41 protein-coding genes and 1 riboswitch are annotated in these 43,935 nt (G+C 60.2%); of the genes, 37 read left to right on the top strand and 4 right to left on the bottom strand.

Going from position 1 to position 43,935, the window contains the following annotated elements; all coding sequences use genetic code 11:
- Positions 1-360 precede the first annotated feature (360 nt).
- From KQI26_RS12080 to KQI26_RS12065, 4 genes are all read left to right on the top strand, one after another.
- Positions 361-654: a permease of phosphate ABC transporter gene (locus tag KQI26_RS12080; protein WP_216504626.1), complete on the top strand. Its 294-nt coding sequence runs from the start codon at positions 361-363 to the stop codon at positions 652-654.
- Between the two features lie 336 nt (positions 655-990).
- Positions 991-1,959, top strand: coding sequence for a MoxR family ATPase (locus tag KQI26_RS12075; protein WP_118747878.1), 969 nt, complete (start codon positions 991-993; stop codon positions 1,957-1,959).
- The gene (locus KQI26_RS12070; protein ID WP_216504625.1) at positions 1,959-2,927 is read left to right on the top strand and encodes a DUF58 domain-containing protein; all 969 of its coding nucleotides are present in this window, start codon (positions 1,959-1,961) and stop codon (positions 2,925-2,927) included. The genes KQI26_RS12075 and KQI26_RS12070 overlap by 1 nt, the downstream gene beginning before the upstream one ends.
- Positions 2,924-5,086: a transglutaminase domain-containing protein gene (locus tag KQI26_RS12065; RefSeq protein WP_216504624.1), complete on the top strand. Its 2,163-nt coding sequence runs from the start codon at positions 2,924-2,926 to the stop codon at positions 5,084-5,086. Before KQI26_RS12070 ends, KQI26_RS12065 begins: the two co-directional genes overlap by 4 nt.
- Positions 5,087-5,376: 290 nt before the next feature.
- On the opposite strand, the gene KQI26_RS12060 is transcribed toward KQI26_RS12065, so the two are convergent.
- On the bottom strand, positions 5,377-6,492 hold the full coding sequence (locus KQI26_RS12060) for a M20/M25/M40 family metallo-hydrolase (protein ID WP_216504623.1): 1,116 nt from the start codon (positions 6,490-6,492) through the stop codon (positions 5,377-5,379).
- A gap of 570 nt (positions 6,493-7,062) precedes the next feature.
- On the opposite strand from KQI26_RS12060, the gene KQI26_RS12055 reads away from it, so the two are divergent.
- From KQI26_RS12055 to KQI26_RS12040, 4 genes are all read left to right on the top strand, one after another.
- On the top strand, positions 7,063-7,911 hold the full coding sequence (locus KQI26_RS12055; protein WP_216504622.1) for a sigma-E processing peptidase SpoIIGA: 849 nt from the start codon (positions 7,063-7,065) through the stop codon (positions 7,909-7,911).
- Positions 7,908-8,651: an RNA polymerase sporulation sigma factor SigE gene (sigE, locus tag KQI26_RS12050; RefSeq protein ID WP_216504621.1), complete on the top strand. Its 744-nt coding sequence runs from the start codon at positions 7,908-7,910 to the stop codon at positions 8,649-8,651. Before KQI26_RS12055 ends, sigE begins: the two co-directional genes overlap by 4 nt.
- A gap of 442 nt (positions 8,652-9,093) precedes the next feature.
- Complete coding sequence (sigG, locus tag KQI26_RS12045; RefSeq protein ID WP_216504620.1) at positions 9,094-9,864, top strand: RNA polymerase sporulation sigma factor SigG; 771 nt, start codon at positions 9,094-9,096, stop codon at positions 9,862-9,864.
- Positions 9,865-10,009: 145 nt separating this feature from the next.
- A riboswitch (TPP riboswitch) is annotated at positions 10,010-10,120 on the top strand.
- 101 nt (positions 10,121-10,221) lie between these two features.
- Positions 10,222-10,776 carry an energy-coupled thiamine transporter ThiT gene (locus tag KQI26_RS12040; protein ID WP_118747871.1) on the top strand — a complete coding sequence of 185 codons (555 nt, stop codon included), beginning with the start codon at positions 10,222-10,224 and terminating at the stop codon, positions 10,774-10,776.
- A gap of 283 nt (positions 10,777-11,059) precedes the next feature.
- On the opposite strand, the gene KQI26_RS12035 is transcribed toward KQI26_RS12040, so the two are convergent.
- Both KQI26_RS12035 and KQI26_RS12030 read right to left on the bottom strand, forming a co-directional pair.
- Complete coding sequence (locus KQI26_RS12035) at positions 11,060-12,268, bottom strand: cation:proton antiporter (RefSeq protein ID WP_216504619.1); 1,209 nt, start codon at positions 12,266-12,268, stop codon at positions 11,060-11,062.
- A gap of 642 nt (positions 12,269-12,910) precedes the next feature.
- The gene (locus tag KQI26_RS12030) at positions 12,911-13,057 is read right to left on the bottom strand and encodes a hypothetical protein (protein WP_216504618.1); all 147 of its coding nucleotides are present in this window, start codon (positions 13,055-13,057) and stop codon (positions 12,911-12,913) included.
- Between the two features lie 107 nt (positions 13,058-13,164).
- Between KQI26_RS12030 and KQI26_RS12025 the strand changes: the two genes are divergently transcribed.
- The 6 genes from KQI26_RS12025 to KQI26_RS12000 all read left to right on the top strand — a co-directional run bounded on the left by KQI26_RS12025 (position 13,165) and on the right by KQI26_RS12000 (position 17,334).
- Positions 13,165-13,602 (top strand): hypothetical protein, encoded by a 438-nt coding sequence (locus KQI26_RS12025; RefSeq protein ID WP_216504617.1) that lies wholly within the window; start codon positions 13,165-13,167, stop codon positions 13,600-13,602.
- Positions 13,586-13,834: a hypothetical protein gene (locus KQI26_RS15600; protein ID WP_118428279.1), complete on the top strand. Its 249-nt coding sequence runs from the start codon at positions 13,586-13,588 to the stop codon at positions 13,832-13,834. Before KQI26_RS12025 ends, KQI26_RS15600 begins: the two co-directional genes overlap by 17 nt.
- A gap of 400 nt (positions 13,835-14,234) precedes the next feature.
- Positions 14,235-15,542: a phage terminase large subunit gene (locus KQI26_RS12015; RefSeq protein ID WP_216504616.1), complete on the top strand. Its 1,308-nt coding sequence runs from the start codon at positions 14,235-14,237 to the stop codon at positions 15,540-15,542.
- A 72-nt stretch (positions 15,543-15,614) separates the two neighbouring features.
- Complete coding sequence (locus tag KQI26_RS12010) at positions 15,615-16,064, top strand: hypothetical protein (protein WP_216504615.1); 450 nt, start codon at positions 15,615-15,617, stop codon at positions 16,062-16,064.
- A 25-nt stretch (positions 16,065-16,089) separates the two neighbouring features.
- Complete coding sequence (locus KQI26_RS12005) at positions 16,090-16,926, top strand: hypothetical protein (RefSeq protein ID WP_216504614.1); 837 nt, start codon at positions 16,090-16,092, stop codon at positions 16,924-16,926.
- A gap of 33 nt (positions 16,927-16,959) precedes the next feature.
- A complete protein-coding gene (locus KQI26_RS12000; protein WP_216504613.1) occupies positions 16,960-17,334 on the top strand; it encodes a hypothetical protein in 375 nt (124 codons plus the stop codon).
- A 268-nt stretch (positions 17,335-17,602) separates the two neighbouring features.
- On the opposite strand, the gene KQI26_RS11995 is transcribed toward KQI26_RS12000, so the two are convergent.
- The gene (locus tag KQI26_RS11995) at positions 17,603-18,034 is read right to left on the bottom strand and encodes a hypothetical protein (RefSeq protein WP_216504612.1); all 432 of its coding nucleotides are present in this window, start codon (positions 18,032-18,034) and stop codon (positions 17,603-17,605) included.
- A gap of 114 nt (positions 18,035-18,148) precedes the next feature.
- Between KQI26_RS11995 and KQI26_RS11990 the strand changes: the two genes are divergently transcribed.
- The 23 genes from KQI26_RS11990 to KQI26_RS11880 all read left to right on the top strand — a co-directional run bounded on the left by KQI26_RS11990 (position 18,149) and on the right by KQI26_RS11880 (position 43,882).
- Positions 18,149-18,397, top strand: a complete 249-nt coding sequence (locus KQI26_RS11990) for a helix-turn-helix domain-containing protein (RefSeq protein ID WP_118747863.1) — start codon at positions 18,149-18,151, stop codon at positions 18,395-18,397.
- Positions 18,398-18,835: 438 nt separating this feature from the next.
- On the top strand, positions 18,836-19,630 hold the full coding sequence (locus tag KQI26_RS11985; RefSeq protein WP_216504611.1) for a type III pantothenate kinase: 795 nt from the start codon (positions 18,836-18,838) through the stop codon (positions 19,628-19,630).
- Positions 19,631-19,766: 136 nt separating this feature from the next.
- Positions 19,767-20,354 carry an ECF transporter S component gene (locus KQI26_RS11980; RefSeq protein ID WP_216504610.1) on the top strand — a complete coding sequence of 196 codons (588 nt, stop codon included), beginning with the start codon at positions 19,767-19,769 and terminating at the stop codon, positions 20,352-20,354.
- Between the two features lie 251 nt (positions 20,355-20,605).
- Complete coding sequence (locus KQI26_RS11975) at positions 20,606-22,024, top strand: RsmB/NOP family class I SAM-dependent RNA methyltransferase (protein WP_216504609.1); 1,419 nt, start codon at positions 20,606-20,608, stop codon at positions 22,022-22,024.
- 732 nt (positions 22,025-22,756) lie between these two features.
- Positions 22,757-23,341: a hypothetical protein gene (locus KQI26_RS11970; protein ID WP_216504608.1), complete on the top strand. Its 585-nt coding sequence runs from the start codon at positions 22,757-22,759 to the stop codon at positions 23,339-23,341.
- Positions 23,342-23,344: 3 nt separating this feature from the next.
- Positions 23,345-25,195, top strand: a complete 1,851-nt coding sequence (locus tag KQI26_RS11965) for a hypothetical protein (RefSeq protein ID WP_216504607.1) — start codon at positions 23,345-23,347, stop codon at positions 25,193-25,195.
- 13 nt (positions 25,196-25,208) lie between these two features.
- A complete protein-coding gene (locus tag KQI26_RS11960) occupies positions 25,209-26,855 on the top strand; it encodes a collagen-like protein (protein WP_216504606.1) in 1,647 nt (548 codons plus the stop codon).
- Between the two features lie 4 nt (positions 26,856-26,859).
- A complete protein-coding gene (locus tag KQI26_RS11955; RefSeq protein ID WP_216504605.1) occupies positions 26,860-27,822 on the top strand; it encodes a DUF6273 domain-containing protein in 963 nt (320 codons plus the stop codon).
- Between the two features lie 43 nt (positions 27,823-27,865).
- A complete protein-coding gene (locus KQI26_RS11950; protein WP_216504604.1) occupies positions 27,866-28,789 on the top strand; it encodes a hypothetical protein in 924 nt (307 codons plus the stop codon).
- A 12-nt stretch (positions 28,790-28,801) separates the two neighbouring features.
- Positions 28,802-29,020 carry a hypothetical protein gene (locus KQI26_RS11945; protein ID WP_118747854.1) on the top strand — a complete coding sequence of 73 codons (219 nt, stop codon included), beginning with the start codon at positions 28,802-28,804 and terminating at the stop codon, positions 29,018-29,020.
- Positions 29,021-30,583: a hypothetical protein gene (locus KQI26_RS11940; protein ID WP_216504603.1), complete on the top strand. Its 1,563-nt coding sequence runs from the start codon at positions 29,021-29,023 to the stop codon at positions 30,581-30,583.
- 179 nt (positions 30,584-30,762) lie between these two features.
- A complete protein-coding gene (locus KQI26_RS11935; RefSeq protein WP_216504602.1) occupies positions 30,763-31,719 on the top strand; it encodes a DUF6017 domain-containing protein in 957 nt (318 codons plus the stop codon).
- A 93-nt stretch (positions 31,720-31,812) separates the two neighbouring features.
- On the top strand, positions 31,813-33,807 hold the full coding sequence (locus tag KQI26_RS11930) for a ParB N-terminal domain-containing protein (protein WP_216504601.1): 1,995 nt from the start codon (positions 31,813-31,815) through the stop codon (positions 33,805-33,807).
- A gap of 65 nt (positions 33,808-33,872) precedes the next feature.
- Positions 33,873-34,286 (top strand): DUF3846 domain-containing protein, encoded by a 414-nt coding sequence (locus KQI26_RS11925; protein ID WP_216504600.1) that lies wholly within the window; start codon positions 33,873-33,875, stop codon positions 34,284-34,286.
- Positions 34,283-35,254, top strand: a complete 972-nt coding sequence (locus tag KQI26_RS11920) for an ArdC family protein (RefSeq protein ID WP_216504599.1) — start codon at positions 34,283-34,285, stop codon at positions 35,252-35,254. Before KQI26_RS11925 ends, KQI26_RS11920 begins: the two co-directional genes overlap by 4 nt.
- A 12-nt stretch (positions 35,255-35,266) precedes the next feature.
- Positions 35,267-35,632 (top strand): LPD28 domain-containing protein, encoded by a 366-nt coding sequence (locus KQI26_RS11915; RefSeq protein ID WP_216504598.1) that lies wholly within the window; start codon positions 35,267-35,269, stop codon positions 35,630-35,632.
- Positions 35,619-36,206: a hypothetical protein gene (locus KQI26_RS11910; protein WP_216504597.1), complete on the top strand. Its 588-nt coding sequence runs from the start codon at positions 35,619-35,621 to the stop codon at positions 36,204-36,206. Before KQI26_RS11915 ends, KQI26_RS11910 begins: the two co-directional genes overlap by 14 nt.
- Positions 36,207-36,362: 156 nt before the next feature.
- Positions 36,363-36,671: a MobC family plasmid mobilization relaxosome protein gene (locus tag KQI26_RS11905; protein WP_216504596.1), complete on the top strand. Its 309-nt coding sequence runs from the start codon at positions 36,363-36,365 to the stop codon at positions 36,669-36,671.
- Entirely contained in the window at positions 36,671-38,005 is a 1,335-nt protein-coding gene (locus KQI26_RS11900; RefSeq protein ID WP_216504595.1) for a relaxase/mobilization nuclease domain-containing protein, read from the top strand. Before KQI26_RS11905 ends, KQI26_RS11900 begins: the two co-directional genes overlap by 1 nt.
- Positions 37,980-38,555, top strand: coding sequence for a DUF3801 domain-containing protein (locus KQI26_RS11895; RefSeq protein ID WP_216504594.1), 576 nt, complete (start codon positions 37,980-37,982; stop codon positions 38,553-38,555). Before KQI26_RS11900 ends, KQI26_RS11895 begins: the two co-directional genes overlap by 26 nt.
- 72 nt (positions 38,556-38,627) lie before the next feature.
- On the top strand, positions 38,628-39,446 hold the full coding sequence (locus KQI26_RS11890) for a hypothetical protein (protein WP_216504593.1): 819 nt from the start codon (positions 38,628-38,630) through the stop codon (positions 39,444-39,446).
- 329 nt (positions 39,447-39,775) lie between these two features.
- Positions 39,776-43,036: an S-layer homology domain-containing protein gene (locus KQI26_RS11885; protein ID WP_216504592.1), complete on the top strand. Its 3,261-nt coding sequence runs from the start codon at positions 39,776-39,778 to the stop codon at positions 43,034-43,036.
- 174 nt (positions 43,037-43,210) lie between these two features.
- Complete coding sequence (locus KQI26_RS11880) at positions 43,211-43,882, top strand: type IV secretory system conjugative DNA transfer family protein (protein ID WP_216504591.1); 672 nt, start codon at positions 43,211-43,213, stop codon at positions 43,880-43,882.
- Positions 43,883-43,935 lie beyond the last annotated feature (53 nt).

Here is a 43,935-nt window from a genome sequence, read left to right as displayed (position 1 = left end):
GAAAAGCAAAGAAAGTATGGCCGTCCGGCCACCGGACCAGCGGGGCGCCCCCCCCTTGAGAAGTGCAAAAAGCCACGCACAGGTCGCGGCTTTTTGCGGATTGATAGGGGTAGGGCGGCCATACTCTCCCAGGCTGTATGGGCTGCTGTGCCTGGGTATTCCGGGGCTGGCGGTGAGCCGGTCCCGTGACGGGACGGCCAAAACTCTCTTTGCTGCCCGGGAAACAACCGGCCCTGGTTCTGTTGCCCAGCGCGGCAGCGCAGTCTGGCCGTCCCGACACGGGACCCGCCTTGTCAAAAAGGGGAAGTTTTGGTATACTGGAGAAAACCCGCAGAAAAAGGGGAAGGGGAGGATTTTTTTATGATCGCCGAAAAAGTGGGAAGATTCTTTTCTTGGGCCAATGCCTGCTGCCGCAAAAGCAGCTGGAAAGACCTGGCCCTCATCAAATTCTGCCTGTGCGCCGAGGGCGTGCTTGCGGGACTGTGCGTGCCCCCGGAAAAACGGAAAAAAGCTGCCTTGGGTGCGCTGCTGGTTTTCCTCATTACTTCTGTGCCCCTGATGCTCCGCTTCTTCCAGGTGGTGAAGGAGGAACAGGCGGCCGAAGAAGAGGACGAGGACGACTACCTGGATTATTACGAAATTGACGAAGACTAAAACAGCCGCCGCCGAGCCCAATGCCCGGCGGCGCTTCAGATTGCCAAGAACCGATGAGGCAAAGGATATAGTTTGCCCTGCCCTTCATCAATCCGCAAAAAGCTGCGACCTGTGCGTAGCTTTTTGCACCTATCAAGGGCAGGGTGACCCTGCAAGCAGACATTCTTTGCCCGGGCATATACAACCTACCGGAGCAAAGAAAGAATGGGAGCGGCGACTCGCCGCCAGCCCCTTGCAGAAACTCAAAAAAGCGGCGGGGGCCACTTTTTTGACGCGCTCAGCCGCCGAGCCCAATGCCCGGCGGCGCTTTTCAAAACATGGGAAAGGAGCCAGGATATGGCCACAGAACAGGAGCTGAAAGAAATTTTGGGCAAGGCCCAGGGGGAAGCACTGGCCGTGCTGAAAGAGGTGCAGCGGGAAGTGGTGGGCAAGGATGGCGCCATCCTGCGCATTCTGCTGGCCATGCTGGCCCGGGGCCATGTGCTGCTGGAGGACATCCCCGGGGTGGGAAAAACCACCCTGGCCATGGCCTTCTCCCGGGCACTGGGCCTCTCTTATAAAAGAATGCAGTTCAACCCCGATGTGATGCCCTCCGATATCACCGGGTTTTCCATCTATGACCAAAAAACCGGCTCCTTCCGCTATCAGGAAGGGGCGGTGCTCTGCAATCTCTTTCTGGCCGACGAGATCAACCGGGCCGGGAGCCGTACCCAGGCCGCTTTGCTGGAGGCCATGGAGGAAGGGGCCGTGACGGTGGACGGGGTGACCCGGCCCATCCCTCAGCCCTTCGCCGTCATCGCCACCCAGAATCCCACCGGCTCGGCCGGGACCCAGCTGCTCCCCGACTCCCAGCTGGACCGGTTCATGCTCCGCTTCTCCCTGGGCTATCCCAGCCATGACGCCGAAGTGGAGCTGCTGCGGCGGAAAAATGAGGGGAACATCCAGCGGGCCCAGCAGGTGGTGGACGCCGCTGCTTTGCAGCAGGCCCAGAAACAGGTGCGGCAGGTTTTCATCAGCCCGGAGGTCTATGACTACATCGTCCGGCTGGTGGGGGCCACCCGCACTTACCCCGGCGTGCGCCAGGGGGCCAGCCCCCGGGCCTCCATCGCCCTGACCTGCCTGGCCCAGGCTGTGGCCTTCCTCCAGGGGCGGGATTATGTGGTGCCCCAGGACGCCGCTCTGCTCTTCCGGGAGGCGGTGGCCCACCGTCTGCTGCTCACTCCCGCCGGAGAGGCCCGGGGCCTGAACGCCCCAGGGGTGCTGGAGGACATCCTCCAGAAAACCCCCCGGCCCCGGCTGCGGTGATGGCGCTTTGTTGGCTGCGCTATGGAATGGGGCTCTGCGGCGCGGCGTTGTTTTATGTGCTCTTCCCCGGCTGGCTGGGGGGCTATGTGCTGGTGCTCACCCTGCTTCTGCCCCTGTTCAGCCTGGCCCTTAGCCTGCCCACCGCCCTTTTGCTGCAGGGGGAGGTCCTGCTGCCGCCGGAAGGGGGAAGAAGAGGGGCAGCCTGCCCGGTGCGGGTGCATCTGAAAGCCCCCTGGGGCCTGCCCCTGAGCCGGGTGGCCTTTCAGCTGGAGTATCAGAACCTGTTCAGCGGCCAGAAGGGCCGGGAAAGCCATTCCTTCCCTTTGGCCGGCGGAGAGGAATGGGTGGAAAGCGCCTTTACCTCCCGGAGCTTCGGCGTGGTGCAATGCCGTCTCCGGTATTTCCGGGGTTATGATCTGCTGGGGTTGTTCCCCATCTTTTCCCGGAAAGGGGGAGAGGGAACGGTGCTGTGCCGTCCCGCAAAGGCCGAGGGCCTGGGAATGCGGGGCCAGGACGCCGGCGGCGAAGGGGACGAGGGCAAAAGCCCCACCGGCGGAGAAGTGCGGCCCTATAAACCGGGGGACAGCCTCCGCAGCATTCACTGGAAGAACTCGGCCCGGCTGCAAACTTTGCTGGTGCGCTCAGAGGGGGGCGGCCGCGCTGGCGCCGTGGTGGCCTTTGACCTGCGGGGAACGCCGGAAGGGCTGCAAAACAAGCTGGACCGGGCCTTTGGCCTGCTCACAGAGCTGCTGGGGCAGGAGATCGCCTGCCTGGCCATGGTGCGCCAGGGCGGGGGAGAGGTGAACCGCTTCCCGGTGGAAAATAAGGAGGATCTCCAGAAGCTCTTCTGGACTTTGGGAGAAAAAAAGCCCGCTCCGGCCCCCCAGGAGGCCGAAAGCCCCTTTGAAGTGCCGGAAGGGCTGAGTTTCTGGCTGGGAGATGAGGAAGAAGGGGAGGTGCAGCCGTGACCACCAGGGAAAAAGTGCTGGCCGGGGTGTGGGAGGCCGTCTGCGCCCTTTGGGGGCTGTTTGCGGCGGTCTGGTGCTTTGTGGATCTGCTGCCCATGGGGGTGGGGTTTCTCCGGATCTATCTCCCCGCCGCCTGGGTGAGCCTTCTGATCCTTTGCCTCCTTTGGCTGATGAAAAAGCCCTGGCGGGGGCTATTGGTGCTGGCCCTGCTGCTCATGGCGTACTGCCTCTATGACCCGGAAAAAATGATCCAGGGCGGCGCCCAGGTGGGGTGCAGCCTGAGCGAAGTCTATTCCCAGCACATTGAGGGGGTCAAACAATTCTATCCCCTCCAGGATCTGCTGGTTTCTGAGGCACGGCAGGTGGCCGAGCACTTCCTCACTGTGTGCTTTGGCCTGGTGGGAGGGCTGCTGGCCCTCAGTTTCCACTACCGGTGGTTTGTTCCGGCCTTTCTGCCCTTGGGCGGGGTCATTCTGGCCCAGGCCGTGGTGCTGCGCACCCCGCCTCTGTGGGCTCTGTTTTCCATGCTCTTCCTGGTGCTGTGGCTGGCCCTCAGTGCCCATCATGCCCGCTCCCGGGCGGCCTTCCGCCAGGGGGCCCTGCTGCTGCCCGGGGTGGCGCTGCTGTTGTGCCTGGCCTGGGTGCTTTGCCCCCGGGAGGGCTACCAGCGCTCCCCACAGGTGGAAAGCCTGCGCTTGCAGCTCAATCAGCTGGCAAACGGCAGCCGGGTGAGCTTGAATGTGCTCATTCCCTTCCAGGGGAAGAAGGGTCAGAGCCAGCTGAACGACACCGGGCGGCTCCAGTTCACCGGGGAGACCGCCCTGCGGGTCTATTGCACCCAGCCGCAAAAGCTCTATCTCAAGGGCTTTTCCGCCGACCGGTACGAAGGAGACCGGTGGGCCCAAAGCTCTGCGCTGGAATATGACGCCTTTCTGGGTCAGCTGGAGTTTTCCCCCTTCACCCTGACGGCCCAGGCCATGCGGGCCACCTGGCCCGAGACCGCCTCCTATGGGGTGCAGGTGGAGCTGGCGGCGCCCAATGGCAATTATTACTATCTTCCCTATGGCATGGTGAGTTTGCAGAATGAGGGAGAGAGCCTGACCCGGGTGAAGGACAGCTACATGAATTCCATAGGGCCGGGGACCCGGTATGCCGTCTCCGCCGTGGCCCTGCCCGACTGGAGCCAGAACCAGAGCCTGTCTTTGCCCCAGAGCCTGGCGGTGGCCGAAAGCCAATACCAGCAATATGCCCAGGATACCTGTCTCCAGGTGCCGGAGGAGCTGGAGGACTGGCTGACCGAGCTGGCCTATTCCATCGTCTCCCCGGAGGATACGCTGGAAACCAAGGTGGACAAGATCTCCGCCTGGGTGCGGCAGGCGGCCCGGTATGATGCCGCTCCCGGCACGGTGCCCCCCGGGAAGGACTATGTGGGGTACTTCCTCACCGAGAACAAAAAGGGTTATTGCATGCACTTTGCCTCGGCCGGGGTACTGCTGCTGCGGGCGGCAGGGGTTCCGGCCCGGTATGTGGAGGGGTATGTGGTAAACGAGGGGGACATCACCCCCGAGACCTGGCTGGCGGTGCCCGACAGCCAGGCCCACGCCTGGGCCGAGGTCTATGTGCCCGGGATGGGGTTTTTGCCGGTGGAGATGACCCCGGGCTATGGCGGAGCCATTCCCCAGCAGGCCGAAGTGGTGCCCGAAGAGCCGGAGGAGGTTCCAGAAGAGATACCGGAGGAAACGCCGGAAGAGGTTCCCGAAGAGATACCGGAGGAAACAGAGCCGGAAGAGCAGGAGCCGGAAGAAGAACGCCCGGAGGAGGAAGCAAAGCAGAGCAGCCCATGGCCCCTTGGGATTTTGTTGGGGTCGGTGCTGGTTTCAGCCGGGGGAGGATGGCTTTGGTTCCGGCCCAGATGGCAGCGGCGGCAGGAGACCTGCGGCAGCAGCCGCAGCCGGGCCGCGGCCATTTACCGCCGCATCCAGGCGCTGGAGAAGTATGCCCCGGCGCCGCCCCGGGCTTCCCAGCTTGCGGACAAGGCCTGCTTCAGCAAAAACGGGCTGAGCGAGCAGGAGCTTGCCGAGCTTGCGGGGCTGGCCCGGCAGATGGAGCAGGATGCCAAGGCGGGGGCAAAGCCCCTCCGGCGCCTGTGGCTCCGCTAGGCAGCGTGGTCCGGTGTCCGGACGGCCATACTTTCTTTGCCCGGGTCAACACAACCGGCCAAGGCAAAGAAAGGAACGGGTCCAGCGTCACGCTGGTCCCGCGCCAGGCAATCAAACCAAGATTCAGCAAAAAAGCCTCCCATTTGGGAGGCTTTTTGTCATGCACCCTGCCAGGATCGCACCCTGGGTCCGGTGTCCGGACGGCCATACTCTCTTTGCCCGGGTCAACACAACCGGCCTTCGTTCTGTTGCCCAGCGCGGCAGCGCAGTTTGGGTGCAGCGTCACGCTGCTAGAGGTTTTCGGTCATCATGCGGTAAACCACATTGAAGGCCTGCTGGAAGATATCCAGCCGCAGCGTCTCATTGACGCCGTGGACATCCATCATGCCGGTGGAGATACCGCCGCACTCAAAGCCCTTGCCGGAGAAGATGTTGGAATCTCCGCCGCCGCCGGAAATCACATAGTGAGGCTCGATGCCTTCGGCCTTCAGGGCCTTCAGATTCAGCTGATAGAGGAAGCTTTCCGGGTTGGGCTTGGCCGCGGGATAATCGTGGCTCAGCTCCACCTCGGCCTTGCCGCCAAACTCCTCGGCCGCCTGCTGGCAGGCCTTCTGGATCAGATCCAGCTGGTGCTGCAGCTTCTCTTCGCTGTGGGAGCGCACTTCGGCGGTGAAGAAGGCAGAATCGGATACCACATTGGTCATGCCGCCGCCTTCGATCCGGCCCACATTGGAGGTGGTCTCCTCGTCGATGCGGCCGAACTTTACCAGGGAAATGGCCCGGGCCGCCATGCACACGGCGTTGATGCCGTTCTGGGGCTCGATGCCCGCATGGGCCGCTTTGCCATGGAACACGGCACGGATGCCGTACTTGGAGGGGGAGGAGGTGGAAACGCCGCCCACCTGGCCGGCCCCATCCAGTGCGTACAGATTGCGGCAGGGCAATTTGGAAATGTCAAAGTTCTTGGCGCCGTGCATTCCCTGCTCCTCGCAGATGGTGAAGAGATAGTACATCTCACGATGGGGAACATCGTTCTCCTTGATCACATCCAGAAGCTCCATGAGCATGGCAATGCCCGACTTGTCGTCGGCGCCCAGCACGGTGTCACCGGCACTGGTCACCTTGCCGTCTTTGTAGACAGGCTCGATGCCGCGGCCCGGCTCTACGGTGTCCTGATGGGCGTTGAAGCAGATGGCCTCGCCCTCCATGGTGCCGGGAATGTGCACCAGCACATTGCCGCCGTCAGAGCCGAATTTGCTCCCCGCTTCGTCCCGGTATACTTCATAGCCCCGGTCCTTGAAATACTTCTCCAGGTAATCGGTCATGGGTTTTTCATGGAAGGACGGACTGTCGATGCGGATCATCTCCATCAGCCGGTCCAGCATACGCTTTTCGTTGAACTGCATGAATGATACCTTCTCTCATTATTATAATGGGTTTCCCTGGCCCCAGTATAGCAGTTTTCCTCTCCCTTTTCAAGGCGGGGTGCCGGTCCCGTGTCGGGACGGCCAGACTGCGGTCCGGTGTCCGGACGGCCATACTGCGCTGCCGGTCCCGTGTCCGGACGGCCAGGCGGTGCTCCCGCACCGGGCAACAGAACAAAAGCTAATTGCATACACTCGGCCCCAAAGCCCCCCTTGTGCAAAGGGGGGTGGCGGCTTGCGCCGCCGGGGGGATTGGCGACACTTGGCTGACGATAACCACACCCGGGCCCAGTGTCCGGACGGCCAGACTGCGCTCCCGCACCCGATCATACAGCCTGGCTAACCGGTGCGCCCGGCTTCACAATCCCCCCTGCATGGCTTTGCCATGCTGTCCCCCCTTTGCACAAGGGGGGCTTTTTCTTTGACCTGCGGCATCCAACCAACCTTCGCTCTGTCGCTCAGCGCGGGAGCGCAGTCTGGCCGTGGCGGCTCGCCACGACAAAATATGCGGCGGACAGGGAGTATACTGGTGGGGAAAGGAGGCTGGGGGATATGGTGGTCTATCTGGACATTCTGTTTTTCCTCAACTTCGGCATCAACTACCTCCTGCTGCGATGCGTGGGCCGGCTGGGCGGCAAAGCCTGCTTTGTGCCCCGGCTGCTGCTCAGCGCCGCTTTGGGAGGTGTGCTGTCGGCTGTGCTGTTTTTTGCCCCGGCCCAGGGCCTGTGGGGCCTTTTCATCAAAGCCCTCTGCTGTCTGCTGCTCTGCCTTACCGCATTCAATGTCCGCTCTCCCGGGGAAGCCCTGCGGCTGAGCCTGCTGCTTTTGTCCGTGACCATGGCCATGGGCGGCGGCGTGATGGCCCTGACCGCCCTCTCTGGCAGTCACCGGCTCTGGGTGCGGGGCGGCGTACCCTATGTGCACCTGCCCATACAGAGCCTGCTTTTTTCCTTCGGGGCGGCCTATGTGCTGCTGTCTCTGGCCTTTTCCGCCAGAAGGGGAGAGCGGAGAGCCGCTCCGGCCCGGGTAAAGATCTGCGTGGGCGGCCAGTGGGCGGAGGTGCACGCTCTGCGGGATACCGGCAACCTTCTGCGGGACCCCATGAGCCAGAAACGGGTGATGGTGGTGGAAAAAAGCTGCCTTGTCCCGCTGCTTTCCCGGGAAGAGCGGCAGGCGCTGGAAAACCTGCGGGGGGACAACGGGCCGGAGGTCTTTGAACGGCTCCGCTCCCGCCGCTTCCTGCTGCTGCCATACCAGGCGGTGGGCCAGCCCGGCGCATTGCTCCTGGCCATGAAACCGGACAAAATGCTGGTGGATGGCCGGGAGGAAAAAGAAGTGCTCATCGGTATCGCCCCGGGGCGGATCTCCACCCCCGAAGGCTGCCAGGCGATTTTGGGATGATAAAGGAGGAATACTGCGTGAAACTCTCTTTGCTGCGGGCCGCTCTTTCCTTGAAGGGGCGGAAGCTTTTGGAAAAGCTAGGGCTTTGTCAGCTGCCGTCCATCTATTACATCGGCTCTTCCCAGAGCCTGCCCCCGCCCCTGACCCCGGAAGAGGAGAAGGAATACCTGGCCCATTACACCGGCAAGGAGCCGGAGATCCGCCAGGCCCTCATCGAGCACAATCTCCGTCTGGTGGTCTACATCGCCCGGAAATTCGAAAACACCGGCATCGGCATTGAGGATCTGATCTCCATCGGCACCATCGGGCTGATCAAGGGGGTGAACACCTACCGGGGGGACAAGAACACCAAGCTGGCCACCTATGCCTCCCGGTGCATTGAAAACGAGATCCTGATGGTGCTGCGCAAACACTCCGGGGCCCGGTCGGAGGTGTCCATCGACGAGCCGCTGAGCACCGATTGGGACGGAAACGAGCTGCTGCTGTCCGACATTCTGGGCACCGAGCCCGACTGCGTCATGCGCCCGGTGGAGGACGACGCCGATCGGGAAATGCTGCGCCGCTCCATCGACCGGCTGAGTGAGCGGGAAAAGACGATTATTTCCATGCGTTTTGGCCTGGGCGGCCGGGACGAGCTGACCCAGAAGGAGGTGGCCGATCTCCTGGGCATCTCCCAGTCCTATATCTCCCGGCTGGAAAAGAAGATCATCTCCCGACTGAAAAAGGAAATGACCCTCTAGGCAGCGTGACGCTGCACCCAAACTGCGCTCCCGCGCTGAATTACAGAATCTGGCTAACTGGTGCACTAAGTTTCACAATCCCCCCTGCATGGCGTTGCCATGCTGTCCCCCCTTTGCACAAGGGGGGCTTTTCTTTGGCCCAGTGCCACAGAAAAGGCTGGTTGTATCCGCTTGGCTTCGGCAGGGACCCCGCCGGGAGGCTGGAAAAAGGTCGGGGAAAAACCTAGTTTTTCCCCGAGACCCAGCGGCGGCGTCGCCTGACGGCTTGCAAGTTATTTTGGCCTTGTGCCAAAATAACACGCCGCCAATGGCCCAGGAGGGGCCCGGCGGCTTTCGCCGCTGGGAAGAAACCTGGGGCAACACCCGCCGCAGCGGGTGTTCTGGGTATTAGTTCTCTCTTTTCAGGCAATACTGTCTGTAACAAAAAAAGGGAGGAACACGAATGCAGGGAAAAGTGGAGATCTGCGGCGTCAACACATCCAAACTGCCGACTTTGACGGGAAAAGAAACCAGAGAGCTTCTGGAAAAGGCCAGGGGCGGAGACAAGCAGGCCCGGGAGAAGCTCATCGCCGGGAATCTGCGGCTGGTGCTTTCGGTGGTGCAGCGGTTCGGCGGCCGGGGAGAAGCAGCCGACGATCTGTTCCAGGTGGGATGCGTGGGGCTGATCAAGTCCATCGACCATTTTGATCTGAGCCTGAATGTGCGGTTTTCCACCTATGCCGTGCCCATGATCATCGGCGAGATCCGCCGGTATCTCCGGGACAGCAGCCCGGTGCGGGTGAGCCGCTCCCTGCGGGACAACGCCTACAAGGCCCTCACCGCCCGGGAGGCCTTCACCAGGGAACACCAGCGGGAGCCTACCGTGGAGGAGATCGCCAAGGCCATCGGCATGAAGCGGGAAGAAGTGGTGTTTGCCCTGGATGCCATCTCCGACCCCATTTCCCTTTATGAGCCGGTGTATCAGGACGGGGGCGATGCCATCTGCGTGATGGATCAGGTGCGGGACCCGAAAAACACCGACGACAGCTGGATCGAGCAGATCGCCATGAAGCAGGCCATGAGCGGTCTGAGCGAGCGGGAGAAGCGGATTTTGGCCCTGCGGTTTTACGATGGCCGTACCCAGATCGAGGTGGCCAAGGAGATCGGCATCTCCCAGGCCCAGGTCTCCCGCCTGGAAAAGGGCGTCATCGAAAAGATCAAAAAACAACTCTAGCAGCGGTCCCGTGTCGGGACGGCCAAATTGCGCTCCCGCGCTGGGCAACAGAACGAAGGCTGGTTGTGTTCACCCAGGCAAAGAGAGTATGCCCGCGGAGGCACTCCGCTTGACAAATGGGGGAGGGTGGAGTATACTTCCTATGACAAGTGGACAGGGGTGCTGGTTTTCATGCCGGCTGAGAGACGGACAGACCGTCAACCCTCAAACCTGATCTGGGTAATGCCAGCGTAGGAAGAGATCATTATGGGCTTCATTCTGCTGCCGGGTATGGCAGCGGCATCACGCCGCCTTTCATCGCGGGCATTGTTCCCGCGATTTTTTTTGTTGCCTTCGGGCAGGGAAAGGATGGGTACGATGCAGAAAAACAACACAAGAAGACTGACCGAAAGCGCCATTATGGTGGCCCTGGCCGCCGTGCTGGCCATGGTAAAGGTGTGGGAGATGCCCTTGGGCGGCTCGGTGACCGCCGCTTGTATGGCCCCCATCATCTTCATCGCTTTGCGCTATGGCGCCAAGTGGGGCTTGCTCACCGGATTGGTCTTTGCCGTCATTCAGATGATCGAGGGCTTCTGGGCTCCGCCGGTGCGCACGCTGCTGTGGTTCTTTCTGGTGGTGATGCTGGACTATGTGCTGCCCTTCGGCCTGCTGGGTCTGGCGCCCCTGGTGGCCCGCCGGTTCAAAAATGCCGTGGTGGGCGCAGGCGTGGCCACGGTGGCCGTGTGCGTCATCCGGTTTCTGTGCCACTTCCTCTCGGGCATCATCATCTGGCACACCGGCGATCCCGCTGTGCCCGATTGGGTCTGGTCTCTGACCTATAACGGCACCTTTATGATCCCCGAAACCATTATCAACGCCCTGGCCGTGGCCGCATTGGTGAAGTTTGTGAAGCTGCCAAAAGCCAACGGATAAACAGACAAAAAACCTCCCTGATGGGAGGTTTTTTTGTTGAGCGTGTCGAAAAAGTGGCTTAGGCCACTTTTTCGAGTTTTTGCAAGGGGCTGGCGGAGTGCCTCCGCTCCCATACTGCGCTCCCGCGCCGGGCCGGTTGTACGCAGAAAAGCAAAGAAAGTATGGCCGTCCGGGCACCGGACCACGCTGCCAGGATCGCACAATAGCCCCTTCCGGCGGAGCCGGAGCATCGAGGCCCCGGGCGCATACAGCCGGGGAGAGTATGGGTGCAGCGTCACGCTGCCTAGTCGCCGCTTTTGACAGTGAGGGTGGGTTCGTCGGGAGCGGGGAGGGGAGAGCGGCCCATCACCAGCTTGAGCAATACAGGGGTGATCAGCGTGGTGACGATCACCATGGCCACTACCGCCGGGAAGAGGGAGGCATCCACCAGCCCGGCCTGCTCGCCCTTCTGGGCCACGATCAGAGCCACTTCGCCGCGGGAGATCATGCCCACACCCACCGCCAGGGCGTCATGGGCGGAGAACTTGCACAGCTTGGCTCCCAGGCCGCAGCCGATCACCTTGGTGAGAATGGCCACCAGAGTCAGGGCCAGAGCAAAAGCGAAGAGGGACAGGGTGAAGCCATGAAGATCGGTCTCAATGCCAACGCTGGCGAAAAATACCGGGGAAAAGAGCATATAAGAGGCAATGTTGATCTTCCGGGCGATGTAGGGCTGGGCCTCGGCGATGTTGCACAGGATCAGTCCGGCAAAATAAGCGCCGGTGATGTCGGCAATACCGAAGAAATGCTCGGCCGCATAGGACAGAAGCAGGCAGAACACCAGACCATAAATGGCGATGCGCCGGTGGTTGTAATAGGCCTTGCCCAGCTTCCGGAACAGCCGGTAGACCACGAAGCCCACCAGGGCCAGCAGCACGAAAAAGCCGATGATCCGGCCCACCACCATCAGGGGTTTCACCGAGGGATCGGTGAAGCTGGTGAGAATGGTGAGCACCACAATGCCCAGAATGTCGTCGATGACGGCTGCGCCCAGAATGGCGGTGCCCACCTTGCCGCGCAGGCGGCCCAGCTCACGCAGGGTCTCCACGGTGATGGACACCGAGGTGGCCGCCAGTACAACGCCCACAAACACCGCCCGGAGCATGGCGTCACCCGTGGCTTGGGGGAAGAACAGCTTATAGCACAGAGCGCCGCCGATGAGGGGCACCACTACGCCGCAGGCGGCGATGAACAGGGAAGTGAGCCCTGTTTTTTTCAGCTCCTTCAGGTCGGTGTCCAGACCGGCCAGGAACATGAGGAAGATCACGCCCAGCTCAGAGGTTTTCAGCAAAAAGTCGGTTTCCACCACCATATTCAGGCAGGTGGGCCCCAGCAGAAGCCCCGCCAGAAGGGCGCCCACCACCGAGGGCAGCTGCACCCGTTGGGAGATCAGGCCGAACACCTTGGTGGACAGCAGAATGATGGCCAGTGAAAGCAAAAAACGATAATCCATGGGAACCATCCCTTCATCAATATATTGAATTGAAAAAAACAAGCATGAGTATCTCATATTTTTCTTTCCGGCGCAAGCGCAGATTGCACAAAATTCCGGCGATGAAGGGAAAAATGTTAGGATGGAGGGCAAAAGACGGGCGATGCGGGGCAAAATAGGGGCGAGGACTGTCAAAAAGATAACAAATCGGCGCTTATTTTCTCACCATCGCCCGAAAACAAGGCAAAGGGGAGAGGAAAGCGCACAAGGCGTGCAAAAGGCCGGACAAAGGGCGCAGCCCGATGGACGAAAGGCCCCTTTGACAAGGAAAGGAAGAAAGATTACAATTAAATCGTAGTAGCGGCCCAGTGCCTGGGCAGTCATACTGCGCTCCCGCGCTGGGCAGGTTGTGTATAGAAAGGCAAAGAGAGTATACCTGGGAGGTATTCTGCCCATAAATTACGATTTAATCGTTATATCCCTGCAAAACCAGAGCCGGTCCCGACACGGGACCGGCTCTGGAGTGTATCGCACCGGCCTTTCTGCGGCTCCTTGCCAGGATTGCACCCTGGCCCCTTCCGGGTGATGGTTTATCACACCCGGAGCACGGGGGCCTCGGGCGCATACAGCCTTCAGCGAGTTTTGGGTGCAGCGTCACGCTGCCTAGCCGGGGGGTTGATCCACGACCGACTGGGTCACCACCTGATGAATGGGCGGCGACAGCCGGGTGAGGACGCCGGGTGCAAAATAGCCCGGATGATGATCCGGAGCAAAAACATCGGGGAAATCCCGATGGATGGCGCTGTTCATACTTCTTCACCTCACAGCTATTCTGTGCCGAAAGCAGGGGAAAAACCCTGGAAAAACAATCCCGATACACCGCCTGCATACAAAGAAATGGAGGGAAAAGGAAAAATATGAAAAACAAACCAATGGATCAGAAACGAATGGATCATCTCCGGCACATCAACCGGGAGATCATCCAGCAGAAAAATCGGCTGCAAAAGCTGCGGGCCCTCCAGCAGGGGAGGGTGCGGCAGGCGCCGGGACTGCCATCCCTGACGCCCCAGGATGCCCAGGAACGCTATGCCGTCCAGCTCCGTGAGCTGGAGGAAAGCGCCGCCCGGCATCTGGAAAAATGCCTGGAGGAGGCCCAGGCCTTGCAGGACTTTATCCAGGGCGTGGAGGACAGCCAGACCCGGCAGCTGCTCTCTCTGCGCTATCTGGAGTGCCTCACCTGGCAGCAGGTGGCCTTCCGCATGGGCTATTGCGATGAGCAGACCCCTCGCAAGCAAAGCCAGGCCTTTTTCAAAAGACAGCAGAAGGAGGTGAAGGCCGGTGTCGCCCAGAAGTAAGCAGCCGCCCCAGGAGCAGGCCCGGAAGATCCTGGTGGAGGCCAGTCCTCTGGCGGCCAGGCTCCTGCTGGAGGCGCTGCAGGAGGAGGACACCCCCCGCTCGGCCCGGCTGGATTGCGCCAAGGAGGTGCTCAACCGGGTTTATGGCCGCTCCCAGCAGCTGCTCCCGCCCCAGGAGGAACACCGGCTGGAAGTGGTGCTGGAAGAAGAAGCGGAAAAAGACGCCCGGTGAGCGGCGGCGGAGTGCCTCCGCAGGCGGGGTGTCCCCGCCGCCATACTCTCCCCGGCTGTATGGTTTGCGGCCCTCGGTGCTCCGGCTCCGCCGGCGGAGTGCCTCCGCTGTCATACTGCGCTCCCGCGCCCGGCAGGCGGAGTGCCTCCGCTCCCATACTGCGCCCCCGCGCCCGGCAGCGGGGTGTCCCCGCCGCCATACTCTCCCCGGCTGTATGGTTTGCGGCCCTCGGTGCTCCGGCTCCGCCGGTAGGGGCTGGGATGCAATCTTAGCAGGGTGCCATAGAAAAGGATGGTTGTGTGTAATCTGGCAAAGAGAGGAACGGCCGTCCGGCCACCGGACCAAAGAAAGTATGGCCGTCCGGCCACCGGACACCGGACCGCTGCAAGGAGAGTGAGAAATGAAATTGATTTTAAAACAGCCATCCCCCAGGCAGAGGGAATTTTTGCGGGCCGATACCCGCTTTGTCGCCTATGGCGGCGCCCGGGGCGGCGGGAAAAGCTGGGCCGTGCGGCAGAAAGCCCTGCTCATGGCCCTGCACTATGACGGCATCCGTCTGCTGCTGCTTCGCCGCAGCTATCCCGAACTGCGGGAAAACCACATCCTGCCCCTGCGCACCATGGCCGAACCAGCGGCCGACTACAAAGAGCTGGAAAAAACTCTGGTGTTCCATAACGGCAGCCGTCTCAAATTCGGCTACTGCGCCAGCGAAGGGGACACCCTTCAGTACCAGGGCCAGGAATACGATGTGATCTTTCTGGACGAGGCCACCCAGTTCACCGAGTACCAGTTTTCCACCCTCACCGCCTGCCTGCGGGGGGCCAACCCCTTTCCCAAGCGGATGTATCTCACCTGCAACCCCGGCGGCGTGGGCCATAGCTGGGTCAAGCGCCTGTTCGTGGACAAGGAATACCGGGGCGCCGAAAACCCCGCCGACTACACCTTCATCCCCGCCCGGGTCTATGACAACAAAGTGCTGATGAAAAGCGACCCGGGGTATGTGAAGATGCTCCAAAGCCTGCCCAAAGGATTGCGGGAGGCCTGGCTGGAAGGAAAATGGGATCAGTTCGCCGGACAGTTTTTCCCGGAGTTCCAGGAGGATACCCATGTGTGTCAGCCCTTCTCCATTCCGGAAAATTGGCGGCGGTATTTTGCCATGGACTACGGCCTGGATATGCTGGCCGGGTATTTTATCGCCCTCAGCCCCGAAGGAAAGGCCGTGGTCTACCGGGAGATCTACGAAAGCGGGCTCATCGTCTCTCAGGCCGCCCAGCGGATCCTGGACTGCCATGAGCCGGTGGAGTGCTTTCTGGCCCCGCCCGATCTGTGGAACCGGCGGCAGGACACCGGCCGCAGCGTGGCCGAAATTTTCGCCGGGCAGGGGATCTGGCTCCAGAGGGCGGAAAACGCCCGGGAAAGCGGCTGGATGGATCTGAAAGAATGGCTGCGCCCAGGAGAAAATGGCCCGGCCCTTACGGTGTTTCCCTGCTGCCACAACCTGATCCGTTCCCTCCAGGCCCTGCGTTTTGACCCGAACGGCGGGGGAGACGCCGCCACCGAACCCCATGAAGTGACCCACGCCCCCGATGCCCTGCGGTATTTTGCCGCAGGACGGCCCCGGCCGCCCAGGCCCGAGGAACTGCGCCCTCTGCCGGAGGATTTCCACTTCAAGGGGGAGAAGCAGAAAGACCGGGTGCGAGCGATTTGACGAAAAAGACCGATTGGACGGGATATCATACCCTTAGCGGCAAGACCGCCAATACGAAAGGAGGAAAAAAGGGTGAACAAAGAGGACAAAACCAAAAGCCTGCCTCAGAAGGAGGAAAGGAAGCCCCAGGGGGCCCCGGCTTCCGGGGGAATGGAACAGGATCTTCCCCAGCTGCTGGCAGAGCTCCAGGCCCTGCGTCAGAGGGAGCGGGACTGGGTGTTCCGGGAGGATCTGGAGAAACTGCGCAAGGCCTTTCCGGATATGGCCCCGGAGAGCATCCCTCAGCTGGGGGACGATTTCCTCAAGCTGCGCAGCATGGGCATTGATCCCCTCATTGCCTTTCTGGCCATCCGCCAGGCGGAAGAGGCCATGCGGCCGGAGACGCCCCCCACGATGGGCCCCGCCGACGGCCAGAGCGAAGGGGAGGAAGGATTTTTCGCCCCCGACGAGGTGCGACGCATGACCCCTGAGCAGGTGGAGCAGAATCTGAAAAAAATCGAAAAAAGCCAGCGCCGCTGGTAACATGTGAGAGGAGGAATGAATCCTTATGAGTTTCCGCAATTTTATTCCCACCGTCTGGAGCGCCCAGATGCTCAAGTCCCTGAAAAACGACAATGTGGCCGTGCGTCTGTCCGACGCCCGTTACCGCTCCGATGCCAAGTATGGCGAGGAGATCAAGATCAACGGTGTGGGCAAGGTGAACATCCGGGATTATGTGAAGGGCGAGCCGCTGACCCGGGACGGCTGGGAAGACCAGAGCACCCTGATCAAGATCGACCAGCAGAAGTATTTCAACTTCGGCGTGGACGATATCGACAAGCGCCAGGCCCAGGGCGATCTGATGGCCGCTCTCCGGGAGGAAGCCAACCTGGCCCTCTCTGAGGCTGCCGACCGCTATGTGTACAGCTTCTATCCCGAAGCCGGCCAGGCGGTGGAGCAGGCGAGCCTGACTTCCGGCAATGTGCTCAGCACCGTCACTGCCGCCATCAAAGCACTCTATAAGAACAATGTGCCCAAAAACGCCGCATTCAGCCTGGAAGTTTCCCCCGATTTTCTGGAGAAAATGCTGCTGGCCGATGTGATCTACGGCAATCCCAACGGCGATACCTTCAAGAATGGTTTCGTGGGAAGAGTGGGCAAGTGGCTCAATGTGAGCGTGTACATGACCAATAATCTCTGCAAAGAAGAGGACAAGGACTGCTGCATCCTGCGCACCAAGCGGGCCATTGCCTTTGTGGAGAATATGAGCCAGGTGGAGGCCTACCGCCCCGAGGACAGCTTCGAGGATGCCCTCAAGGGCCTGCATGTCTACGGCGCCAAGGTGGTGCGCCCCGATGAGATGTGCGTCATCAAGTGCGGCTACGGCGCAGAAGACAAGATCTGATAAAGCACCTTATAAAATAAAGGAGGAATTTGCATGACAAAGATCACGGCCACCGATTGCGTGCGGGACGGTTTGTCCCCCGCTATCCAGTATACCCCCGGGGAAAATGAGCTGTGGGCCCCGGCGGGGAAGGACGAGCGCACGGTGATCCTGGTGCGCAACGACAGCGGCACAGACTGCGGCGTTACGGTGGAAGCCGGAGACGGCCTGCGCAAAAGCATCGGCCCCTTCCACGGCAAGGTGACAACCGGCCAGGAAGTGGCCATGGTGCTGGACAGCATGCGCTTTAAGAAGCTGGAAGGGGAGAACAAGGGCGGCTTTGTGCTGAAGCTGTGCGACGGCGATCATCCGGAGTCTCCCTTCTCCGGCACCGCCGCCGGCGTCAAGTTCGCGGTTATCCGCACCTAGGCAGCGTGACGCTGCACCCAAACTGCGCTCCCGCGCTGGCGAGCCGCCACGGCCAAAACTCGCTGAAGGCTTTATGAGCTGCCGTACCCCGGTGCTCCGGTGCTGGCGAGCCAACACCGGCAGGAGCCAAGGTGCAGTCCCAGGCCAACGCAGAACAATGGCGAATAAAAAGCTCCCCGCAGGGGAGCTTTTTCTTTTGGCTTGGTTCTATTGCCTAGCGCGGGAGCGCAATATGACTGCCCAGGCACTGGGCCCGGGTGATGGTTTATCACACCCGGAGCAGTGAGGCCCCGGGCGCATCCCCACCGGAGACAGGAACGACAGCGGAGGCACTCCGCCGGGTGATATAAGTCACCACAAAATCGGAGTGGCCCAGCATCCACTCATTGCGGTGATGGATGGCAAAGCGTGGGGGCACGGTTTCCAGGCCCTCGGGGAACAGGGTATGGTCACAGGGCAAAGGGTTCCATGCATCCCTTTGGGTGGGCAGCCGTTCCAGCACAACAGCATAGGAGATGTGAGGGTAGATTTCGGCCAGCTCGACCAATACTCTGCGTACCATGGCATCAAAATCCCCCTGCCGTCCCACATAGAACTGATCCACGCCCCGCTGCTGGATCAGCTCCACCAGCACCGACCGCAGCCGGGGCATCACAGAGGCCGGGGCGTCCTGATGCCCGAAAAAAGTACACGCTGCCAAATAGTCCACCTCCCTAAGAAATTGACCAGTATAGCGGTCAATATTTTGCTTCATTATAGCATACGATGATAGCGGTTGCAACCAATACTGGTCATTCCAAGATGGGGTGAAAACATGGAGCAGAAAATTCGGCGTGACCGCAATATGGGGGACAATCTTCGCAGGCTGCGGATGGATCGAGGGCTTTCCCAGGAAAAGTTGTGCGCCCAGCTGCAAAGGCGTGGCTGTGACATTGGCCGGACTACCTATGCCAAATATGAAGCCGGTGAGCTGAATATCCGGGCCAGTGTGTTGATTGAACTGCGGAAAATCTATCATTGTACCTATGATGAGTTTTTTGCAGGGCTGGATGACGAGATTTGATGCGGAGCAGCGTGACGGTCCCGTGTCGGGACAGCCATACTGCGCTCCCGCGCTGGGAAACAGAACCAGGCTGGGTGGGTTTACCCCGTTTCACAATCCCACCGGCGGCGTTCGCCGCCACCTCCCTTTGCACAAGGGAGGCTTTTCTTTGCTTCATTGCATCCAACCAATCTTCGTTCTATTGCTTAGCGCGGGAGCGGTCCCGTGTCGGGACAGCCATATTTTCTTTGCCTGGATGGACACGACTGGCCCTTTCTGTGTCACTGGGTTAGGATTGCATCCTGGCCCCTGCCGGGGGTGGCCCGCCAGCCCCGGAGCAAGGTTGCAAACAACGCATACAGCCTTCAGCGAGTTTTGGGAGCGGCGGCTCGCCGCTTGACTTTTGGGGAGCGGGGATATTATAATAACCCACGGAAAAAAACAGGGGAGGGGAACAAAATGCTGTTAGTCATCGCCATCGGCAGCAGCAACATCCGCATCGGCCTTTACGAGGGCCGGAGCCTGTGGATGCAGACCAGCATGCGGGTGGACACCCAGATCCTCCCCGACGAATACGCCGTCAAGATCCAGTCGGCCCTGGGGCTCTTCGGCTGCCGGGCGGATGAGGTGGAGGGCGCCATCCTCTCTTCGGTGATGCCGCCTTTGACCTTCGGCATCCATCAGGCCGTGGAGCGGCTTTGCCATGTGCGCCCGCTGGTGGTGGGGCCAGGGCTCCGAACCGGCCTTCCCATCCGCATCAACGACCCCGCCCAGCTGGGCAGCGACCTGGTCACCCAGGCTGTGGCCGCCCGGGAAATGAAACTGGGCCCCACGGTGGTGTGCAGCCTGGGTACCGCCACCACCTTCGTGCTCATGGACGGGCAGGGGGCCGTGCGGGGGGCATCCATCGCCCCGGGGATGAAGATCTCCCTGGAGTCTCTGGCCCGGCACACCGCCCAGCTGCCCTGGATCGACCTGGAAACGCCGCCCCCCGGCGCCGTGGGAAAAACCACGGTGGACAGCATGAAAAGCGGCCTGCTTCTGGGCACGGCCTGCCTGGTGGAGGGCATGACAAAGCGCATGGAAGAGGAATTGGGGGAGGATGTGTCCCTGATCCTCACCGGCACTTTTGCGCCCCTGATCGCCCCGCTGTGCCGCCGGGAGTGCCGCACCGAACCCGACCTGATCCTCAGGGGCCTGCGCCTGATCTATGAGCGCCATCGGGAAAAACGAGGGGATAAACCTGCGAAATAACTGGCAAGCTATCCACCTTTTCATCCATTGGATCAGGGGCTATTTCACAGAACGCCACGCCTTGTGAGGCGTTGCGAATACATGACTGCGCCGCATCCGGCAAAAGGACGGAGCGGCAGCAAGGAGGAAAAATTTTATGAGAAACACAAACCGGAAGACCCTGCGGTTGGCCCAGCTGGCCATCCTGATCGCCCTGGAGGCGGTGCTCACCTTCACCCCTCTGGGCTTCATCCTGGTGCCGCCCATCTCCATCACGCTGATGCACATTCCGGTGATCGTGGGCGCTGTGCTCATGGGCCCGGTGGATGGGGGCATCCTGGGCCTCAGCTTCGGTGTTTTCAGCATGATCAAGGCGTCCACCGCCGCGGCCAGCCCGGCGGATATGGCCTTCTCTCCCTTCCTCAGCGGCGAGCCGGTGAGCTCCATTGTGATGTGCATCATCCCCCGGATCCTGCTGGGCGTCATCGCCGGCGGGCTTTATCTGCTGCTTTCCAAAAAGATCAAGAATGGCGTTCTGTCCATGGGCATCAGCGCCGTGGCGGCCACTTTCTGCCATTCCATGATGGTGCTGGTGCTGCTGTCGGTGCTCTTCCAGTCCCTGCCCCTGAAGGCGGTGCTGGCCGCTCTGGTGGGTGTCAACTGCCTGCTGGAAATGCTGGCCGCTGCTGTGGTGGCCGTGGCTGTGTGCAAGCCCTTGCAGCGGATCCTCCGCCGGGCAAAGTGATCGAAAAAGGGCCGGTTGGATGCAATAAGACAAAAAGAGAAATGGGTGCAGCATCATGCTGCACTCATACTTTCTTTGCCATTTGAATCTGTCTGGTGCGGGAGCACCGCTTGGCCGTCCGGACACCGGACCCGATACGGGACACACGAGACATAGGAAAAGCCCCTTTTTGCCGGGGCTTTTCCCTTTTCAAGGGAAAAAGAGAAACCCATTGTTTTCAAAAAACAGCAGAAGAGGAAGGAGCAAAGGCCATGGAGCTGCCGGTAGGATTCAAAGAACGGATGGAAGGTTTTCTGGGAACAGAGGAGGCCGGAGAGCTGTTTGCCCAATATGAGCAGGAGGGGCGGCATCTGGCCCTGCGGGCCAACACCCTGAAGATCACGCTCCAGGAACTGCGGGAGGTTTTGCCCTTTCCTCTGACGCCGGTGGAATGGTGCCCGGAAGGGTTTTATTACGAAGAACCGGCCCGGCCCGGGCTGCATCCCTTCCACGAAGGGGGCCTTTACTACATCCAGGAGCCTTCCGCCATGGGGGTGGGAGTGCTGGCCGGAGCCAGACCGGGAGAACGGGTGCTGGATCTGTGCGCCGCCCCTGGGGGCAAGGCCACCTATCTGGCCGCCGCCATGGAAAACCAGGGGATCCTGGTGGCAAACGAGATCCATCCCGCCCGGGCCAAGGTGCTCAGCCAGAACATGGAGCGCATGGGGGTGACAAACGCCCTGGTGTGCAGCATGGCCCCCCAGGATCTCCGGCGGCATCTGCCCGGCTTTTTCCACCGGGTGGTGGTGGACGCCCCTTGCAGCGGCGAGGGGATGTTCCGCAAAAGCCCGGCCGCTCTGGAGCAGTGGAGCATGGACAACATCCGCCTGTGCCGCAGCCGCCAGATGGAGATCCTGGAGCAGGCCGATGCTTTGCTGGCCCCGGGCGGGGTGCTGGTCTATTCCACCTGCACCTTTGCCCCGGAGGAAAACGAGGGCACGGTGGCGGCATTCCTGGCGAATCACGACTACACCCTGGAGGACGCCTGCTTTTTCCCCGGTTTCGACCGGGGAAGGCCGGATTTTTTAGGGGGCGGGGAGGAACTGCGGAAAACCGCCCGGCTCTGGCCCCACAAAATCCGGGGCGAAGGGCATTTCATGGCAAAGCTGCGGAAAGCGGGGGAAGGGGCGGCGGCCCTTCTGCCGGAAGAGCCGGGGGTGAAGGCCCCCCGGGAGTGGCTGGAGTTCTGCCAGAGCGCCCTGCCGGACTTCCCGGAGAAGGAAGGGCGGCTCTGTCTGTTTGGCAGTGAGCTTTATCAGATGCCGGAGGGCACGCCCCAGCTGAACGGGCTGCGGGTGCTGCGGCCCGGGCTGCATCTGGGCACTTTGCGGAAGGGACGGCTGGAGCCGGCCCACGCCCTGGCGCTGGCTCTGCCCCGGGGCGAAAACGGGGTGGCTCTCTCTTTGGAGGACAGCCGGGCGGAGGCATTTCTCCGGGGCGAAGCCATCCCCTGGCAAGGGGAAAACGGCTGGCAGCCGGTGCGCCTCATGGGCTTCCCCCTGGGCTGGAGCAAGGTCTCCGGCGGCCAGGCCAAAAACCATTATCCCAAAGCATTGCGGCGGTCCCGTGTCGGGACAGCCGTTCCTGTCTCCGGTGGGGATGCGCCGGAGGCCCCCGTGCTCCGGGTGTGATAAACCATCACCCGGAAGGGGCTATTGTGCAATCCTGGCGGCGTCCAAAGAAAAAAAGCTCTCCTTCTCAGGAGGGCTTTTTCTTTTGGGCCGGTCCGGCAATAGAACCAGGCCGGTTGTGTCCACTTAAGCAAAGAGAGGAACGACTGTCCGGGCACCGGACCGCTTCCGCGCTGGATTATAGAACCAAGTGAAAAGCAAAAAACTCCCCCATCGGGGGAGTTTTTTGTTATCCACTCGGGGTGGCCGGTTGTATGTCGAGCAGCAAAGACGGCTCCCTTGTGCAAAGGGAGCTGTCGGCGAACGCCGACTGAAGGATTGAGGGCACTTGGCTGACGATGCCCACGCCCGGCGGCTGGTATCATTCACCACACTGGCTGCCGTCAATCCCCCCTGACCGTCTGCGACGGTCTGTCCCCCCTTTGCACAAGGGGGGCTGCGGCGAGCCGCCGCTCCCAAACTGCGCTTCCGCGCTGGGCAAGCGGCGTGACGCCGCGAACATACTCTCCCCGGCTGTATGGGTTGCGGGCCTCGGTGCTCCGGCTCCGCCGGAAGGGGCTATTGTGCAATCCTGGCAGCGTTCAAATAAAAAAGCTCTCCTGAAAAGGAGAGCTTTTTTCTTTTAGCTTGGTTGTGTTGCCCAGCGCGGGAGCGCAGTATGCCAGCGGAGGCACTCCGCACGAAAAATACCGTTTGGAAGTGATAAGGTGAAGGGGAAAGGAGATGAGAAAAATGAACTGGGGAGAAATCAAACAGGCCGTGCTCCACAAGCTGGACGGGCCTGACCAGGACCTGGCGGAAGAATACAAAAGCCGGATGATCCCCGCGGCCAACGAGGGCCTGTACCTTCTGGCCACCGGCGGAAAACCCATCTGCCGCCAGGAGGAAGTGGAGGTGACCGAGGACACACCCCTCTTGCAGCTTTCCTCCCTGCCTTGCTGCTGGGAGCTGGACCGGCTTTATCAGCATCAGGAGGAAGGGCTCCGGCCCATCGGCTCCTATGTGCGCCAGGGGGATACCCTGATTTTGGCCCCCGGCCGCTACCAGGTGGCTTACTGGGCCCTGGAGGAGCCGGTGACCGGGGACACCCCCGACGACCACACCTTCACTTTGGCCCCGGAAGCCCTGTCCCTTTTGCCCCTCTACATCGCCTCCCAGCTGTACAAGCACGACAATGCCCAGCTGGCCGTGATCTGGCGCAATGAGTTCGAAAGCGGCCGGGACCTTTTGCAGCTGAACCACCGGGAGCGGCGGCGTCAGCCGGGAACGGCGGAGTTTGAAAGCCTGCCTTGGGCAGGGTGGGGAAGGGGGCAATAACAAATGGCCCAATTCAAAGTACCCTCCCAGCCCAAAATGTACCAGACCCGCTACGCCCGGTTCCGGGGGGTGGACTTTTCCACCGACCCGGCCCTGGTGGACCCCAGCCGCTCCCCCTTTGCCCCCAACCTGGTGTCCGATGCCGGCGGTATGCCGGAAAAACGCCCCGGCTGGCGCACCCTCTTTCAGTTGAATAAACCCATCAACGGCATCTTCGAATGGGAGATGGCCGGGGAGCCTTATCTGGTCATCCACGGCGGCGACACCATCTACACCTGGAAGCAGGTGGAGGGAGAATCCCCCCGGATCATCTGGCAGGGGCTGAGCAGCGCCCGCTCCCGGGGCTTTGCCATGGACGGGGCCTTTTACCTGCTCACCGGCAAAGAGCTGATGCGCCTGCGGGAAAACAAGGAGGAAGGGCCGCTGCCCTGGTGCGAACGGGTGAAGGAACACGCCTATGTGCCCCTCACCTCCATCGGCCGCAGCCCCCGAGGGGCCGGCACCGATTACGAAGCCTGCAATATGCTGACCAAACGCCGCCGCAACAGCTTCTGCTGCGACGGCTCGGCCCGGGACTATTACCTGGACGGGGTCATCAGCGATCTGGACACCATCACCTGTACCCTGGATGGGGAGAAGATCACCCAATTCATGGTGGACGAAAACCGGAAATTCATCCGGTTCAACACCGCGCCTCCCAAACCCCAGGTGGCCGGGCGGGATAACCTGGAGATCGCCTTCGATGTGACCGATCAGGCCAGTATCATCGAAGAGTGCACCATCTGCTCGGTGTTCGCAGGCTGCGCCTTCCTCAGCGGCAACCCGGGAAAGCGTTCCTTCGATTACCGCTCGGGCTATGGCGACCCCACCTATTTCCCCGACCTGGGCTATACCCGGGTGGGCAGCGATACCCCCATTATGGGCTATTGCGCCATCGGCTCCTACCAGGCCGTCGTCAAGGCCCCCTCCCAGCAGGAGGCCACCGTCTATCTCCGCCAGGAGAGTCTGCTGGACGGCAAGACCATCTACCCGGTGCGCCAGGGCGTCAGCGGCGTGGGGGCCGTGTCCCCCTATGCCTTCGCCACCTTGCTGGATGAACCGCTGTTTCTCTCCCCTCAGGGGGTGTTCGGTCTGTGCACCAGCAGCGTCAGCGAGGAAAAGGCGGTGCAGAACCGGAGCTATTTCATCGACAGCGCCCTGAAAGGGGAGAACGGGCTGGAAAATGCTTCGGCCACGGTGTGGCGGGGGCTGTATGTGCTGGCCCTGGGAAATAGGTGCTACCTGCTGGACGGCGGCCAGGAAAAATCCTGGCGCAGCCAGAGCATGGGGGACTATGTGTACGAGTGCTATCACTGGGAGAATATCCCGGCCCGGTGCATCGCCGCCCGGGGAGAGGATCTGTTCTTCGGCACCGAGGATGGCCGCCTCTGCCGGTTCAGCACCGATGTTCCGGGCATGGAACGCTATAGCGACGATGGAGTCCCCATCCCCTGCGCCTGGAGCACCAAGGCCGACGACGACGGCAGCTTCACCCAGTACAAAACCATGATGCGCCGGGGAAGCGGCATCATGATCAAGCCTTATCTGCGAAGCAGTGTAAAGGTGAACATCCGTACAGAAAAAGACCTGGGCCGGGACCTTTCTTACAGCACCATGGACATCTGGAGCTGGGATGAACTGGATTTCAGCCGCATGGATTTCACCGAAAACGACGCCCCTCGGGTGGTGCCCTTCGGCTCCCGGGTGGGCCGGTACCTCACCTTGCAGATCACCGTGAAAAACGACGGGCTCAACGAGGGCTTCGGGGTATACGGCATCGTCAAGCGCTTTACCAAGGAAGGGAATGTGAAATGAAAGGAGCGAGAGTATGTTGGAAGAACTGAAGATCCTGGAGCAGGACTATGCGGGCAAGGATGTGGCCTCGGCCCCCGACCGGCTCACCGGTGAGCCACAGGAAAACAAGCAGGTGTTCGACCGGCTGGTGAAGGAAGTGGTGGCCCAGCGGTTCAACGCCCTGCTGGAGGCCCTGATGGCCGAAACCGGGGCCGGGGAGATCGGCGCCGCCCTGGGAATGACGCTGGACAATGCCCCTTTGTCGGAAAATATCCGGGCGCTGCGCCTCAACGGCGACGGCCAGATGGAAGTGACAAAGGACGGTTCCCATTGGGTGGCCGCCTCCTCCGGCGGACACCTGGTGCTGGATGCCGAGGGGAACATCCTGCCCCAGCGGGGCCGGCTGCGCTTCACCCAGAGCCGGGTCACCGACGAAAACGGGGTGACGGTGGTCCACGGCATCCAGGGCGTCCAGGGGGAACAGGGCATCCCCGGCCCCCAGGGCCCCACAGGAGCACAAGGCCCGGAAGGGCCGGTGTTCGTGCCCCGTTTAAACAGCGCAGGCATCCTGTCCTGGAGCCTGCAAAGCGATCCCCCCGCCCCGGCGCCCCAAAGCATCCGGGGGCCCCAGGGCCCTCAGGGGGAGAAGGGGGAAACCGGCGCCCGTGGTCCGGAAGGGCCTATGGGTCTCACCGGTCCCCAGGGGCCCCAAGGCCCGGAAGGACTGCGCGGCCCCCAAGGCCCTCAGGGCGAGCGAGGGGTGCAGGGCATCCAGGGCGAGCGGGGCATCCAGGGGGAAACCGGCCCCCAAGGCCCCGCAGGGGAACCGGGAGAGAGGGGGCCCCAGGGCCCTCAGGGAGAAAAGGGCGAGCAGGGCCTCCAGGGCCCGGCGGGAGCCGATGGCCGCAGCTTCACCGTGCTGGCCCGGTATGACACCCTGGAAAATCTGCAAAGCGCCCATCCCGCCGGCTCGCCGGGGGATGCCTATGCCGTGGGAAGCGCTCAGGAGAACACCATTTACATCTGGCAGGAAGACGGGGCACAGTGGCAGGAGCTGGGCCCCCTCCAGGGGCCTCAGGGCATCCAGGGGGAGACCGGCCCCCAAGGCCCCCAGGGCGAGCCGGGGGCCGACGGTGCAGACGGGGCCCAGGGCCCCCAGGGTCTCCAAGGCCCTCAGGGACTCCAGGGAGAACGGGGCCCTCAAGGGGAGACCGGCCCTCAGGGAGAACGGGGTACCACGGCCTATGAAAGCGCCCAGGCCGGAGGATATGAGGGCAGCGAAAGCCGGTTCCAGCAGAGCCTGGCCGCCATCGAGCAAAAGGCCAACCGGGCTGCTTCTCCCACGGCGGGGCATCTGGCCGCTCTGGATCAGGAGGGCAACCCCACAGACAGCGGCCTGACCCCGGAGGACTGGAAGAGTTACACTCTGGAAGCCTTGTTGGGCACGGACTGGCAAGGGGAAGGGCCTTACACCAAGCAGGTGGCCGTGGAGGGCTTGAGCGCCAGCCATGAGCCTTTGGCCGATGTGGTACTCACCGGCACGGTGGACACAGACCGGGCCCGGCTGCAAGCCTGGGGCCTGGTGGGCAGGCTCTGGACGGAAGAGGGGGTGCTCCAGGCGGTGTGCTACGACAAAAAGCCCACCGTGGAGCTGCCTTTGAAACTGCGGATCGTGAGGTGACAAGATGGGAGAATGTATGATTTTGCGGCGGAATGGCGCCTATACCGGCACCATGGCCGGTCAGCCGTTGGGCTTCAAAGCGGTGTCCAACCGGATCGGCACCATCGACCTGAGCTGGACCACCGTGCCCGAGGACACGGCCTATGCCGCCCTGCGGGTGGTGCGGCGGGATGACCGGTTCCCCAAGGACGAATACGACGGGAAAGTGATCTATGAAGGGCCGGGCAGCAGCTGCACTGACGAGGGCCTGACTCCGGGGGCCGCCTACTATTACCGGGCCTTTGCCCGCAGCAAGGACGGGGTGTATCAGAATTCCTACTGCCAGGTGACCGGCATCGTGCGGGAGACCCAGCCGCTGATCCTGATGAAGGTGGGGGACATCGTGCGCATCAAGGAGAATGGCGCATGGCAGGAGTATGTGGTGGCCCACCAGGGCTATCCCCACCGGGCGGGGGGAAATACCCTGCTGCTGCGCCGGGATGTGGCCGGCCGCCGCGCCATCGCCTCCACCATGCAGAACGAATACAACGGTTCCATGGCCGATTCCTGGCTGTCGGGGGCCTTTCTCCCCACGGTGGACAGCGCTGTTTCCGCCAAGATCCCCACCTGTCAGATTCCCTATACCGGCGGCGGTGAGCACGCCCCGGGCTATCTCCAGCGCCAGGTTTTCCTGCTCTCGGCCACCGAGCTGGGAGGCGGGGAAGAGGGAATGGGCACCGAAGGCACCCTTGTGGATCTGTTCCGGACCGATGAATGGCGCATTTCCAATTTCCAGGGCGCGCCCTATCTGTGGGCCACCCGCTCTCCCGACACCCGGGGTGCAAACCAGTTCTGGACGGTGGACACGGCCGGCACACTTGCATCCAAAACGGCGATCACCACCTGCGGAATGCGTCCGGCCTTCACCCTGCCGGGGGATGCCTTCGTGGTGGATATGGAAGGGCATCTGCTGGAAGCACCCCTGTAAAACAAAACATCTTGACACCAATTGATACAAAAGGAGGAATACCATGGCATATCAGAAATTGGGCAGTTTTGACGACGCCTATATCAAGCAAAGCAGCCCCAGCTCCTATCAGCAGATCCAGGCGGCCAAAAGCGCCTGGGAGGCGGCCAACGCCGCCGGAGACCGGGCCGGGATGGACGCTGCCCATCAGGCGGCCGAGAGCATCCGGGCGGCCTATGGGTATAGCGGCGGCGTGGACGGCAGCCAGTATCTGTCCAATGCCTACGCCCCCATCCGCAGCCAGTACATGGACGCGGCCAATGCCGCCGCCGAGGCCTACCGCCTGGCGGCCCGGCAGGGGGCCGGTCAGCTGGAAGCCCAGCGGCCCCAGATCCAGGCCGACTACGACGCCCTGGCCAAACAGACCTACATCAACTACATGAAGGAGAAGCAGAGTTTGCCCGAGACCATGGCCAAGCTGGGCATCACCGGCCAGGGGGCCGCCGAAAGCACCGCCGCCAGCCAGAGCAGCCAGTACCAGCGGAATGTGCTGGAGGGTGAGCTGGCAAGGCAGGAAGCATTACAGGGCTTGAACAACCGGATCAATGAGCTGCATCAGCAGGGCGAGCTGCAGGCGGCCCAGACCCAGGCGGACATTCTGATGAGCCTGGCCCAGGGGTATCCGGATTTCCTTGAGAGCCAGCAGAAGTGGGAGTACAAACGGGCCCGGCAGCAGGCCGCCCAGAACCAGCAGGCCTGGGAGAACAGCCAGCAGGAATGGAAAAACCAGCAGCAGATCCGGGAGCAGCAGCTGGCGGCCCAGAAGGAGGCCGCCGATCAGCAGCAGGCCGCCTTCAACCGTCAGCTGGCGGCGGCCAAGATCCTGGCCCAGTACGGGGACTTCTCCGGCTATATTTCCCTGGGCTTCAACGAGGACCAGATCGCCCAGATGCGCAGGGCCTGGCAGATGCAGCAGCTGCAAAAGTAAGGGGGTGGCATGATGGTGACTGTATTGCTGTTTGCGGGCGTCCTGCTGGGCGCCCTGGGGGCGGTGTTCTGCTACCGGCTGGGGCTGGTGGAGGGCAGCCGCCTTGCAAGGGAGGGCCGGCTGGAACGAAGTCCCTCCCCCGAAGAAAAAGAAAAAGGACGCCTGGGGCGTATTCTGCGGAACATCGACCGCTATGACGGCACCGGCCGGCGTCAGGAAAGGGTGGAATAAATGAGAAAGAGCGAAAAAATGACCGCGGCTCTTCTGTGGCGCTGGTACACCCGGGGGGATGAGCACCACCGGATGCGGGGCCTTTATGAAAAGACCAAGAAGGCCCACCGGTTCTTCCGGGGGGAACAGTGGTATGGCGTGGAAAGCGGCGGGGAGGAACTGCCTTTTTATAACTTTATCCAGCCGGTGGTGGAGCACAAGGTGGCAAGTGTCTGTATGAACACCATGAGCATCCAGTATGCGCCCATGGAGCACGCCGGTGCTCTGGGGCCCGGGGCCGCCCCGATCTGCCAGAGGCTCACCGCCTATGCCGCCCGCCAGTGGGAGCGGCTCAAGATGGACAAGCTGTGCTGGGAAGTGGTGAAAAACGCCTGCATCGCCGGAGACAGCTATCTCTATTTCCACGACGGGGACTGCCAGGCCCAGGTGGTGGACACCTGCGACCTGTTTCTGGGGGATGAAACCTGCCCCGATGTGCAGAAGCAGCCCTATTTGCTCATCGCCCGCCGCCAGACGGTGGGGGAGGTGCGGAAGGCGGCCCGGCGGTATGGCCTGGGGGAGGCAGAGGTGCAGTCCATCGTCCCCGACGACGGCCCCCTGGACCGGCAGGAGCGGGAAGAGGAATGGGAGCACAGTGACACCCGGGAGGAAGAACAGCTGTGCACCACTCTTCTGGCTTTCTGGCGGGATGAGGACGGGGTGGTCTGCTGCACCCGGGGCACCCGGGATGTGCTCTACCAGAAGCCGGTGCGTCTTTATGGCGGCGGCCGTGGGCTGAGCCTGTATCCCATTGCCGCTTTCCGCTGGATGGGCCGCCGTGGCTCGTCCCGGGGGGATGGGGAGGTCACTCCCCTCATCCCCAACCAGATCGAAACCAACAAAATGCTGGCCCGGCGCCTGATGAATGCCAAAATGACCGCCTTTTCCCGGCTGGTCTATAACGCCGACAAGGTGCTGAACAAGGAGGCCCTGGAAGAGGTGGGGGCGGCCATCAAGGTGCGGGATATGCAGGCCAATGCCGTCACCGACATCGTCAGCTATCTGGGGGCGGCGCCCATGTCCCCCGACGCCCAGGCCCTGGCCCAGGAGCTGGTGCAGCAGACAAGAGATCTGGCCGGTGCAGGCGATGCCGCACTGGGCCAGGTCAACCCGGAAAAGGCCAGCGGCGCCGCTATCATCGCCGTGCGGGACCAGGCGGCTCTGCCCCTCAACGAGCAGATCGCCGATTTCCGCCAGTTTGTGGAGGATGTGGCTTCCATCTGGTTTGAGCTGTGGGCGGCCTATTATCCCGCCGAGCTGAGCCGGGGGATCTACGCCCTCTCCGGGGAGGAGCTGCGGCGGCTGCGGGTGGAGATCCGCATCGATGTGTCCCCCAACAGCCCCTATTCCCGCTATGCTCAGGAGCAGGCCCTGGAGAATCTGTTCCAGAAGGGGGTCATCACCTTTGAGGAGTATGTGGCCGCTCTGGATGAGAACGCCGCCGCTCCCAAGCAGAAGCTGGAGGATATCATCCAGGCCCGCAAAGCCAGGAGTTCAGAGACAGAAACATCTTTGAAAAAATGATTCAATAAAAAAAGTCTTGCTCCGAAGCTAACCAGTTATAAGGGGCGGAAAAAATCGTCGATAACCTACGATTTATAGACAGTACACCGCACTATTCTTATGACAAACAATCGAAAAACGGAGAAAACGCACTATCTTTACGGATAGTGCGTTTTCTTATGCCCGGAAGAGGTCAAACTATGAACGAAATTACTTTCGACTATTTCTACGGCGGCGAGTCCGAGCAATTCAGCTATTACCGCATCCCTCGTCTGCTTGTCACCGGTCCGCAGTTCCGCAAACTGTCCACGGATGCAAAGCTGCTGTATGGGCTGATGCTGGACCGTATGGGACTTTCCGCGAAAAACGGCTGGTATGACGAAAACGGCAAGGTGTTCATCTACTACGCTATGAGCGAGATCCAATGTGACCTGAACTGCGGGCATGATAAAGCGATCAAAATGCTTGCCGAACTGGACTGCGGCAAAGGTATCGGGCTGATCGAGCGTGTCAAGCAGGGACAAGGCAAGCCGGCACGCATCTATGTCAAGCGGTTTGTAACGACTGCAATCCCGTCAAAGCCGGAGCCACAAGCCGCCGTTTCTTCCAGAGTTCCCGAAAACCGCAGTCAAGACTTCGACTTTCCAGAAGTCCAGACTTCGGATTTTCCGAAGTCAAGAAGTCGGGAAATCCGAAGTGCAGACATCGGAAAAACCGACCCTAATTATAATAATATAATCTATCCTGATAGGAGTTATCTTTACCCATCTATCCATCCATCAGAGCGAGCTGTGCCGGATATGATAGATCGACGCGAATGCAGAGAAGAGATCAAAGAAAGCATTGAGTACAATGCGCTTCGCACGGAATATCGCATCGATGAGTTGGAGGAGATCGTGGATTTGATGACGGATGTTCTATGCAGCACTCGTCCCACCTTGCGGATCGGTGGAGAAGAGTTATCGACCGAGGTCGTCAAGGCTCGCTTCTGGCGTCTGGACCAGTCGCATATCGAGTATGTGCTGGACCGCATGAAAGCGACTACAACAAAGATCCGTAACATCCGAGGGTATCTGCTGACAGCTCTGTACAATGCGCCCACAACGATTGGGCATCATTTTCAGGCAGAAGTACAGCATGACCTATATGGGCAATAGCGTCTGGGGGTGAAAAAAGTGAATATTGCCTGCACCTAATGCGTCCCAAGTTGGGACGCATTTCTCATTTGGAGCCAAAAGGAGGATGTGAATATGCCAAATGACCCTAATGTGAAAGTAAGCGACAACAAAGTCCCACCCGCCCCTGCACCGAAGAAACCGGAAGCACCGGCAAAACCTGCGGACAGCAAGACGGCCCCCGCTACGGAGTCGAAAAAGCCGGATGCCCCCGCAAAAGCCGCAGACATCAAAGCCACCCCGACTGCTGAGGTGAAGAAACCGGAGACGCCGACAAAACCGGCAGACAGCAAGACTACGCCTGCCACCGAGCCTAAGAAGCCGGATACTCCTGCGAAGCCTGCGGACAGCAAAGCTGCCCTGACTACGGAGCAGAAAAAAACGGATACTCCCGCAAAAGCCGCAGATGTCAAAGCCACCCCGACTGCCGAGGTGAAGAAACCGGAGACGCCGACAAAACCGGCAGACAGCAAGACTACGCCTGCCACCGAGCCTAAGAAGCCGGATACTCCTGTGAAGCCTGCGGACAGCAAAGCTGCCCCGACTGCGGAACAGAAAAAAACGGATACTCCCGCAAAATCCGCAGATGCCAAAGCCGTCCCGACTGCCGAGGCAAAGAAACCGGAAGCACCGGCAAAACCAGCAGACAGCAAGACTACGCCTGCCACCGAGCCTAAGAAGCCGGATATTCCTGCAAAGCCTACAGACAGCAAAGCTATCCCGACTGCGGAACAGAAAAAGCCGGATATTCCTGCAAAGCCTACAGACAGCAAAGCTATCCCGACTGCGGAACAGAAAAAGCCGGATACTCCCGCAAAACCCGCAGATGCCAAAGCCGTCCCGGATACTGAGGTGAAGAAACCGGAATCGCCGGCAAAACCGGCAGACAGCAAGAATGTACCTGCTACCGAGCCGAAAAAGCCGGACACTCCTGCCAAGACCACAGCAATCAAAAATCCCAACCTCTCCGCTGTCGATCCGCCGAAAGGCGTGAAGATCACGCAGATCTTTTCAGACCGGCTGGAGAAACCGGATGATAAGGCGCTGCATGACCTCCCCATCCCCAAAGAGGGCGAGGCGTTTTCCATGCGCCTGCACCCTGCGTATTTTTATGACTTCCTGGAGCATCCGTTCACGGTCAACCGCGAGGTGGATGACTACAAGGAATTGTATGACTCCATCAAGCAGAACGGCATCAATGAGCCGGTCAAGGCAAGACCCAGAGCACAGGGCGGTCTGGAACTGCTGTCCGGTCATCGCCGTCATGACATTGCCATGCAGCTCAATTATCCTGTCCCTGTCGTTATCGTGCAGATGGACGACGATACTGCCCGCATTGAAGTGGTGGATGGTAATCTGCATCGGCAGGATATTCCCACTTCGGAACTGGCACGTGCGGCAAAGATGAAAATGGAGGCATTGGCGCGCAAGGCTGGCCGCCGCTCCAAGATGGAGCAGCTTACCTCCCCGCAGAAGCGCACCGATCAGATCGTGGCAGAGGACATGGGCATGAGCCGCAATCAGGTCAACCGTCTTGTCCGCATCGACTCACTGGTGCCGGAACTGAAAAAGCAGGTGGACGATAAAAAACTGCCGTTCAATACGGCGGTAGAGCTGTCCTACCTCAAGCCGGAGGAACAGGGCGAGGTCGTGGACTTTATGCGCAAGGAAGAGGTCGTCCCCTCTATGGCGCAGGCGACGAAGCTGAAAGAGGTCAGCAAGGCGGCGCAGGAAGCGGAAAAGAAAGCCGCGAGATCCGAGCCGCCGAAAGCACCGTTCACCCCAACAGCCGCGCAGACGCCATCCACTTTCAAGCAGCCGGTCAGCGAGTCGCCCAAGCCGGCCCCGGTGGACGCCAAAAAGATCGCTTCCATCGTCAAGCCGAAGGCAGAGCCGGAGCAAAAGTATGTGTTCACCAGTAGCGAACTGAAGGAGTATTTCCCTGGAGACCGGCAGCCCACCGTTGCGGAGGTCAAGCGCAAGGTGTTCGACGCACTGGATCAGCAAAAGCGTATTGCAGAGCGGGAACGCTCCAAAGCCGCACTCAAGGATTCCCTGCACAGTCGGTAAATACAGGTCGTCAGCGTCCGTCAAGGGCGCTTTTTTCATATCAAAATCCAGAAAGGAGCAGTCTATTGAATGTTTTGATCGTGGAACCCAACACGGTCCCCTATGAGAAAGAGATCAACGGTCTGGAGGAAATGCAGGAAGTTGTCGGCGGTCTCATCACCGCGATCTATCCCTATGAAGATCGGGTCGCGCTGGTCGCAAATGATGAGGGCATTTTGCTGGATATGCCATTCAACCGCAGCGTAGAAAATGGCTACGGCGGCATCTTCGGCACATTCTTCGTATGCGGCTTGACCGAGGATGACTTCGGCTCACTGACGCCGGAGCAGGTCAGGACCTACAAGGAGAAATTTCGATTTGCGGAGATACTGGTCGGCGTCCATGACAATACACCCATCACGCTCAAAGTCCCGGCGCTCCCCAAAGAGAAGCCGCCCAAACAGCAGGAGCGTCATACGCCGCCCGGCAAAGACCGATGAAAAAAGACTATCCCACAGCGGCAGAACGGCTCAAGGAGCTGACCGATCAGCTGGAAGCCGGGGTCCGGGAGGTGTTCACGAGCGACCGCTATCTGGCTTATCTGAAAACAATGTCCAAATTCCATCGGTACAGCTTTGGAAATGTGCTGCTCATCGCCATGCAATGCCCCTCCGCGTCCTGCGTGGCCGGGTTTCACGCCTGGAAGAAGAACTTTGGCCGCACCGTGAAAAAGGGCGAGAGGGGCATCCGTATTTTAGCACCCTGTCCGTACACCCGCATGGTCGAGACCGAAAAGATCGACCCGTATAGCAAGCGGCCTGTCCTGGATGCGTCCGGTGCACCGGTCAGGGAAACGGTGCTGGTCCATAAGCAGGCGTTCCGCCCTGTTACCGTCTTTGACATCAGCCAGACCGAGGGCAAGGAGTTGCCGACGCTCGGTATTCGGGAACTGACCGGCGATGTTGCGCAGTATGACCGCATCATCGTCGCAGTCACCGCCCTTGCGCCGGTCCCTGTTCGATATGACGCTGCCATTTTGCAGGGCGTATCCAAAGGCTGCTACAGCCATTTGGAGCAGTGCATCTACATCAGACCGGATATGAGCCAAACACAAACGCTAAAAACGCTGATCCATGAAACGGCGCACTCCATGCTCCATGCCGCCACAGTCGAAAACGGAGAGATCACAGAAACCGTGAAAAAGGACCGACACACTCGCGAAGTCGAAGCGGAGAGCATAGCGTATGTGGTGTGCCGGCATTTCGGGATCGACACGGCGGAGTATTCCTTCGGCTATATCGCCGGTTGGAGCAAGGACCGTGAGCTACCGGAACTGCGGTCCGCGCTGGAGTGCATCCGCAGCACCGCGGCCGGACTCATTGACGGCATCGAAAGCCGCTGCCCGGAGCTGCTCCCGCCGGAGCCAATCACAGAAGAAAAATCAAGACCAGAAAGAAAACAACGATAGGAGGCAAAGCCTATGAACAAGATCAACGCAGCGATCACCCGTATGGAGGAGGTCGAGATCTTCGGCATCCCCGCCCTGTTCACACCGAAGCGGATCAGCCGCGATACCCTGCACTTGCAGCTTTTCTGCTATGAGATGCAGGCGCAGCTTGGTGAGGTCGAGCCGTTCATCCTGACCGACCATGCGGAGCAGGAGTTCTACGGCACGGTGCTTTCGCTGTTCCCCATCGACCTGACGCCGGATGGCAGGCGTCCCATCTTCTTCGGGGATTTCCGCTCGGACATTGGGGAGGGCAGCTATACGCCTGCCGAATTTGAAGAAAAGTATCTGTCTCCGTACTTTGAGCCGGAACAGGCGGTGCGGTATGGAAAAGACTGACCTTGCCGCATTCCTCTCTGAGATCGTTTCAGAGAACACGAAGCACTACGCGGAGGATCTGCAATATGACATCAGGCGTCTGTTCCATGCGGCGAAGAAACCCAATATAGAGGATAAGTCCTTTTACTGGATGAGCCGCCCCAACGGCACTTGGTGCGTCAAGGAGCGGAATGTCTTTCTGCAAGGCAGCAGCGAGCATAGCATCTGGATGTATTATGGATATGAAGCGGAAAAGATACGCGCTTACCGCATCGTCGTGACCGGCATATCGCACGACGGCACAGCGGTCTGCGGCAAGGTATATCCGCTGGACTATGCCGGGCAGCTTGCCCGGATACAGCGGTCCGCTATGCCCATCGAAGCGGTGGAACTACATTTTGCGGACGGTCATGCCGAGAGCGTTCCGTTTTCAAGATGGCCGCAGGAAACACATCACGACCCGGCACCGGAGTACATCCGGTTTCTGCCGAAAAGCGAAGCGGAGCTGACCGCCGCCATCCTGCTGGAGCATCGCTGTCAGGCAGGCAAAGGGAAAAAGACTCCGGGAAAACCGCTGAAAACGCACACCCGGTAGAGGCGCCCCTCCAACGCCGCCTTTGGCGGTGTTGGAGCAGCAAGTACGGCATTTGTGCCACAAACGCCACTTGTTAGGGTGTCCCCTAATACCCCGTTTTGAAATGCGTCCCGACTTGGGACACATTATTATACCGATCAAGGAAAGGAAGATGCCATGCGGACACGCCACAACTGTGTTGGTCTGTGGCTCAGTGATGCCGAGCACGCCCATCTGAAGCAGCAGTGCCGCGTCACTGGACTGAACGCCAACACATATCTTCGCAAACTCATCATGGCGGAAAATCTTCGCCCGCGTCCACCGGATACCTATGCGGCGCTCCTGCGTGAACTATCGGCGATCGGCAATAACGCCAATCAGATCGCTTATTGGGCGAATGCCCGCAAAAGCATATCCGAGCCGGAGCTGCAACAGGCGATCGCACTTCTGCGCAAGGCGCATCAGAAGATCAAGGAGTCGCTGTGATGGCGTATGACAAGATCATCCCTGTCACATCGAGGCTGGATCACTGCATGGACTATGTGCAGAACCCGGAGAAAACTGACCTGTCTATGGTGCTGGACTACATCTCCGACGAGGAAAAAACCATAGGTGTACTGGTGGACGGCATCAACTGCGATTCCCAGACCGCCTATGCGGAAATGCAGGCGACGAAACGGCGCTGGGGAAAATGCGGCGGCGTCCTCGGATACCACCTCATCCATTCCTACGCGCCCGGCGAGGTCACGCCGGAACAGGCTCATGCCATCGGCATGGAATTTGCCCGCCGATTGCTGGGAGAGCGATACGAGGCGGTCGTCGCAACACACATAGACCGGGAGCACCTGCATTGTCACATCCTCTTTAACTCTGTGAGTTTTGTAGATGGACGCAAATACCGCAATCAGCTTCGGGATTATTATGGCGATATTCGCGGCATCTCCAATGAGGTCAGTGCGGCGCATGGTCTATCGGTTATCCAAACGGACACAGGCGGAAAGCATTATGCGGAATGGAATGCGGAACAGACCGGAAAGCCGACTATTCGTAACCTGATACGGAGGGACATCGACAGTGCCATCGGAGCAGCTTTCACCATGAAAACCTTCTGGGCGGAACTGGAGCGCATCGGCTATGAGGTGAAGCGCGGCAATGTGAAGCACATCGCCCTGAAGCCGCCCGGCGGAACACGCTTTATCCGCTTATCCAGTCTGGGCAGTGGTTATTCTGAGGATGAGATCAAGGAACGGCTCTCTGACATCCGCACCGGGCAGAGAAAGGAACCCCTCTCACGCGCCCCGGCGCGAAGGAAACGATATGTCGTTATCGGCAAGGCGCCGGCCCGTCCGCGCAAAAAGCTGAAAGGCTTTGCGGCGCTGTATGTGCGCTACCTGTATTTGCTGGGCGTCCGCAGGCCATACAAGAAGCGCGTGTCAGTCCCGTTTGCGGTGCGGCAGGAGGTCACGAAGCTGCACCGCTACCAGCGGCAATTCCGATTCATCCGGCAGAACCATATCGAGGATGCCGGTCAGCTGACCGAGAAAACCGAAGCACTGAAAAACGAGATCGACGCACTGATCGTTCAGCGCAAGGAACTGTATCGTGAAAAGCGGAAAGGAGGCGATGCAGAGCATGAGATAGCAGACATCAACGCGCGGATGCGCCTGCTTCGGCGGGATCTGTGGAACTGCCGGAAAATCGCTGAGGACAGTCCCCGTATCCAAGCGCAGATGGAAGCGCTCCGCGCAGAGCAGCAGAAACAACAGACAACACAGGAAAAGGAGGCCAACGATCATGGATGTAAGTGGCGAAGCCGCTGATCTGGTCGCACGGGAAGGGATCCAGGCAAGCGAGACTGCCATCAAGCTGGCGGCGACCGGTCTTAAAAATGTAGCCGCGCTGCTTCTTGCCCTTGCCCGCGCCAATTATAAGGTCAAGGGGCAGACCAGCGCAGACCGGCTCCAGCGGGAAGGCGTCCCCGCTGAAATGCTGCAAATCAAAATAGAGGATATTCCGAGATTCCGAACGCTGGCAAAGGAGTTCGGCGTGCTGTATTGCATTGCGCAGAAAGACGGCAACAGTGACGGACTTGCCTATGTGATCTCCAATCAGAACTATGCGGCAAAGCTGAACGCCGTATATCAGGAGCTCGGATACCCGCTTCCCGAAAAGAGCACGGAGGAACCCGCTCTAAAAAAAGAGCCGTCCCGTGCTCCACAAGAGAGATCCTCGCCAGAGCACGGGAATGGCTCGAAAACGCCGATGACAAATGAACGGTCATCCGTCAAAGCAAGACTCGCCGCCCACCAAGCGGCATTGGACGGGATGAAGAAAAGCGCACCTGTAAAGCACAGAGAATTGACACGATGAAAAGGAGGAATCATTATCGCAAATCTTGCAGACCTGATCAGCCGGAAGGCGCAAAATGACGAGCAGTGGAAAATGGAACGGCAGGCAGACCGGGAGAACCTCTCCGCCATGCAGGACGCCGCCATTGCTCAGATCGCAGAAAGTCCGGAGCATTACGCCCGTTATCTGGAGGTGCAGGGAGATAATCCGCTGTACAGTCCCGGCAATGTGATCCTTGCTATGACGCAGAATCCCGGTATCACGACCTTTGGCACAAAGGAAAAATGGCGGCTGGAGGGCCGCAGCGTATCAGACGCGGAGCGTCGGAATGGCGTGCAGATCTTCAGCCGCGGCTCTTTTGGCAAGGGCTTCATCGTGACTGAGGTCTATGACATCAGTCAGACCTATGGCAAAGAACCCAAGTCCATCCAGCTTCAGGATGGGACACCGGAAATGGAACGGGCGCTCGCCACGCTGCTCAATTACGCGGCAGTGCCGGTAAAAGCGGACGAAGCAATGGATGCCCCTGCCTATTATGATGAGCAGAGTATGGAATTGTATATCAATCCGGCCAGTACCGATACGGAAGCCTTTGCCGCCATCGCCGCAGAGGTGGCGCACAGCCGTTTTCACAGCAAAGGCCGCAATCAATTTTACAACCGTGCCGAATGCAGCATCGACGCGCAGAGCGTTTCCTTTTTGCTGTGCCGTCGCTTTGGCGTCGAATGTGAATTGCCCAATCTCGCTGCCCTTGCCGAAGCATATAACGGATGGTCACCGCAGGAAGTGCGGCAGGCTCTCGACAGCATTCAGGAAATGAGCAAGAAGATCGGCGGTTCCATTGAACAGGCAGTTTCGCCGCAGCAGCACACGCGCAGCGCGGCACAAAAGCGAAACTCCTATGCCCGATAAACTACGGGAAACAGCATAGAAATCGGGCGGTGTCATTCCCCGCGGGGAGGGTATTCCGCAGTCCGATTTCCGTCAAGGCCGGACGATTGCTTACGCAATCGCCGCGAGCCGACCAGCCTGCGGACTGGCCGGACCTTGACAGAAACCGGCTCTGCGAAATATCGGTGATCAAGGGGATGACACCCCAAAAGCCTGCTGACGCAGGCTTTTGCCATACTGGGGAACGCTGCGCAGACCGGAAGCGCAGTGCAGCCCCTCGACCTGCGCTGAAATGCGTCCCAACTTGGGACGCATTTCTCATATATCAAACAAAATCAAGGAGGAAATCTATGACGAAACAGAAAAACGGGAAAAGAATCATCGCGCTTCTGCTGACGCTGGTCATGTGTGTGGGGATGCTCCCCACCGCCTTTGCCGCGCAGCAGAACAGCTACCATGACCCCGCCGAGCACTGGCTCACCGCCAGCAACCGCACGAACGAACTGGATGTCAACGCTGTGGTGACGCATGAAACCTTCAACTGCGGCGTTTGCAATAAGCAAACTTCGTTCACCGCATGGCGTGTCCCGGAATATACGCGGGACGGTAAAACGGCGCTGACCCGCAATGTGCTTTATTCAGACGGCACGATGGTCGGCGGCGAAGGAAAGGGCAGCATTTTGGACGGCACGCCCGGACAAAACGCCTACTACACCGGTTATCACTGGACAAAGGCGATGTGCGACACCTGCGGCACCATGAACAGCAACGGCAGTATCAACGGCTACGGCTTTGGCCGCAATGTGTACAACCTCTACGACTGTGCGCCGGAGTTCATGGAGGAACTGGACAAGACCGTTTCCTACGAATACACGGACGCTACCTACCACACCATCACGACCAAAGGCGGCTCTTACTGCTGCTTCTGTTACGGTACGATCTATGACACAAGTTCCAAGCTGGAGCGTCACAATATGGTGACGGAAGTCCTGCCCCAGCCCGCAAACGGCCGCTTCGCAACGGTGGAGAAATGCAGCCTGTGCGATTACGCCCGCTATGACTACACGGCGGCCAAGGCGGTCATCGCGGACTATTACGGCGTGGTGGACGGCAAGCCCCACACCATCACGGTCAGCGACCTCTCCGAATCCGGTGTCCGCACCTCTATCCGCTACGGCAATTCCGCTGACTCCTGCACCATGACCTCCGCGCCCAACTACACAGAGGAAGGTCAATACATGATCTACTATGAGATCACCTACACCTACAAGGGCAAGGAAATGACCGAGAATGGCGTAGCGAAGGTCTGGCTGCGGGATGAAACCGCCAAGGATGATGGCTCCTGTGCCTGCGGCTGCGGCGATCCCAACTGCGGCTACCAAGACAAGAACTGCGGCGGCAACTGCTGCACGGACAAGGGCTGCGGCAAGGCGCATCATTTCACCCTGCTGGACAGCGTGAAGGCAGGCTGCACCTCCCTCGGCTATGACCGCTATCTCTGCACGGACTGCGGCAAGATCGAAAAGCGCGACTATGTGGACTCCCTCGGTCACGCCTGGCAGAGCATCGTCATCCGTGACGCCACCTGCGAAACGGACGGCAAGCTTCTGGAATTGTGTTCCCGCTGCGGCCAGATGAAGCAGACTGCCACCCCCAAGGGTGAGCATACCTATGAGACCTACACCGTGGCTGCCACCTGCACCAGTCCCGGCTACACCGTCCGCGAGTGTTCCGTCTGCGGAGATCGTCACATCGAGGACATCACCTCTGTGCTGCCCCATAATTACGAATCTCATGTCATTGCCGCTACCTGCGAAAACGGCGGCAAGACCATCCATCGCTGCGACGGCTGCGGCAGTTCCTTTGTCACAGACTATACGGACTCCCTGGGTCATAGCTGGGATAAGGGCACCCTTGTCACCAACGCCACCTGCACCGGCGAGGGCGTGATGGAATACCGCTGCACGCGCTGCGGCTATCACCGCATCGAGGGCAATGACGCAGCAGGTCATGTCCCCGGCGATGCCGCCACCTGCACCCAGCCGCAGCTCTGCACCAAGTGCGGCGCGGTGCTGAAAAACGCGCTGGGGCACGATTACAAGTCCGAAGTGACCGCCCCCACTTGCACGGAGATGGGCTACACCACCAATACTTGCACCCGCTGCGGCGATACTACCAAGACCGATTACACCGAGCCTGTCGGTCATAAACCCGGCGATTGGATCATCGACAAGGAGCCGACTACCGATTCCGAGGGTAGCAAGCACAAGGAGTGCGAGAACTGCGGCGAGAAGCTGGAAACAGCAGAGATCGAGAAAATTTATAACAGCGGCACCACGGACAGCAAGGGCGAAGCCGTTGTAGGCGGCTACCTTGTGACCGTCACGGATACCGACACCAAAAATCCCGTGGCGAACGCCACCGTCGCGCTCCACAAGGATAACGCCATCTCCCTCCGCTTGCCGAACAGCCGCCTGCTGGACTACGCCGATCAGACGACCGTGACGGTGCAGCTTGTCAAAGACAAGAGCGCTGTGCCGGAGATGAGCATTGCCGTTACAGACAAGAATGACAACTATGCCTCCGGCAAGACGGATAAGGCTGGTCAGATCACCGTCCCCACCGGAAGCGGCATGACGGGTGAGGACGGTAAAACGACCATCGGCTACGAGGACGCGGACGGCGAACGCTGGACGCTGACCGTCAAGGTCATCCGCACGGACACGAAGCGTCCCATCTCCGGCTGCGAGGTGTCCATCGGCAAGACCGGCAATATTACGGTCAAGCTGCCGGACGGCACGGATCTGGACGCCAAGCATCAGGTGACGGTCATCGTGACCGACCACAAAAAATCTCCCCAGCAGGGCAAAAATGTTACGGTCAAGGGCGATTTGAACCAAACGGAAAAGGGCAAGACGGATAAGAACGGTGAGCTGACCGTACCCGCAGTGGAGCAGACCGAGCGCCACGGTGTTTATATCGTCGGCTACACGGACGGCACCTTCGGCCCCAGCCGCAGCATGACTCGCGCGGAAGCTGCTGCGATCTTCGCAAGACTGCTTGCGGAGAAAAACGGCGATACCATCTCCACGGCTGCAAATACCAAGTTCACGGACATTCCGGCTCACGCATGGTACTCCGGCTATGTGAAGTACCTTGCGAACAACGGTGTCACCTACGGCAAGAGCAAGACCGTCTTTGCGCCGAATGACGCCATCACCCGCGCCGAGTTCACCACAATGGCGGTCCGCTTCTTTGATGTGTACGGCAGCGGTGATGCGGAGATCATGGAGCAGTTTGGCGGCTTCAACGATGTTTCTTCCGGCTATTGGGCGGCGGAGTACATCAAGTACGCGGCGCTCCACGGCTGGATCAACGGCTATGGGGACGGCTCGTTCCACGCAGACCGCGAGATCAACCGCGCCGAAGTTGTCACCATCGTCAACCGCCTGCTGGGACGCGAGGCGGATGAGGACTACATCGCGGACAACCTCCGCAGGCTCAACACCTTCCCGGATGTCAGCCGCAAGCATTGGGCGTATTACGCCGTTATGGAAGCCGCCAACGCGCACACCGCTGTGCTGGGCGAGAGCGAAAGCTGGAGCAAGTAAATCACGCAGGGTTCTTTCGGAAATGCGTCCCAAGTTGGGACGCATTTCCGGTTTTAAGGAGGGATCAATAGGAGACAGAATCATGATTGGCGCAGCGCTTTACCGGTATGGGCAGTTTTTTCGGTCGTGATCCTTTGGTTAGGCGCTCTGGCCGCTGGAGCCTACGAGGACGGAATGAACCTGATCGACTTTATGGGGCGGTTTGCTGAGTCGATGGAGCGTCCGTTCTCTGTCCGCTGGACAGAATACACGCCAAAATTCATGCTGGGCGCCATGCTGCTGTATCTGTGCGGGATATGCCTGTATGCGTCCACCCGCCAGAATAAGCGCCCCGGCGAGGAGCATGGCTCTGCCCGCTGGGGCAGCGTCCGTGCGCTGGACCGGAAATACCGGGATAAACGGCCGGAGAACAATGTCATCCTGACGAAGCATCTGCAAATGGGTCTGGATGGCCGCAAGCATCGGCGCAATCTGCTTCAGGTAATCGTCGGCGGCTCCGGCTCCGGCAAAACACGCTTTGTTATCAAGCCGAACATTTACCTCGCCAACACCAGCTATATCGTCACCGACCCAAAGGGCGAGGTGGCACGCGCCGCCGTCCCGCTGCTGCTCCGCAAGGGCTATGAGGTGCGTATTTTCGACCTGATCGATCCGGCAAGGTCTGATCACTACAATCCGTTCCGATACATTCGCAGAGATGCGGATGTATTTCGACTGATCGACAACTTCATCAAAAACACCACGCCTAAAAACTCTCACAACTCAGATCCTTTCTGGGAAAGTGCGACTCGTTCGCTGGCGGTAAAAAGTCAGCGGACAAACAACAAAATACCGTTGTTTGGATAACTGGTAACTCGACAGGTGGAATGACGGGGTAACGCCCTGAAACGCCTGCCCTC

It is taken from the genome of Intestinimonas sp. MSJ-38, from assembly GCF_018917925.1.
Lineage (GTDB): Bacteria > Bacillota > Clostridia > Oscillospirales > Butyricicoccaceae > Pseudobutyricicoccus.
The sequence above is the reverse complement of the archived record's forward strand: the minus strand, read 5'-3'. Positions and strand labels throughout refer to the sequence as shown.

Excerpts from the sequence above, each read along its gene's own strand:
- KQI26_RS11920 (WP_216504599.1), top strand. The coding sequence starts at position 34,283 with ATGAAAAAAGACTATCCCACAGCGGCAGAACGGCTCAAGGAGCTGACC.
- KQI26_RS11980 (WP_216504610.1), top strand. The coding sequence starts at position 19,767 with ATGAGAAACACAAACCGGAAGACCCTGCGGTTGGCCCAGCTGGCCATC.
- KQI26_RS11905 (WP_216504596.1), top strand. The coding sequence starts at position 36,363 with ATGCGGACACGCCACAACTGTGTTGGTCTGTGGCTCAGTGATGCCGAG.
- KQI26_RS12005 (WP_216504614.1), top strand. The coding sequence starts at position 16,090 with ATGAGTTTCCGCAATTTTATTCCCACCGTCTGGAGCGCCCAGATGCTC.
- KQI26_RS11915 (WP_216504598.1), top strand. The coding sequence starts at position 35,267 with ATGAACAAGATCAACGCAGCGATCACCCGTATGGAGGAGGTCGAGATC.
- KQI26_RS11900 (WP_216504595.1), top strand. The coding sequence starts at position 36,671 with ATGGCGTATGACAAGATCATCCCTGTCACATCGAGGCTGGATCACTGC.
- KQI26_RS11970 (WP_216504608.1), top strand. The coding sequence starts at position 22,757 with ATGAACTGGGGAGAAATCAAACAGGCCGTGCTCCACAAGCTGGACGGG.
- KQI26_RS11930 (WP_216504601.1), top strand. The coding sequence starts at position 31,813 with ATGCCAAATGACCCTAATGTGAAAGTAAGCGACAACAAAGTCCCACCC.
- KQI26_RS12060 (WP_216504623.1), bottom strand. The coding sequence starts at position 6,492 with ATGCAGTTCAACGAAAAGCGTATGCTGGACCGGCTGATGGAGATGATC.
- KQI26_RS11910 (WP_216504597.1), top strand. The coding sequence starts at position 35,619 with ATGGAAAAGACTGACCTTGCCGCATTCCTCTCTGAGATCGTTTCAGAG.
- KQI26_RS11935 (WP_216504602.1), top strand. The coding sequence starts at position 30,763 with ATGAACGAAATTACTTTCGACTATTTCTACGGCGGCGAGTCCGAGCAA.
- KQI26_RS11890 (WP_216504593.1), top strand. The coding sequence starts at position 38,628 with ATGGAACGGCAGGCAGACCGGGAGAACCTCTCCGCCATGCAGGACGCC.
- KQI26_RS11990 (WP_118747863.1), top strand. The coding sequence starts at position 18,149 with ATGGAGCAGAAAATTCGGCGTGACCGCAATATGGGGGACAATCTTCGC.
- KQI26_RS11965 (WP_216504607.1), top strand. The coding sequence starts at position 23,345 with ATGGCCCAATTCAAAGTACCCTCCCAGCCCAAAATGTACCAGACCCGC.
- KQI26_RS11885 (WP_216504592.1), top strand. The coding sequence starts at position 39,776 with ATGACGAAACAGAAAAACGGGAAAAGAATCATCGCGCTTCTGCTGACG.
- KQI26_RS11975 (WP_216504609.1), top strand. The coding sequence starts at position 20,606 with ATGGAGCTGCCGGTAGGATTCAAAGAACGGATGGAAGGTTTTCTGGGA.
- KQI26_RS12000 (WP_216504613.1), top strand. The coding sequence starts at position 16,960 with ATGACAAAGATCACGGCCACCGATTGCGTGCGGGACGGTTTGTCCCCC.
- KQI26_RS12015 (WP_216504616.1), top strand. The coding sequence starts at position 14,235 with ATGAAATTGATTTTAAAACAGCCATCCCCCAGGCAGAGGGAATTTTTG.
- KQI26_RS11950 (WP_216504604.1), top strand. The coding sequence starts at position 27,866 with ATGGCATATCAGAAATTGGGCAGTTTTGACGACGCCTATATCAAGCAA.
- sigG (WP_216504620.1), top strand. The coding sequence starts at position 9,094 with ATGCAGGGAAAAGTGGAGATCTGCGGCGTCAACACATCCAAACTGCCG.
- KQI26_RS12055 (WP_216504622.1), top strand. The coding sequence starts at position 7,063 with ATGGTGGTCTATCTGGACATTCTGTTTTTCCTCAACTTCGGCATCAAC.
- KQI26_RS11880 (WP_216504591.1), top strand. The coding sequence starts at position 43,211 with ATGAACCTGATCGACTTTATGGGGCGGTTTGCTGAGTCGATGGAGCGT.
- sigE (WP_216504621.1), top strand. The coding sequence starts at position 7,908 with ATGATAAAGGAGGAATACTGCGTGAAACTCTCTTTGCTGCGGGCCGCT.
- KQI26_RS12075 (WP_118747878.1), top strand. The coding sequence starts at position 991 with ATGGCCACAGAACAGGAGCTGAAAGAAATTTTGGGCAAGGCCCAGGGG.
- KQI26_RS12040 (WP_118747871.1), top strand. The coding sequence starts at position 10,222 with ATGCAGAAAAACAACACAAGAAGACTGACCGAAAGCGCCATTATGGTG.
- KQI26_RS12070 (WP_216504625.1), top strand. The coding sequence starts at position 1,959 with ATGGCGCTTTGTTGGCTGCGCTATGGAATGGGGCTCTGCGGCGCGGCG.
- KQI26_RS11985 (WP_216504611.1), top strand. The coding sequence starts at position 18,836 with ATGCTGTTAGTCATCGCCATCGGCAGCAGCAACATCCGCATCGGCCTT.
- KQI26_RS11940 (WP_216504603.1), top strand. The coding sequence starts at position 29,021 with ATGAGAAAGAGCGAAAAAATGACCGCGGCTCTTCTGTGGCGCTGGTAC.
- KQI26_RS11960 (WP_216504606.1), top strand. The coding sequence starts at position 25,209 with ATGTTGGAAGAACTGAAGATCCTGGAGCAGGACTATGCGGGCAAGGAT.
- KQI26_RS12030 (WP_216504618.1), bottom strand. The coding sequence starts at position 13,057 with ATGAACAGCGCCATCCATCGGGATTTCCCCGATGTTTTTGCTCCGGAT.
- KQI26_RS11955 (WP_216504605.1), top strand. The coding sequence starts at position 26,860 with ATGGGAGAATGTATGATTTTGCGGCGGAATGGCGCCTATACCGGCACC.
- KQI26_RS12035 (WP_216504619.1), bottom strand. The coding sequence starts at position 12,268 with ATGGATTATCGTTTTTTGCTTTCACTGGCCATCATTCTGCTGTCCACC.
- KQI26_RS12080 (WP_216504626.1), top strand. The coding sequence starts at position 361 with ATGATCGCCGAAAAAGTGGGAAGATTCTTTTCTTGGGCCAATGCCTGC.
- KQI26_RS11895 (WP_216504594.1), top strand. The coding sequence starts at position 37,980 with ATGGATGTAAGTGGCGAAGCCGCTGATCTGGTCGCACGGGAAGGGATC.
- KQI26_RS11945 (WP_118747854.1), top strand. The coding sequence starts at position 28,802 with ATGGTGACTGTATTGCTGTTTGCGGGCGTCCTGCTGGGCGCCCTGGGG.
- KQI26_RS12025 (WP_216504617.1), top strand. The coding sequence starts at position 13,165 with ATGAAAAACAAACCAATGGATCAGAAACGAATGGATCATCTCCGGCAC.